52 protein-coding genes, 1 tRNA gene and 1 pseudogene (1 of these 54 running past the window's edge) are annotated in these 57,671 nt (G+C 45.2%); 32 read left to right on the top strand and 22 right to left on the bottom strand.

Annotation, left to right across the window (positions count from 1 at the left end; genetic code table 11):
• Nucleotides 1-257: 257 nt before the first annotated feature.
• The 3 genes from V3V99_05005 to arsB are packed head-to-tail and all read left to right on the top strand — an operon-like array spanning nt 258 to nt 2,275.
• A complete protein-coding gene (locus V3V99_05005; GenBank protein MEE9442008.1) occupies nt 258-824 on the top strand; it encodes a cob(I)yrinic acid a,c-diamide adenosyltransferase in 567 nt (188 codons plus the stop codon).
• A gap of 45 nt (nt 825-869) precedes the next feature.
• A complete protein-coding gene (locus tag V3V99_05010; protein MEE9442009.1) occupies nt 870-1,085 on the top strand; it encodes a hypothetical protein in 216 nt (71 codons plus the stop codon).
• A gap of 5 nt (nt 1,086-1,090) precedes the next feature.
• Nucleotides 1,091-2,275 carry an ACR3 family arsenite efflux transporter gene (arsB, locus tag V3V99_05015; protein MEE9442010.1) on the top strand — a complete coding sequence of 395 codons (1,185 nt, stop codon included), beginning with the start codon at nt 1,091-1,093 and terminating at the stop codon, nt 2,273-2,275.
• Between the two features lie 3 nt (nt 2,276-2,278).
• Here arsB and sixA read toward each other — a convergent pair whose 3' ends face one another.
• A complete protein-coding gene (gene sixA, locus V3V99_05020) occupies nt 2,279-2,746 on the bottom strand; it encodes a phosphohistidine phosphatase SixA (GenBank protein MEE9442011.1) in 468 nt (155 codons plus the stop codon).
• 151 nt (nt 2,747-2,897) lie between these two features.
• Between sixA and V3V99_05025 the strand changes: the two genes are divergently transcribed.
• Nucleotides 2,898-3,734: an XrtA system polysaccharide deacetylase gene (locus V3V99_05025; protein ID MEE9442012.1), complete on the top strand. Its 837-nt coding sequence runs from the start codon at nt 2,898-2,900 to the stop codon at nt 3,732-3,734.
• Nucleotides 3,731-4,372: a class I SAM-dependent methyltransferase gene (locus V3V99_05030; GenBank protein ID MEE9442013.1), complete on the top strand. Its 642-nt coding sequence runs from the start codon at nt 3,731-3,733 to the stop codon at nt 4,370-4,372. Before V3V99_05025 ends, V3V99_05030 begins: the two co-directional genes overlap by 4 nt.
• A 3-nt stretch (nt 4,373-4,375) precedes the next feature.
• On the opposite strand, the gene queG is transcribed toward V3V99_05030, so the two are convergent.
• A complete protein-coding gene (gene queG / locus V3V99_05035) occupies nt 4,376-5,296 on the bottom strand; it encodes a tRNA epoxyqueuosine(34) reductase QueG (protein ID MEE9442014.1) in 921 nt (306 codons plus the stop codon).
• Nucleotides 5,297-5,403: 107 nt separating this feature from the next.
• Between queG and V3V99_05040 the strand changes: the two genes are divergently transcribed.
• Both V3V99_05040 and V3V99_05045 read left to right on the top strand, forming a co-directional pair.
• A complete protein-coding gene (locus V3V99_05040; GenBank protein ID MEE9442015.1) occupies nt 5,404-6,339 on the top strand; it encodes an aldo/keto reductase family protein in 936 nt (311 codons plus the stop codon).
• A 24-nt stretch (nt 6,340-6,363) separates the two neighbouring features.
• Complete coding sequence (locus V3V99_05045; protein MEE9442016.1) at nt 6,364-6,864, top strand: DinB family protein; 501 nt, start codon at nt 6,364-6,366, stop codon at nt 6,862-6,864.
• Between the two features lie 33 nt (nt 6,865-6,897).
• Here the strand turns inward: V3V99_05045 and V3V99_05050 are convergent, their stop codons facing one another.
• On the bottom strand, nt 6,898-7,656 hold the full coding sequence (locus tag V3V99_05050; protein MEE9442017.1) for a response regulator: 759 nt from the start codon (nt 7,654-7,656) through the stop codon (nt 6,898-6,900).
• Between the two features lies 1 nt (nt 7,657).
• On the bottom strand, nt 7,658-8,998 hold the full coding sequence (locus V3V99_05055; GenBank protein ID MEE9442018.1) for a phosphomannomutase/phosphoglucomutase: 1,341 nt from the start codon (nt 8,996-8,998) through the stop codon (nt 7,658-7,660).
• Between the two features lie 148 nt (nt 8,999-9,146).
• On the opposite strand from V3V99_05055, the gene V3V99_05060 reads away from it, so the two are divergent.
• The 5 genes from V3V99_05060 to mfd all read left to right on the top strand — a co-directional run bounded on the left by V3V99_05060 (nt 9,147) and on the right by mfd (nt 16,806).
• Nucleotides 9,147-9,440 (top strand): hypothetical protein, encoded by a 294-nt coding sequence (locus V3V99_05060; protein MEE9442019.1) that lies wholly within the window; start codon nt 9,147-9,149, stop codon nt 9,438-9,440.
• A gap of 180 nt (nt 9,441-9,620) precedes the next feature.
• Entirely contained in the window at nt 9,621-10,295 is a 675-nt protein-coding gene (locus V3V99_05065; protein MEE9442020.1) for an endonuclease V, read from the top strand.
• A 22-nt stretch (nt 10,296-10,317) separates the two neighbouring features.
• Complete coding sequence (locus V3V99_05070; GenBank protein ID MEE9442021.1) at nt 10,318-11,532, top strand: M20 family metallopeptidase; 1,215 nt, start codon at nt 10,318-10,320, stop codon at nt 11,530-11,532.
• Nucleotides 11,532-13,013: a hypothetical protein gene (locus tag V3V99_05075; GenBank protein MEE9442022.1), complete on the top strand. Its 1,482-nt coding sequence runs from the start codon at nt 11,532-11,534 to the stop codon at nt 13,011-13,013. The genes V3V99_05070 and V3V99_05075 overlap by 1 nt, the downstream gene beginning before the upstream one ends.
• A gap of 346 nt (nt 13,014-13,359) precedes the next feature.
• A complete protein-coding gene (mfd, locus tag V3V99_05080) occupies nt 13,360-16,806 on the top strand; it encodes a transcription-repair coupling factor (protein MEE9442023.1) in 3,447 nt (1,148 codons plus the stop codon).
• A gap of 23 nt (nt 16,807-16,829) precedes the next feature.
• Here the strand turns inward: mfd and V3V99_05085 are convergent, their stop codons facing one another.
• The 3 genes from V3V99_05085 to V3V99_05095 form a co-directional block, all read right to left on the bottom strand.
• Nucleotides 16,830-19,976, bottom strand: a complete 3,147-nt coding sequence (locus V3V99_05085) for a hypothetical protein (GenBank protein ID MEE9442024.1) — start codon at nt 19,974-19,976, stop codon at nt 16,830-16,832.
• Nucleotides 19,977-20,433: 457 nt separating this feature from the next.
• Nucleotides 20,434-21,318, bottom strand: coding sequence for an MBL fold metallo-hydrolase (locus tag V3V99_05090; GenBank protein MEE9442025.1), 885 nt, complete (start codon nt 21,316-21,318; stop codon nt 20,434-20,436).
• A 103-nt stretch (nt 21,319-21,421) separates the two neighbouring features.
• Entirely contained in the window at nt 21,422-21,931 is a 510-nt protein-coding gene (locus tag V3V99_05095) for a hypothetical protein (GenBank protein ID MEE9442026.1), read from the bottom strand.
• 225 nt (nt 21,932-22,156) lie between these two features.
• Here V3V99_05095 and gyrA point away from each other — a divergent pair, with 225 nt between their 5' ends.
• Complete coding sequence (gene gyrA, locus V3V99_05100; protein MEE9442027.1) at nt 22,157-24,658, top strand: DNA gyrase subunit A; 2,502 nt, start codon at nt 22,157-22,159, stop codon at nt 24,656-24,658.
• A gap of 60 nt (nt 24,659-24,718) precedes the next feature.
• Here the strand turns inward: gyrA and V3V99_05105 are convergent, their stop codons facing one another.
• Entirely contained in the window at nt 24,719-25,000 is a 282-nt protein-coding gene (locus V3V99_05105; protein MEE9442028.1) for a GYD domain-containing protein, read from the bottom strand.
• Nucleotides 25,001-25,279: 279 nt separating this feature from the next.
• Here V3V99_05105 and V3V99_05110 point away from each other — a divergent pair, with 279 nt between their 5' ends.
• From V3V99_05110 to V3V99_05120, 3 genes are all read left to right on the top strand, one after another.
• Complete coding sequence (locus V3V99_05110; protein MEE9442029.1) at nt 25,280-25,810, top strand: hypothetical protein; 531 nt, start codon at nt 25,280-25,282, stop codon at nt 25,808-25,810.
• A 156-nt stretch (nt 25,811-25,966) separates the two neighbouring features.
• A complete protein-coding gene (locus V3V99_05115) occupies nt 25,967-26,821 on the top strand; it encodes a DUF4097 family beta strand repeat-containing protein (GenBank protein ID MEE9442030.1) in 855 nt (284 codons plus the stop codon).
• A 160-nt stretch (nt 26,822-26,981) separates the two neighbouring features.
• On the top strand, nt 26,982-28,574 hold the full coding sequence (locus V3V99_05120) for a hypothetical protein (GenBank protein ID MEE9442031.1): 1,593 nt from the start codon (nt 26,982-26,984) through the stop codon (nt 28,572-28,574).
• A 72-nt stretch (nt 28,575-28,646) separates the two neighbouring features.
• Here the strand turns inward: V3V99_05120 and V3V99_05125 are convergent, their stop codons facing one another.
• The 7 genes and pseudogenes from V3V99_05125 to ffh form a co-directional block, all read right to left on the bottom strand.
• Nucleotides 28,647-29,219, bottom strand: a complete 573-nt coding sequence (locus V3V99_05125; GenBank protein MEE9442032.1) for a hypothetical protein — start codon at nt 29,217-29,219, stop codon at nt 28,647-28,649.
• Nucleotides 29,220-29,513: 294 nt separating this feature from the next.
• A pseudogene (gene rplS / locus V3V99_05130) lies at nt 29,514-29,843 on the bottom strand (50S ribosomal protein L19).
• The gene (gene trmD, locus V3V99_05135; GenBank protein ID MEE9442033.1) at nt 29,821-30,612 is read right to left on the bottom strand and encodes a tRNA (guanosine(37)-N1)-methyltransferase TrmD; all 792 of its coding nucleotides are present in this window, start codon (nt 30,610-30,612) and stop codon (nt 29,821-29,823) included. The pseudogene rplS and the gene trmD overlap by 23 nt, the downstream one beginning before the upstream one ends.
• Before the next feature lie 4 nt (nt 30,613-30,616).
• Nucleotides 30,617-31,162, bottom strand: coding sequence for a ribosome maturation factor RimM (gene rimM, locus V3V99_05140; protein MEE9442034.1), 546 nt, complete (start codon nt 31,160-31,162; stop codon nt 30,617-30,619).
• Nucleotides 31,163-31,393 (bottom strand): KH domain-containing protein, encoded by a 231-nt coding sequence (locus V3V99_05145; GenBank protein MEE9442035.1) that lies wholly within the window; start codon nt 31,391-31,393, stop codon nt 31,163-31,165.
• Between the two features lie 70 nt (nt 31,394-31,463).
• Nucleotides 31,464-31,811 carry a 30S ribosomal protein S16 gene (rpsP, locus tag V3V99_05150; protein ID MEE9442036.1) on the bottom strand — a complete coding sequence of 116 codons (348 nt, stop codon included), beginning with the start codon at nt 31,809-31,811 and terminating at the stop codon, nt 31,464-31,466.
• A 28-nt stretch (nt 31,812-31,839) separates the two neighbouring features.
• The gene (gene ffh / locus V3V99_05155; protein MEE9442037.1) at nt 31,840-33,162 is read right to left on the bottom strand and encodes a signal recognition particle protein; all 1,323 of its coding nucleotides are present in this window, start codon (nt 33,160-33,162) and stop codon (nt 31,840-31,842) included.
• A 389-nt stretch (nt 33,163-33,551) separates the two neighbouring features.
• Here ffh and V3V99_05160 point away from each other — a divergent pair, with 389 nt between their 5' ends.
• Nucleotides 33,552-34,931, top strand: coding sequence for an HD domain-containing protein (locus V3V99_05160; GenBank protein ID MEE9442038.1), 1,380 nt, complete (start codon nt 33,552-33,554; stop codon nt 34,929-34,931).
• A complete protein-coding gene (locus V3V99_05165; GenBank protein ID MEE9442039.1) occupies nt 34,931-35,515 on the top strand; it encodes a hypothetical protein in 585 nt (194 codons plus the stop codon). Before V3V99_05160 ends, V3V99_05165 begins: the two co-directional genes overlap by 1 nt.
• A gap of 368 nt (nt 35,516-35,883) precedes the next feature.
• Here the strand turns inward: V3V99_05165 and V3V99_05170 are convergent, their stop codons facing one another.
• Nucleotides 35,884-36,924 (bottom strand): hypothetical protein, encoded by a 1,041-nt coding sequence (locus V3V99_05170; protein MEE9442040.1) that lies wholly within the window; start codon nt 36,922-36,924, stop codon nt 35,884-35,886.
• The gene (locus tag V3V99_05175; protein ID MEE9442041.1) at nt 36,921-37,559 is read right to left on the bottom strand and encodes a helix-turn-helix domain-containing protein; all 639 of its coding nucleotides are present in this window, start codon (nt 37,557-37,559) and stop codon (nt 36,921-36,923) included. Before V3V99_05175 ends, V3V99_05170 begins: the two co-directional genes overlap by 4 nt.
• A 144-nt stretch (nt 37,560-37,703) precedes the next feature.
• Here V3V99_05175 and V3V99_05180 point away from each other — a divergent pair, with 144 nt between their 5' ends.
• Together V3V99_05180 and V3V99_05185 are read left to right on the top strand one after the other, a co-directional pair.
• On the top strand, nt 37,704-38,246 hold the full coding sequence (locus V3V99_05180) for a metal-dependent hydrolase (GenBank protein MEE9442042.1): 543 nt from the start codon (nt 37,704-37,706) through the stop codon (nt 38,244-38,246).
• A gap of 40 nt (nt 38,247-38,286) precedes the next feature.
• Nucleotides 38,287-38,781, top strand: coding sequence for a GNAT family N-acetyltransferase (locus tag V3V99_05185; GenBank protein MEE9442043.1), 495 nt, complete (start codon nt 38,287-38,289; stop codon nt 38,779-38,781).
• A 104-nt stretch (nt 38,782-38,885) separates the two neighbouring features.
• Here the strand turns inward: V3V99_05185 and V3V99_05190 are convergent, their stop codons facing one another.
• The 5 genes from V3V99_05190 to ispE all read right to left on the bottom strand — a co-directional run bounded on the left by V3V99_05190 (nt 38,886) and on the right by ispE (nt 41,980).
• A complete protein-coding gene (locus V3V99_05190) occupies nt 38,886-39,581 on the bottom strand; it encodes a 50S ribosomal protein L25/general stress protein Ctc (protein MEE9442044.1) in 696 nt (231 codons plus the stop codon).
• A gap of 31 nt (nt 39,582-39,612) precedes the next feature.
• The gene (locus tag V3V99_05195; GenBank protein MEE9442045.1) at nt 39,613-40,557 is read right to left on the bottom strand and encodes a ribose-phosphate pyrophosphokinase; all 945 of its coding nucleotides are present in this window, start codon (nt 40,555-40,557) and stop codon (nt 39,613-39,615) included.
• Nucleotides 40,558-40,649: 92 nt separating this feature from the next.
• Nucleotides 40,650-40,724 (bottom strand) — tRNA-Gln (locus V3V99_05200).
• A gap of 10 nt (nt 40,725-40,734) precedes the next feature.
• The gene (locus V3V99_05205; GenBank protein ID MEE9442046.1) at nt 40,735-41,010 is read right to left on the bottom strand and encodes a SpoVG family protein; all 276 of its coding nucleotides are present in this window, start codon (nt 41,008-41,010) and stop codon (nt 40,735-40,737) included.
• Nucleotides 41,011-41,035: 25 nt separating this feature from the next.
• The gene (gene ispE, locus V3V99_05210) at nt 41,036-41,980 is read right to left on the bottom strand and encodes a 4-(cytidine 5'-diphospho)-2-C-methyl-D-erythritol kinase (protein MEE9442047.1); all 945 of its coding nucleotides are present in this window, start codon (nt 41,978-41,980) and stop codon (nt 41,036-41,038) included.
• A gap of 112 nt (nt 41,981-42,092) precedes the next feature.
• Between ispE and V3V99_05215 the strand changes: the two genes are divergently transcribed.
• The 12 genes from V3V99_05215 to menB form a co-directional block, all read left to right on the top strand.
• Entirely contained in the window at nt 42,093-44,021 is a 1,929-nt protein-coding gene (locus V3V99_05215; GenBank protein ID MEE9442048.1) for an aconitate hydratase, read from the top strand.
• A 70-nt stretch (nt 44,022-44,091) separates the two neighbouring features.
• Nucleotides 44,092-45,192: a glycine cleavage system aminomethyltransferase GcvT gene (gene gcvT, locus V3V99_05220; GenBank protein MEE9442049.1), complete on the top strand. Its 1,101-nt coding sequence runs from the start codon at nt 44,092-44,094 to the stop codon at nt 45,190-45,192.
• Between the two features lie 8 nt (nt 45,193-45,200).
• Entirely contained in the window at nt 45,201-45,911 is a 711-nt protein-coding gene (locus V3V99_05225) for a 2-phosphosulfolactate phosphatase (protein ID MEE9442050.1), read from the top strand.
• A gap of 85 nt (nt 45,912-45,996) precedes the next feature.
• Nucleotides 45,997-47,925, top strand: coding sequence for a tetratricopeptide repeat protein (locus V3V99_05230; protein MEE9442051.1), 1,929 nt, complete (start codon nt 45,997-45,999; stop codon nt 47,923-47,925).
• Between the two features lie 25 nt (nt 47,926-47,950).
• Complete coding sequence (locus V3V99_05235) at nt 47,951-50,041, top strand: BatA domain-containing protein (protein MEE9442052.1); 2,091 nt, start codon at nt 47,951-47,953, stop codon at nt 50,039-50,041.
• A 6-nt stretch (nt 50,042-50,047) separates the two neighbouring features.
• On the top strand, nt 50,048-51,931 hold the full coding sequence (locus tag V3V99_05240; GenBank protein ID MEE9442053.1) for an ABC-F family ATP-binding cassette domain-containing protein: 1,884 nt from the start codon (nt 50,048-50,050) through the stop codon (nt 51,929-51,931).
• Nucleotides 51,924-52,502 (top strand): flavodoxin family protein, encoded by a 579-nt coding sequence (locus V3V99_05245; protein ID MEE9442054.1) that lies wholly within the window; start codon nt 51,924-51,926, stop codon nt 52,500-52,502. Before V3V99_05240 ends, V3V99_05245 begins: the two co-directional genes overlap by 8 nt.
• Nucleotides 52,503-52,648: 146 nt before the next feature.
• Complete coding sequence (gene aroF, locus V3V99_05250; GenBank protein MEE9442055.1) at nt 52,649-53,635, top strand: 3-deoxy-7-phosphoheptulonate synthase; 987 nt, start codon at nt 52,649-52,651, stop codon at nt 53,633-53,635.
• Nucleotides 53,636-53,637: 2 nt separating this feature from the next.
• Nucleotides 53,638-55,002: an isochorismate synthase gene (locus V3V99_05255; GenBank protein MEE9442056.1), complete on the top strand. Its 1,365-nt coding sequence runs from the start codon at nt 53,638-53,640 to the stop codon at nt 55,000-55,002.
• A complete protein-coding gene (gene menD / locus V3V99_05260; protein ID MEE9442057.1) occupies nt 54,999-56,768 on the top strand; it encodes a 2-succinyl-5-enolpyruvyl-6-hydroxy-3-cyclohexene-1-carboxylic-acid synthase in 1,770 nt (589 codons plus the stop codon). The genes V3V99_05255 and menD overlap by 4 nt, the downstream gene beginning before the upstream one ends.
• On the top strand, nt 56,765-57,571 hold the full coding sequence (menH, locus tag V3V99_05265) for a 2-succinyl-6-hydroxy-2,4-cyclohexadiene-1-carboxylate synthase (GenBank protein ID MEE9442058.1): 807 nt from the start codon (nt 56,765-56,767) through the stop codon (nt 57,569-57,571). The genes menD and menH overlap by 4 nt, the downstream gene beginning before the upstream one ends.
• On the top strand, nt 57,561-57,671 hold the 5' end (the start) of the coding sequence (gene menB / locus V3V99_05270) for a 1,4-dihydroxy-2-naphthoyl-CoA synthase (GenBank protein ID MEE9442059.1). It continues 753 nt past the right edge of the window; only the first 111 of its 864 coding nucleotides appear in the window; it begins with the start codon at nt 57,561-57,563; its stop codon lies off the right edge, out of view. Before menH ends, menB begins: the two co-directional genes overlap by 11 nt.

A 57,671-nucleotide genomic window follows, 5' to 3' on the forward strand; every position in this document is an offset into this window, starting at 1 on the left:
GGAGCGGTCCGCCCCCGGAACCTCTGGAATCGGGCGATGCTAATTGCGATGGAACGGTCAATGTCGGCGATGCGGTGTATATAATAAATAATGTCTTCAGAGGCGGTCCTCCTCCGGGATGCTTTTAATAAGAGTATATGAAAGGCCGATTATTGAAATCGGCCTTTTTTCTTAACGCAAATATAATTAATTTCAAATTGCGCTTGCGGCGCGGACGTTTTAATATTTAATATTCTAAGGTTTCCCGGGGAAGAGTTATGAAAAAAATGAAGATATATACTAAAACCGGAGACAAAGGAACGACCGGTTTATTAGGCGGTCAGCGGGCCGGCAAAGACGACGTTCGATTGCATGCCTATGGTTCGGTCGATGAGTGTAACGCTATAATCGGACTGGCCCGTACCGGAAAGCTCGATTCCGATATTGACGAAAAATTGTTAAGCATCCAGAATTTACTTTTTATTGTCGGGGCCGACCTCGCGACCCCGGTTGATAAAAAAGCTGTGATTGACCGCGTTCAGGAAAAAGACATCGAGGTTTTGGAAAAATGGATCGATGAGCTCGAATCCGATTTGCCGGAATTAAAGCAATTTATCATCCCCGCCGGGACAAACGGCGCGGTTTACCTGCAACTGGCCCGAACGGTTTGTCGGCGGGCAGAGCGATGGGTTACGACCCTATTCAAAGAAGATGATTCGGCAGGATTGGTCTTGAAATTCTTAAATCGTCTATCGGATTTGTTTTTCGTCATAGCGCGCACAGTTAATCATCGGGCCGGAATTTCGGATACGGTGTGGGAAAGTCCCAGAGGAAAAGAGAAATAGATCCTTTCGAAATATATTGGAGTATCCTTTTAAATAAGCAATAAAATGTCAGAGAAAATCAAAATATTGTTCCTGTGCACAAGTAATTCGTGCCGGAATCAGATGGCCGAAGGATGGACGAAAGCTCTTAAGAGCGATTTAGTTGAGGTTTATACCGAAACGGCAGAAAAAGCTCTTGCTCATTACCGACGGGTACGGGATGAGATTAAAGATATTATTTTGTCTCTGCCGCAATCATTGAATAACCGGAAAGGTAAATAGATATCATGGCCAGTCAGGCATGCGTTACCAAGACCTCGCAAGGATTGAATTTTTTTGAGCGATATTTGACGGTGTGGGTTTTCCTGTGTATCGCTGTGGGAATATTGATGGGGAAAATCGCTCCCGGTATAGCCGAGTATTTTGACGGTATGGCGATATATGTCAATAACGCACCGGTCGTATCAATCCCCATTGCGGTCTGTTTGTTCTTTATGATGTATCCCATCATGGTCAAAATTGATTTTGCCGAAGTCCTCAAGGCGGGCAAAAATGCCAAACCGGTGGCGTTGACACTCATCATAAACTGGTTAATTAAACCGTTTACTATGCTGGCTATTTCCAGCTTTTTTTTGGGATACCTGTTTCTTGAGTTTATCGGGCCGGATGCGATTGATCATATTAAGATGCCGCTCGGATTGAATTTGGATGTGGGAGATGTTTACGGCGAGGGCAAAGTGGTCTTGGTAAACGGTATCAAAATGCTCGAAGTGCCCCTATGGAGAAGTTATTTGGCCGGATGTATTCTTCTTGGTATCGCGCCTTGTACCGCCATGGTTTTGGTTTGGGGATTTCTTGCTCGTGGTAATGACGGACATACATTGGTGATGGTGGCTATTAATTCGCTGACGATGCTTTTTTTATACGGTCCATTAGGGGGATTTTTGTTGGGCGTCGGAAGGCTCCCGGTTCCGTGGCAAGCTTTACTACTTTCCATCGGAATATATGTCGCTTTACCGCTGGTGGCCGGTTACTACTCGCGTAAAGTTATTTTAAGATTAAAAGGCGAACAATATTTCAAGGAAAAATTTCTTCCGGTGTTGGCGCCCATAACGATAGTCGCGCTTCTGATTACTCTGATTCTTTTGTTCTCATTTAAAGGCGAAATTATCCTGGGCAAACCGCTGACTATATTGTGGATCGCGGTGCCATTATTTATTCAGACGGTATTTATCTTCGCTCTGGGATACGGTCTTTCCAAAATTATGCGATTGAGTTATGAAGATGCCGCTCCCACGGCCATGATTGGCGCCTCCAATCATTTTGAAGTAGCCATCGCGACTGCGACAATGTTGTTTGGGTTGTCATCAGGGGCATCACTGGCGACGGTTGTCGGAGTTTTAATCGAAGTGCCGGTGATGCTGATGCTGGTTAGAATTTGTCTGCGGACAAAACATCGATTCGCGAAATGAAGACTATTTTAATATATTGGGAATCACGGCCCATTCGAAAATCCAGTTGCTTCCATTATCCCGATTAAGGCAAACAATTCCGGAATTGTAAAATCTAATAATGGGGATGTCGTGGACTCCGCATATTAATAGTGAAGCCAATCGGCCCAGGTGAGGCAGATGTCCGACTATCATTGATTCGTTATCGAGATTATTGGCTTTTTCTTTCCAGATTCCGGGAGAATCCATGGGGCCCAGGCCATGGCTTTCAATTAGTTTCGGCTGGGGCTGTAATTGCTTATGGAATTCTTCTGCCGTTTGCAGCGCCCGGGTTTTCCCGCTGTGAAAAATCGCGCCGATTCTCAAATTCTCATAAGTCTCTAAAAATGTCATGATTTTTGATAATTCGGCAAGGCCTTGTTCAGATAATGAGCGATTGGGGTCTTCGTCTTTTGGTTTGGCCAGAGCATGCTGAACGAGATAAAGTCGCATAGCAAATCCTCCGGTTATGGTTAACCTAAAAGACCATACGAAAATTTAGAACCAAAACCAAATAATAAATATTGTGACGCTTATGATTATCGCGAGCGTCTTGACAGCATGTGGCAGGGGATGTATCATGCAATAAGGTCTAAACGAGATAATGAAATGTATTTTTACAATAGATGTAGAGGATTGGTTTCACATCCTTGGTATCCCATCCGCCCCGGCGTTGGAGGAGTGGGATAAGTTACCCTCGCGAGTCGAAAATAACTACTATCGACTTCTCGATATCCTTTCCGAGAAAAATCTCAAAGCGACCTGTTTTTTTCTGGGATGGATCGCCGAAAAGTATCCACATCTCGTCAGCGAATGCGTATCCCGAGGTCATGAAATCGCTTCCCACGGGTACGGGCATAAACTTGTGTATAAAATGTCGGAAAAGGAATTTTCCGATGACGCTATCATATCCAAAAAAATAATTGAGGATATTTCCGGACAGAAAGTTAATGGATACCGCTCGGCCGGTTTCTCAATAACGGAAAAATGTCCCTGGTTTTTCGATGCGTTGGTACGCGCCGGATACAAGTATGATTCATCGATATTTCCCGCCCGCCGGGGTTATGGCGGAATTGAAACGGCCGGTTTAGCGCCCGGCAACATTAAGACGCCATCCGGGAAATTAATTGAATTTCCGATATCGGTCGCAAATATACTTGGCATGAGAGTTTGTTTTTTCGGAGGCGGGTATTTGAGATTGTTTCCTGAACGAGTAATAAACATAATGGCGCGAAAAGTATTATTAGATAATCGTCCGGTTATATTTTATATTCATCCGCGTGATATAGATCCCGAGCAGCCCAGGTTGCCGATGAATATGATTCGCCGGTTTAAAAGTTACGTTAATCTGAGAGGGACTGAAAACAAAGTGCGCCGTTTACTAGATCGATATTCCTGGGTGACGATGAAAGAATTTATGAAAAGAGAATTTATTCAATGACACCCGACAAAACTTCACAATTTTTTGATAGTTATGCCGTTGATTTTGACGCCATATACGGTGGCAATGTCGGTCTGTTGAAAAAAATCATCAATCGGATATTTCGGAAAAGCATGCGCCTCCGCTTTGAAAAAACTATTGAAGAATGCTCCGGAGGAGAAGGGAGAACTGTCATCGATATCGGGTGCGGGCCCGGGCATTATGCCGTAGCTCTGGCTTCCCGGGGGATGCGCGTTACGGGTATTGATTTTGCTCCGGCAATGATTGAGATGGCCAATCAGAAGGGCGCTCACGCGAAAGTAAGCGACAACTGCGAATTTATCGTTGGGGATTTTATCGAGTATGATTTTTCCCATACTTTTGATTATGCCGTTGCCATGGGATTCTTTGATTATATAGAAAAACCGAATGATTTTATATCGAAAATTATTTCCATCACCCGCCGAAAAATTTTAATGAGCTTCCCTCGCGCCGAAGGTTTTTGGCCATGGCAGAGGCGCATTAGATATAAGAAGAGATGTCCTCTGTATATGTATAGCTACCGGCAGCTCGACGCGCTCTTATCCCCAATAGATTGCCGTAATTATCAAATTGAAAGAATAAGCCGAGATTATTTTGTGATCATAAATTTAGATTAGAGATTAATCGGATAGATAACGGATATTTCGCATGAATTTTTCATAGCCGGTTCTCCTGATTGGAGAATCCTCGAATATTCGATTAAATTTGTCCTCGGTTAGATTTTTCCAGTCATCATCAGTCATGTTAATAATTTCATCGAATGGCCGGAAATCAGGGTCGGAGGGTAATTTGGCAAATCGGTTGAAGGGGCAGACGTCCTGGCAATCGTCGCATCCGAATATCCAATTATTATAACTGTTTTTTAAGTCCTCGGGCATTTCGCCTTTATGCTCAATCGTTAAGTATGAAACACATTTGGAGGCGTTGACAACGTACGGTTCGGCGATAGCTTCGGTGGGGCAGGTTTCGAGACATAACCGGCAGCGGCCGCAATGATCGGTTTCGGGTTTGTCATATTCAAGCTCGATATCAATTAACAACTCGCATAGAAAGAAGTAGCTGCCCGCTTTCGGCAATATAAGAATGCAGTGTTTTCCAATCCATCCGAGACCGGCTTTTTGAGCGTAGGCTTTTTCGAATATCGGAGCGCTGTCAACGCATATTCGGCCGCGTACGCCGGGGGATATTTCGGAGATATATTCCAAAAGTAATTTGGCTTTGCGACGCAAAATATCATGATAATCTTTGCCTTGAGCATATTTTGAGATTTTGAATGATCCGGATTTGAATATAATCGGATAAAAGTAGTTATGCGCCAGGACTATAATCGATTTGGCTTCCGGCATGATATTGCGAGGGTTATATCGTTTCTCCGCGGAGTTTACCATAAAAGTCATCGTTCCCTGCATGCCTTGCTCAAGCCATTTGTCAAGCCGCCTTTTTTCATCCACCATCTCTCCGGCCGGAGCCATGCCGACCGCCTCAAAACCGAGTTGAAGCGATTTATTTTTGATACTCCCTGTTAGCTCCTTGCGGTTCATGACACGTAATATAGTAAAACCGACGAAATATAACAGAATATTCGGGGAAGCGATTGCGGATAATCGATAAATTGATATCTTAGGGCATTCACCGAAAGGAATTATAAATGAAATACAGACGATTGGGCAAGGCGGGAATGAAAGTTTCGGAAATTTCAATCGGTGGATGGCTGACCTTTGGCGGTACCGTGGATGCCAAAATGTCCGATAAAATTGTCGGGGTGGCCGTTGACGCCGGTGTCAATTTCATTGATCTGGCCGATATCTATTCGCGCGGACAAGCCGAATTGGTGTGCGGGAAAACTATAAAGAATTATAATCGTTCCGATCTGGTGATTTCTTCAAAATTATTCTGCCCGATGAGCGACAATATCAATGACCGCGGTTTATCCCGAAAACATGTTTTTGAGTCGATTGATAAAACCCTTTCTCGTCTCGATACGGATTATCTCGATATATATTTTTGTCATCGCTTTGATCCCGAGACCGGGGTGGAGGAAGTCGTTCGGGCGATGGATGATTTGATACGGATGGGTAAAATATTGTACTGGGGCACGTCGGTTTGGGAAGCGGATCAAATTTCACAGGCTGTAAACATCGCCGATAAATATAATTGTTATCGTCCTCAGGTAGAACAGCCTCGTTATAATCTTCTGGATCGTCATATCGAAGATAATATTATACCGGTCTGCGCGGAAAGCGGTTTGGGGCTGGTCGTCTGGTCGCCTCTGGCTCAGGGAATATTGACAGGCAAATATAATGAGGGAATACCGAACAACAGCCGCGGCGCCACCAGCGAATGGTTGAGCAGCGATTTAACTGATGCTAATCTCGAAAAAGCCCGCGAATTAACGAAATTATCCGATGAGATGGGGATAAAACCCTCGCAACTGGCTTTGGCGTGGGTCTTAAATCATTCGGAAATTTCGTCGGCTATCATTGGGGCGACAAAACCGGTGCAAGCGCTGGAAAATATAGCGGCTTCAGATATTAAGTTGGATAGCGAAATTTTGGGGCGCATAAAATCAATAACCGAAAAGTAACAGAACCTCATCAAAGGAGGATAAATGTTTTTAAGCGTTGGACATTTTGTGCAATCATGGGAAGCGGAGATGAATTCCACCATAAAGCTTATGGAGATTCTTACGGATAAATCTCTCAAGCAGCCGGAGCATAATGATATTCGCAATATAGGTCGTGTCGCATGGCATATCGTGACTACGATCCCGGAAATGATGGAGAAAATCGGTATTGATGTCGGCGGACCGACCGAAAAAGATCCAATCCCCACACAGGCGTCCGAGATAGTCGCGGCGTATCGCAAACATGCCACGTCTCTATTGAACGCTGTAAAAAGGTGGAAAGATGAGGATATGTTCGTCGAAGATGAAATGTACGGCGAAAAATGGCAGCGCGGAATAACTCTATGGATTCTTATAAAGCATGAAATTCATCATCGGGGCCAGATGACGATCATGATGCGACTGGCCGGATTACCGGTTGCTGGAGTTTACGGTCCCGCTCGCGAAGAATGGAGTAAATTCGGGATGGAAATTCCCGAGCTGTAGAATCATGAATTATTAGAGTGGATTGAATTCCGGCTATCTGGATTTCGTCTTTTCCCGTTTTATCATTTCCAACAGTCCGGTAATGCTGTCAATCTTAAACGGCTTCATCAAATATCCGTCGGCGTCATTAAATTGAACCTCGGGATTTTCATCGATATTGATGTAAGCTGTCACGAGGATTACCGGTAAATCAGGCCACTGCTGGCGAATATACCGGGAAAGGGATAATCCATCCATTCCCGGCATTTTAAAATCAGTAATTACGGCGTTGATGCCGCCCCGCTTGAGCCGTTCCAGGGCTTTTCTCGCGTCGGAAACGCCACAAACTTTATATCCGGATATTCTTAAATTTTCCATCAGCATGATTCTGAATCCATCGTCATCGTCCACGACAAGAATAGAATCGGCCGGTTTAGCCGATTTAGTATCCGAAACAGGTTCCAACGAGTTCTTAATCAGTGCCTCAACCTGACTGATACGAAAGGGTTTGGTGAGAAAAGGTTCGCCTTCGATTCTCTGCAATACCGCCGGAGTGAAGGCGGCGCTGATAAAAATAAGGGGAAGCCGGGGATATAAATTTTTGATTTGTTGAGAAAGCTCAATTCCGTCCATCTCCGGCATCTTAATGTCGGTAATCAGGAGCTGAACGTCATTGTCTTCGAGATATTCCAACGCCTCTTTTCCGCTCAATACACCGTCAGCTCTATAGCCGATGGTATTCAGCGTCTCCACCATCAGATCCAGCAAGAGGGGATCGTCGTCAACAACTAATATCGCCAAAGAATCGTTCATACTAATTTCTAATAATCTCAAGCAACCGAGCTACTTGTTCGTCAAGAATTTGCTCATTGTTGGCTTCCACGTTCAGACGCAAAAGCGGTTCGGTATTAGACGGCCGCAAATTAAACCACCAGTCTGAATATTGTACGGTCAACCCGTCAACAGTATCGGTTTCGCCATCCTTAAATATATCGGCCAATTGGTCTATTTTATCCTGCGCTAATTCAACCCGGCTATTAATTTCTCCGGATCGGAAGTAGGGATCAATTTCATTCAGAATATCGCCCAACTCCCGACCCGATTTTGACAGAAGTTCCAGGCAGACCAGAAGAGCAATAATCCCGGAGTCGGCATACCAGTTATCCCTGAAGTAAAAATGGCCCGAATGTTCTCCGCCGAAAATGGCATTATGTTTTTTCATAAGCGGTTTGATTATGGCATGCCCGACGCGCGTTCGAATCGGCGCCCCGCCTTTGCGTTTGATAAGTTCCGGTACGGCGCGGCTACAGATCAAATTATATAAAATCGTTTCACCCGGCTGGCGCGAAAGAATATTATCGGCCACCAGGGCCGTGACCATGTCGCCTCCAAGAGCGGTACCGTCTTTTTTAAGAAGAAACATCCTATCGGCGTCGCCGTCAAAGGCCGCGCCCAAATCGGCGTTGACTTCGACCATTTTTTCCTGCAAAGCAACTAAGTTATCCGCCTCGATGGGATTGGGCGGATGATTGGGAAAGGTACCGTCGGGTTCATAATACAATGGCGTAATCCTGCACGGCAAACGGTCAAAAACCGGCGGTAACGCAATCCCACCCATTCCATTACCGGCATCGATGACTATATTGTAGGGTTTGATGATGGTAGGGTCAATAAACGAAAGAGCATGCTCAGCAAAAGCTTCGATTATATCCTTCCGGGCAATGGAACCACGTTGCGGCTTTTTTTCAATTTTATCGTTTATAACGGCGTCCGCGATATAATCGTAGCCGTCGGCCCCGGATAGCGGAACGGCGTTTTTACGGCACATCTTAAAACCGTTATAATTGGCGGGATTATGCGAGGCGGTTATCATAACTCCGCCGTCGAATCCGAATTTCCCTACCGCGAAATAAAGGGCATCAGTGGAAATCATCCCCAGGTCCACGACATCGACACCGCGGTCGAGAATACCGTCGGTCAAGCCCCGGAATAACGCATCCGAAGACAATCGCACATCTCGCCCAATCGCGATCGATGTCGGCTTCAAATACCCCGCCAAACAATTTCCAATGGCATAGGCGATATCGGATGTTAATTGATCAGGGACAATGCCCCGAATATCGTAAGCCTTGAATATCGATTTATCAATTTTCATAACTCTCCCGGGCTTGCCCAATGGTACGTTTTTTTTAAAGTGATTGTCAAATTAGATATTACAGTTAAAAATATTTTTGAGTATGGGTTGAGAAACGATTGACATCGATTGTGAGATGGCATATTTTATATTATTAGGGAGTCCGAATATGGGATTGACTTGTTGGAAGTGCGGCAAAATGACATCGGTAAAAGGAAAACCTTTTCGCAATGACAGTTGTCCCTCATGCCTCGCGGATTTGCGATGTTGCCGGGGATGTCTTTTTTATGATCCTCATTCCGCTCATCGATGCCGGGAGAGAATTGACGAACCGGTTAAAATTAAGAACAAAGCCAACTTTTGTGATTATTTCACAGCTCGCGTTGTGGGCGCGAAAGGACTGGATCGGATGAACAACAAAGAATCCCGAAAAAAAGATTTTGACGATTTATTTGACGATTGACAATTAATGGGGAAAAGGGAAATGACAGAGTAATTAACGGGGGAATCGCTATTTCAAATAGAGATCGATAAGGCGAATTTGGTTTGGGGGGATTCAATATTCGCTAATCGGTTTTTATCCCGCCTTGATTTTCAATAGAGGTATTTGGGGAAAGCGGTTCTCATAAATAAGGGGAAAGCTATGATTTTTCAGGATCTGCATACCTGGAATGTAGCGCAGCCCGAAGCGTTAGTAATTCAAAGTAAGCTTCGGGGGCAAATTCAAATTCGCAAATTAGATGGTGTTATCGAAAAAATTGGCGCCGTCGATACCGTCTTTGATCAGGAGTCCAATTTATTAATTGCCGCAGCGTGCGTTTTTTCTTATCCTGATCTGGAAGTGATTGAACAAAAAACCGCCTCGGCCAAGGCGAAATTTCCTTATATTCCCGGGTTGCACGTTTTCCGAGAGGGTCCTGTAATTTTGAAAGCCCTGGAAAAATTGGCAACCTGCCCTGATTTGATTTTGTTTTCGGGACACGGTATTGCCCATCCCAGGAAAATTGGATTGGCCAGCCATATTGGATTGATTACAGATATTCCTTCGATCGGCTGCGCCCGAAAAAAACTGGTCGGATATTTTCAAAATCCCGGAATGAAGCAGGGAGACTATTCGGATTTATTATATGATAACGCGCGGGTTGGAATCGCTTATCGTAGCCGCGAAAACATCAAGCCGATTTTTATTTCGCCCGGGCATCTTTGCGATGTGAGCGGGGCCGGGGAAATCGTTACTCGGTGTATAAGCCGATATCGAATGCCGGAGCCTTTGCGGGCGGCTCATAAGTTAGTGGGGGAAAGAAAACGAGAACTATAATTTTCTATCATGGAGCAGGCGAATGAAAAATCCCCCAAAACTATTTTCCGATTTTCAACGGGATGGTTTGAAAATAACCGATTCGATAATAAAGCTGCGACGGTGGCTGCATCAAAATCCGGAAATCGGGCATCAGGAATTTAATACGACTAAAAAATTAAAAGCTGAATTTAAGAAACTAAAATTGAGGATAAAAGATGATTATGCCTCAACCGGTTTGTGGGCGGAACTGGACACGGGACAAAAAGGCCCGACGGTCGCCGTACGAACCGATATTGACGCCTTACCCATCCAGGAGCGAACAAATTTACCTTTTGCCTCTAAAAAAGCGGGTTTTAGCCATGTTTGCGGCCATGATATTCATGCCGCCGCGCTGATTGGAACCGCGCGGCTGCTTGTCAAACACAAAAGGTATCTCCGCGGTAAAATAAAATTCATCTGTCAACCGGCCGAAGAGGTTCCTCCCGGCGGAGCCCGGCCGCTGATTAAAGCGGGAGTGCTCAAAAATCCGAAAGTTGACGTCATCCTCGCTCTCCATACCGATCCCACTATACCGGTCGGCTCGATTGGACTTCGCGACGGTGTCACGATGGCCGCGACTTTTGATTTTAATATTCGCGTCATCGGGAAAACCGGCCATGCCGCTTTGCCGCATAAATCTCTCGATGCCATAACCGTATCGGCGGAGATTATATCGGGAATACAACAGGTTGTCTCGCGCATGGTCGATCCGATCGTACCCGTCGCGGTGACATTCGGGACGATTGAAGGCGGGACCGTACGTAATGGCATTGCCGGGGAGGTTTTGCTAAAAGGTACGGCGCGTTCATTAAGTCCGGCCTATGCCAAGAAGCTTCCGTCGCTGATAAAGCGTACGGCCGTTAATATCGCACGCGCATTCGGTGCAAAAGCTCAGTTTATTCCGCTCGCTGATTATCCTCTTTTTGCGTCCGACAAAACCGTAAATAATTTTATAGCCCGGTCATTTAAGACCGTATATCCAAATGGAAGGATTATGGAAATTTCTCAGTTTCTGGGGGGCGAAGATTTCGCCTGTTATCTGGAAAAAGTTCCCGGATCAATGATCTGGCTGGGTGTGAAAAATAAAAAGATCGGAGCCGATAAACCCTGGCATCATCCGGCCTTTATCGCCGATGAGAGAGCGTTGTCAGTCGGATACATTACCATGGCTTCCGCCGTTGCCAATATATTGAATAATTGGAAAGGTTCCCGCTAATGCGATGTCGCACAGCTCGAATTGTTTTCATAATCTTAATTTTTTCCGCGGTAATTAGAGCCGATATACTTATCGATCAAATGACCTCCTGGACAAATTTTTCATTTATTACTTCCATCGCTCTCGGCCATGATGTCGTTTATTTCGGAACCAGCGAAGGCATCCTGCGCTATAGCCGTATTGAGCATAGGTGGCATCCTCCGATAACCGTCTCAGACGGTCTGTCGGATCCTTATATTCATCGCCTGGCGGTAACGCCCGACGGCGAAGTCGTGACGGTTCAGACCAATGATGGCGTTTTCACCTATGATGTCATTGTCAAACATTGGTATCTCGAATCGGATTTCCCGGAAGATTTATTTGTCGATTCCCGGCCCCATCCACCGCTGCCTCTTTTTTTCATGCCTCTCGGGTTTCAAATGTCACCGAACGGATATATTGCCGACAATAATTTTCGGGAATATCAAATCACGGCCTATCTGGATGACAATTTCAATACGATTTTCACCGGGACGTGGGGAATGGGGCCGATGCTGATCGATAATGATGATTTTTCCGCGCACCTGATGCCGTACGGATTGCTCCAGAAACGAACCGACGTCATTTACATGGAGGGCGATTCCATCTGGCTGGGCGGCAATGGCGGCGATCGATATTCCGATGAATTTCATACCCGGCTGGGCGTGACGCTTTATGAAAAATCGAAAGAGGAATTTACCTGGCTGGAACCGCGCTATATTTACGGTTTTGATTCGGAAATTATTTTCGATATTGCCGGGGACAGGAATAATCTTTATTTTGCCGGTCTCAACGGCCTGACGATTCATAAACGCAATACCGATCAATATATCACTCTCACTCGCCAGAACGGCCTGCCGCAAACCGAGGTGACGGCGCTGGCCGTCGCGCCCGATTCGGTATGGATCGGAACTTATCGAGGGTTGGCGTTCTATACTCCGTCGGCCGACACGATGGTCACCGTCAGCAAATCGATTCTGGGTAATCTTTTTATTACCGATCTGGAGTTGGCCGACCGCAAGCTCTTTATAGGTACGACCGACGGCGCTTTTTATATTGATTTTCGGACTCTCGATGTCGGCCGCCTGCAGGACCCGGAAGGCAACCTGGGGGGAGAGATTCGGCATATTTCAACGCACAAGAACGAAGTTATCATATCATCCAATTCCGGCGTCACGATAATAAATCTGATGACCGAAAAATCCGAACAGCTTCCCTTTATCGATTTTGCTCTCGGAGCCTATGCCGCTGTCGCCAATGATAAATATTTCGCTATTTCGGTTGAAGACGGCCTGTTGTTATTGACTCGTGATAAGGCGCCCAAACATAATCATTTTGATATTGATGACGGGTTGCTTTCCAATCATATCAATGCCATTGTTCCCGACGGCGATTATCTCTGGCTCGGCAGCGAAGAAGGCCTGACGCGATTCAAATGGATAAATCCGGAGAGGGTGGATTGATAATTTGTAGATCGTAACCCATGCGGTTTCGACAATGCGACAACCCGAGGGTTGTCGCTACACTGTTCCCGTGTTCCACGGAATCTCCTCACGATGACATGAGCTTTCGATTTTAATTCGTATCCCCCCCGTTTCGACAAAAATAACTTTACACCATCTCATAAATCCATATATTACGCCGACAAAATAAAAAACGACACACCCCGCCGATTTTTCGGTTGGGGCTTTTTGTGCTTTTAAACAGGCGACCGCCTGCTCTCATTTTGAGATAGAGGTGGTTGTGTATGCTGCGGTTCTTTTTCAAAGTGGTGAACAGATATAACAAGTGGGAATAATGGAAACAACAATGACCAAAAAGACAAAGAGAACTCTGCCGTTTATTTTCAAAAAGATATTTACACAATCCGATAGATTTACACTGCTCACCAATGATATAAAAAATGCTTTTGCAAATCAAAATAACGACGCGGCAATAAATGATAAAAATCATATAAACTTGACCGGTTTGGGCGGCGGCGGAACGGCCTATCTTTTGGCCGGGCTGTACGAAAAGATATCTGGTAATATCCTGTATGTGACTTCCACCTTTGATGAAGCGCAAAACCTCAATGACGATTTGATCAATCTTATCGGTGAAGATGCCGTTGAGTTCTTCCCCGGTCGTCAGATTCCTCCGTATGAATTTCGTTCGCCATCGGGCGAGATAACAGGCCGCAGGTTATCTGCCTTATCAGCCTTGAACAATAATCATAAATCAATCATTGTCGCGACCGCTCCGGCGATAATCGAACCGACGGTAGCCAAAGAAACTTTTGAAGCCGAATCACTGCATCTCCGCGTCGGCCTCGAACTCGATCCGAATGAATTGGCGTTGCGGCTCATCACACTCGGATTCAACCGTGTCGATACCGTTGAGGAAGTCGGCGATTTTGCCGTTCGCGGAGGGTTAATCGATTTCTTTTCGCCGTCGCACGAGCTACCGATTCGAGCTGAGTTTTTTGGCGATGAGATAGAGTCGCTTCGTCATTTCGATGTTCGCGACCAGCGCACGATAGAAAAATTCGATTCCATTGATTTATTGCCTCGCCGCGAAGTTCCCATTAGAGCGGAAACGATTGAAGATCACCTTGAAAAACTGCATGCAAAAGACGCTGATCTGATCCGTGCCCGATTTCTATCCGAGCCGGACTTGCCCGGTCTGGAATGGCTCGCGGCCGCCTTCGGGATCGCTCGCGGTTCGGTTCTCGATTATCTGAAAGAGGATACTCTGATAATCCTCGACGGCGGCAGCGCTCTTCTGGGCGATATGAAAGACGCCTACGAAACCGGATCGGAACATTATGATAAAGCAAAAAACCGTTTAGTTAAACCTCCCGAAATCGACACTTATTACTACACTCCCGAAGCGCAGTATCATCGCCTGACCAAAAACGTTTGCTGTATTATCCATCCTTTTCGTTCCAGGGAAAATGCCCGCTTCGATTTCGGATGCGCCGAACATCCGGCTATCGGCAGCCGCCTTGACTATCTATCCGAAGTCATCGAAAAATACAAAAATCAGGGATACCAAACCGTCATCACCTGCGACAATAAGGGCCAGGCCGAACGGTTGGCCGAAATTTTGGGCGAGAGAAAAATCAATGTCCCTGTTGAAGTCTTTCACATCCATGCCGGGTTCGTCTCGGATGAACTAAAATTCGCTCTTCTAACCGACCATCAGATATTCTCTCGCCGCTTCCGCCGCATCAAACGCCGCCGTTACAAAGAAGGCGTCGCCCTGACGTCGTATTCAAATCTGAACCAGGGAGATATCGTCGTGCACGCCGATTATGGCCTGGCGCGCTTTTCCAAACTGGAATCAATCACCGTGGACAGCCGCACCCGCGATTGCCTCCTTTTGATTTACAAAGACGGCGACAAACTGTACGTCCCGATTGAAGAATTCAACCGGGTTTCCAAATATGCCGGCAAAGACGCCAAACCAAAACTGACCAGCCTCGGTTCGCCAGCCTGGGAAAAAGTAAAGAAGCGAACCAAAAAAGCGCTGGCGGACATGGCCGAGGAATTGTTGAAATTATACGCCGAGCGGAAAATGAAACCGGGATTCAAATTCGATGAGGATACCGTCTGGCAAAAACAACTCGAGGCTTCGTTTGCCTACGAAGAAACTCCCGACCAGATGAAAGCCATCAACGACGTCAAGCGCGATATGCAGACCGATAATCCGGCCGACCGTCTCGTGTGCGGGGATGTCGGATACGGCAAAACCGAAGTCGCCGTGCGGGCCGCCTTCAAAGCGGTTGAAAACGGTAAGCAGGTAGCGGTACTCGTACCCACGACGATTCTGGCGCAGCAACATTTCAGTACTTTTTCAAAACGGCTTAAAGAATTCCCGATGCGGATTGAAGTGCTATCACGATTCAAAACCCGAAAAGAGCAGAAAGCGATTATAGAAGATATCGCCGGGGGTAAGGTCGATATCGTCATCGGGACGCATCGCCTGCTTTCCAAAGATATCTTTTTTGCCGACCTGTGTCTTCTGATCGTTGACGAGGAGCAGCGGTTTGGCGTGGCGCATAAGGAAAAACTACGCAAACTCAAACAAAATGTCGATACCATTACGCTGACGGCGACGCCGATTCCGCGCACTCTCCAGCTTTCGATGATGGGCGCGCGCGATATGTCGCTTATCAATACTTCGCCGCGCGACCGCCTTCCGATTCAGACCGAAATTATTGAATTCAATCCTCAGCTTATGGCCGAGGCGATCCTGCGTGAAATCGACCGCGATGGCCAGGTTTATTTTGTGCATAACCGCGTGCAGACGATTGAGGCGATGTATCGCTATCTCAAAAAATTCCTGCCGCAGGTCGAAATCGCCATCGCGCACGGACAGATGCATGAGAGGGAACTGGAAGGCGTCATGCTCGCTTATCTGGCCGGGCGGTTTCAGGTACTGCTGTGCACCTCGATTATTGAATCGGGTCTCGATATCCCCCGGGTCAATACTATTATAATCAACCGCGCCGACCGTTTTGGTCTGGCACAGCTTTATCAACTCCGGGGACGAGTCGGGCGTTCGCCCCGGCGAGCTTACGCCTATCTGGTGACCCCGCCGTATCGCCTGATGTCCAACGATGCCCGCAAGCGGATGCGGGCGATTGAAGCCCATTCCGATCTCGGCTCGGGTTTCGCCTTGGCGATGCGCGATCTGGAAATCCGAGGCGCCGGGCAGATCCTGGGCAAAAAACAATCGGGTTTTATCGAGGATATTGGATTCGATTTATATACCAAACTTCTTGAAGAAGCCGTTGCCGAACTCAAGGGCGAAAAAATCGAACGCCTGCCGGACACCAAACTGGAAGGCAAACTCGATTTATATCTGTCCGATGATTACGTCAATATCAAACAGCAGAAAGTCGATATCTACCGGCGGCTGGCCGACTGCGTCAAGCTCGACCAGATTGAAAAAATCAGGGAAGAGGTCGAAGACCGCTTCGGGAAGATGCCCGCCAAGGCCGAAGAATTTTTTGATGCTACGGCGCTTCGGTTAATGGCGGCGATATGCGGCGTTGAGCGCGTCATCGTCAATAACTTGAGAATAAAAATCGAATTTCCACCTTCGCTTGAAGTCACCCGGCCGTTTATTGAGCAAATCCGCAAAGCCATTGACGCCCCGGTCGAATTTTCCCTGACCGGTAATTTCAACATCACCGTTGATTTGTCAAGCATCAACGCCAAAGACAGATTGAAATACATGAAAAAAGCGCTTGGGGAGATAGGGGTGAGGTAGATTTCTACGCAGTTCAAGCTTCGCTATTTTTTATCAGTTGCCTCGTCTTCATTATTATTCACATCGAATAATGCCAATAATTTTCTAATTTCCTGTTCATCAGGGTATTTATTGGCCAATTCATTCAGCTCTTCATACAATTGTTGCACCTGCTCAAGCTCTCCCTTATTACCGTAAATAGTAATCAAATTGTAGGCGCCTTTTGCCTGTTCCAGTCTTATTTCCGGCTCATCAGAGTACTTATCGGCCAGCGCCCCCAGCTCATCATATAATTTCCGCGCCTTCGCAACCTCACCCATATTGGCGTAAGCGAAAATCAAATTGTAGGCGCCTTGCGCCTGTCTCAGTCTTATTTCCGGCTCATCGGGGTAATTACCGGCCAGCGCCCCCAGCTCATCATATAATTTCCGCGTCTTCGCAACCTCACCCATATTGGCGTAAGCGAAAATCAAATTGTAGGCGCATTTTGCCTGTGCCAGTCTTATTTCCGGACCATCGTATTTGTCGGACAGAGCCGAAAGATCGTCATATATTTCCTGAGCCTTGGCAAACTTTTCCTTTTTATAGTAATAAATTGTCAAATTGTAGGCGCCTCGTGCATGTGTCAGTCTTATTTCCTGTTCATCGGGATATTTACCGGCCAGCGCCGCCAGCTCATCATATAATTCCCGCGCCTGCTCAACCTCTCCCTTATTACCGTAAGCCAATATCAAATTGGCGGCGCCTTGTGCCCGTGCCAGTCTTATTTCCTGTTCATCGGGGCACTTACCGGCCAGCGCCGCCAGCTCATCATATAATTTCCGCGCCTGAGCAACCTCTCCCTTATTGCCGTAAGCTGAAATCAAATTGACGGCGCCTTTTGCCCGTGCCGGTCTTATTTCCGGTTCATCGGGGTATTTACCGGCCAGGGCCGCCAGCTCATCATATAATTTCCGCGCCTGCGACAACTCATCCTTATTGCCGTAAGCTAAAATCAAATTGTAGGCGCCTTTTGCATGTATCAGTCTTATTTCCTGTTCATCGGGGTAACTACCTGCCAGCGCCGCCAGCTCATCATATAATTCCCGCGCCTGCGGAAGCTTACCCTTATTGGCGTAATCATTAATCAAATTGAAGGCGCCTTTTGCCTGTTCCAGTCTTATTTCCGGCTCATCAGAGTACTTACCTGCCAGCGTTGCCAGCTCATTATACAACTGTGCCGCCTGCGCAATCTCACCCTTATTGGCGTAAGCTGCAATCAAATTGACAGTGCCTTGTGCCCGTGCCAGCCTTATTTCCGGCTCATCGGGGTATTTACCGGCGAGGGCCGCCAGCTCATCATATAATTCCCGCGCCTGCGGAAGCTCATCCTTATTGGCGCAAATGGTAATCAAATTGACGGTGCCTTTTGCCCGTGATTTACGAATCAAGGAGGAATCTTTATACCGGGTCGCGAGAGTTTTTAAATCCTCGTAGTAGGATCGTGATTGTTCCAGTGAGAATTTTGCGCCGCCGTAATATAGAATATTGATTGCCAAAATTGACCAGAGAGTTGTCTCCTCTTCGGAGCGGTCCGCACATTTCAGGATATGGGCAAGAATCTTATGATCATGAAAATCTCTGATACATCGGTTTAAAAAGTCCGCAAAACCGGACGGGGAGATTTTCCATGCAATCCGCCGCATTTTTTCGGCAATATTATTAAGTTCCGGATGACCGCTGTCCAGGTGCTTAAGAACAAAATACTCGCCGATGATATCGGGTTCCAGCGGCGGCAGAGTGTCGCTTATCCGACTGCCCGACATTTTTTCAAATTTCTCAGTATTAAAATTCGCGGGAGATGGAAGTGATAAATCACTGTCGTTATTTTTAAGATATGCAATTGGAAGATGCCCGGTCATAGTCGCCAATGCCAGCAGATTCTTATAGGTTTGGCCTTCGTCGCCCAATAGCCAGAACTCATTTTCTTCCCGCTCCAGCACATCGTCCAGCAGACGGGTTTTATCCCATGCGTAAATATCCTGATTATGCACGACCGCTTCAGCCGCGAGAGTTCCGTACAACGGACGGCATTCGGGATCTATTTTCCTCAGTGATTGTAAAAATTCGGATTTATTCGGTAGGGTCTTATTATGGCCCTTGATTACAAAAGACGCCAGGCCCCAAACGTCATCTTCCGAAAAAGAAGGCAAATTGAGCGGTTCGTCAAAACGGATCTCTTCAATTATGTACTTTGAACTGCCGCTTCCCAGGAATTTATCGTACCATTGACCCTCGGCGTCTCTCTCCAGTATCAAAAATCTGACAGGGCATGGAAAAGGTTTATTTCGCTGCGCCAAAGACAGGATAGCGGAACGAACATCGGAAGTTCGTTTGGCGGCATAGTCGATTATGATAAGCGTGGGCCCGTCCGGTTCCCAATCCACCCAGTCGGCGAATTTGTTAGATTCCGGAAGAAAGCCAACCCGCCACGGTTGGCCATTTCTTAAACAAAACTCCAGCGCCAGGCGGCTTTTACCCATTCCGCCGGATCCGATTGCAATCCACCACGAAAATGCTTTTGGAGCGTTAAGAAAATCCTGCAAACGATTTTTTTCATACTCCCTGCCAATAAAAGGTACGCGGCGGGCTCTGAAATTGAGCCGGGATGCAGGCGCCACGGATAACAGTTTCAGTTCCAGGGAAGGTTGAGGACGTATAACCGATTCCAAATCAGCAATCAGATTTTTCAGGTCGGTTTTTATTTCGTCAGTATCGGATAGTGTCTTGAGTGTAGTTCTCAATTCGGCGGACAGAGCATCGCCGAATTCCGCGTCTCGCACCGGACGCTCTCCTGATAATATCTTTTCCAGTAATTGGCGGTCCTGGTTTTTATTATCCAGTGTGGATTTTAATTTCATTACCTGCCCGGCGATCTCATTATAGTAGGGCACCTTTTGAACAATTTTACTTAATCGTTCGGTGGCATTTTTCGACAGCCATTTTCCGGCTACGCCCGCGCTGAGAACCACCAGCTTGGCAAGAAGTCTGAATACTATGCTGATATATATTTTGGGGAAGGAGGTTTCTTTATGAATCCAGTCGATAATTTGCGCGGCCGTATCGGAATCGGACAAATATTTTGCCAAATCATCGCTTATAATATGATCGACAATTGTATTGGGATTCAAATCCTGCTTGGGCGTAGACAATCAGATTCTCCTTTTGACCTTTGAATATATGCCCTGCAATATAACTACCAAGAAATAATATATACTTAATTCATACCAAAAAGCAAGGAATTTTGCTTTTGCCTCCACCCTCCGGAGGCAACCGGGCGGCTCGCGAGCCGCCCCTGCAGGAGATTGATGTCATAGCCCGTAATCAACATCGATTTGATATGCCCCAAAACGTTAATTTGAGGAAACAAACCCATTTTGATAAACTGATTTTAGGCCAATCCGGATTTTTTTTGGCAATTAGGAATTAATTATTGCATCTACCAGGCATATTTCAAATTCGCGGTTAGGGTCAGGATACTCAACATTGCCCGGTAAAAGGCTCTCATGCGAACGATAAAATGGGAAAAAACAGACCCGCCGGAAAACACCGGTCCCTCTGAAGAAGATTACAGGACTGAAGACATTGTCTTAAAGAATTTATGATCGTTTATTCTTGTCTTTTATATTGGAATGAGTCAAACGGCTCAAGAAGAATATGGGCGTCCGGCATGTGCTCCTTAAAGATGTTAATATATTGCTCCTGTACTTTGGCGTCGGGAGTAAAATGCATAAATACAATTTCCTCAGGTTCGATAATATTAAAAAAGACGTTCTGGGATTCAGCACTGATATCGTAAAATCCGATGAATAGAATATCGGTTTTAACGCCTTCATCACGCAGTTTCTGAAAACAGCTTTCGTGATTTTTCAGCCGCGCGTCACCGATATGCATAATATTATTGCCGTTGATAGTGAAGAGGTATCCCAGGTTTTGAGTATGTGCATGCTTATCGTACTGTTCCCCGGTTTCTTCATCGGTTATCATGTATGAACCATGAGCCAGACCAAGCGCGCGGATTGAAATATCAGAGATGACGATTTCAACCCATAAATCTTTTTCGGGCGCAAGTGCTATTACCCGCTCGCTTATTAATTCGAAATTTGAACATGAATCCCGGAGCATCTCGAAAACCTGGGACGGGCCCACCAGAATGGCATCCCTATTAGATTCCAGATGTCTCGCGGCAGAAACCGGATCAAAATGATCGAAGTGCCTGTGGGTAACGAAAACAATATCAATATCATCGAAGGGCGGTAACGCCTGCTCCATTTTTTCTAAGGTGCTATCAGACGGCCCATAATAATATTGTTCGTCGCCTTCAATATTAAAAATGGCGTCAATCAATACTTTCTTATCCGCTGATTGTATGAGATAGCCGTCGCTGGCGATGTATGTCACGGTTACATCGGAATATCGCTGACCCTGGCAGCCGGTAATTGTAATCAGAATAGAAACAAATATAATAAAGGTAAAAATCCGTTTCGACTTCATAATAGTGCCTCCCAAGTGATTATTCGATAATTAGGACGTGGAATAAATCTAAGTGTTTTAAATAATTCCATCGAATGATTCTTAAAAATATTAACCGAACTTGTTACTTCTTCCGATTCACGGCCACGATGATTAAAGCGATAGCGATCAGGGCAACTGTGGCAATGATAACTATCGGCATACCAATATCAATTTCGCCTTTGGCTGAAAAGATAATAAGAAAAAGTATTCCTATTGCAAGAAATACAATACCCAGAATACTCACGACTAATGCTCCGGCACCAACACCGACATTCGTACGATATGGATCGGTTTCGCGGAACTGATCGTTCTTTCGTTCATCAATTCGTCTCTTAAACCGAACCCTGTTATTATCGAATTTTTCAACAAGTTCCCAACCTGACTTAGCTTCTTCCTCAATTACTTTTCTCAGGTTATCAGGTTTTCTGAAATACTCCGTATTTGCTCTAACGATTTTGAATTCCCAATCCTTCAGATCATCCGAATTATAATTGGTCATTATTTCTTCCTCCTTGCGGAGCATCTCAGCTCGTTTAGCTGCGGCGACGGCAGCGATCACGCCGCCGGTCACGGCGGGTGTTACTCCGGACATATTTCCTCCATTTTAATCAATATACCGAAAACCAACAATAAAACTCAAATCTTTATTAAAAAATACAGCTAATCCCCTTGACAATAAGGACATACGAGTAATAAAAAATATATAAATCCTCCATTCTGTGATTGCCTTTTGCGTTGAAAACCCGTATTATAAGAATCTGTTATAGCCTGCCTTAATTGGCGTAACTTGTTTTAATAAAGAGAGATAAGTAGCAATATGGACTTACAGCATCAGAAAATTATCCCGATTTTTCTCGAAGAGGAAATGAAAAATTCATACTTAGATTATTCCATGTCGGTTATTACCAATCGAGCCCTGCCGGATGTCCGCGATGGTCTTAAACCATCCAACCGTCGCATCCTCGTGGCCATGCATGAATTAAATCTTTCTCCCGGACGGCCTCATCGAAAATGCGCTAAAATCGCCGGTGATACCTCCGGTAATTATCACCCGCACGGCGAGCAGGTTGTTTATCCGACGCTGGTTCGTATGGCTCAGGATTTCAATATGCGCTATCCCCTGGTGGATGGACAGGGTAATTTCGGTTCCATTGACGGCGACGGCGCCGCGGCTATGCGATATACCGAAGCCCGGTTGACCCCGATAGCGATGGAGATGATGGTCGATATCGAAAAAGAAACCGTTGATTTCATACCCAACTACGACGGGACTCTGAAAGAGCCGACGGTTTTACCGGGACGATTTCCTGATCTGATATGCAACGGGACAACCGGCATCGCGGTCGGTATGGCGACAAGCATCGCGCCGCATAACCTGACTGAGATATGCGCCGCCATAAATGCCATAATCGAAGATCCCGAAGTTGATAACGAATCACTTATGGAAATAGTCCCCGGGCCGGATTTTCCCACCAGCGGAATTATATACGGCCGCGAAGGCATCAAAGAGGCGTATAGAACAGGCCGTGGAAGAATTACTCTGCGGGCCCGAGCCGTCACCGAAAAACAAAAAAATGGCAAAGAGCATATTGTCATCACAGAAATTCCGTTTCAGGTTAATAAATCCAGCCTTTTGATGCGCATTGCCGATCTGGTGCGCGACAAAAAGCTGATCGGCATATCCGACCTGCGTGATGAATCGGATCGTGACGGTTTAAGAATCGTTGTCGAACTCAAGCGCGACGCCCAGCCTGAAATCGTACTCAATCAGCTTTACAGCCATACCAATCTACAGACGACATTCTCGATAATTAATCTGGTTCTGGATAAAGGCGTCCCGAAGTTACTATCTCTGAAAAACCTTCTGGAATTATACATTGACCATCGTCATGAAGTTGTCGTCCGACGGACCAGGCACGATCTGCGCAAAGCTGAAGCCCGGGCTCATATTCTTGAAGGTTACAAAATAGCGCTGGATAATATCGATGCCGTAATAGCTCTTATTAAAAAGTCAAAGTCCGTTCCCGATGCCCGGGAAGGCTTGATAAAGAAATTCAAATTATCCGAGATTCAGGCCAATGCCATTCTCGAAATGCGGTTGCAGAAACTGACCGGGCTGGAACGTGAAAAAATTGAAAAAGAGTATCTTGAAACCATAAAAAAGATCGAGGAATACAAATCGATTTTGGATTCCAAGCCGCGCCGGATGCGTATTATCCGGGACGAAGTCAAGGATCTCAAGAAGAAATACGGCGATGATCGGCTGACCGAGATTATCGACGAAACCGAAGACTTGACGATTGAGGATTTGATTGCCGATGAAGAAATGGTTATCACCATCACTCATACCGGATATATCAAATCACTTTCGGTCTCAGCGTACCGGAGGCAAAACCGGGGCGGCAAAGGCGTCATCGGTATGGAAACCAAAGAAGAAGATTTCGCCGAGCATGTCTTTATCGCCACCTCGCATCAGTATATCCTGTTTTTTAGCACAATCGGGCGATGTTACTGGGTTAAAGTGCATGAAATACCACGGGGAGGGCGCCTCGCCAAAGGCCGGCCGATCGTCAATATGTTAAAATTATCGCAGGGCGAAAGAATCTCGACCTTTACCCGTGTGCGGGAATTTACTCCGGATAAATATATTATCATGGCCACCCGCAATGGTGTCATCAAAAAGACTTCGCTGGATTCATATTCCAATCCTCGCGTCACGGGAATTAATGCCATAACGCTCCGCAAAGGCGATGAGCTGATTCGTTGCGCCCTAAGCGACGGAACCAACGATATCCTCCTCGGAACCCGCAAAGGTCAGGCAATACGATTCCCCGAAGATAAAGTCCGGGCGATGGGACGTACCGCCGCCGGCGTCAAGGCTATTAAACTCGGCAAAGGCGATGAAGTTGTCGGGATGGTTGTCATCAAGCGCCAATCGACCATTCTGGCCGTAACCGAAAACGGATACGGCAAGCGGACCAGCGTGGCCGACTACCGTATAACCAACCGCGGCGGGAAGGGCATCATCAATATCAAATGTTCCGAGCGCAACGGCAATGTCGTTGCGGTCAAGGAAGTGCTCGATGATGATGAACTTATCATGATGACCAAAGGCGGAATCGCCAATCGCATGGCGGTCAAATCGGTCAATACTATCGGCCGCAATACTCAGGGCGTGCGAATGATTTCGCTCAAAGGCAAAGATAAACTGACCGACGTCGCGGTTGTCTTCGGCAGCCGAAAGAAACTGGCCGAAAACGGCAACGGTAACAACGGTAATAATAATGCTAATGAGAATCAGGAAGAATTAGACGTTTAGAATATTTTGCTTCGAGATTATCAATAGCCGCCTTATTTTTCGGGCGGCTTTTTTAATATTTTATATCAGTCTCGAAAAGTCCTCATAAGAAATTACCGGCCAGGTTTCGGTTTCCAATATGCCCCGGCTGTTTATCTCGGACGCTACCCGAAACGCGGTGGTCTGGTCGTCGGCGTCGAATAAAGCGATATAATCGTACCGCCCCAGCGTCGCGAATAGATTATCAACTTTCACATTATTTTTTGAAAATACATCCAACGATGCGTTGATTTGATGCGATAAATCCGGATGTGCTTTTTTGGCGTCGGAATTGATATTCATTGCCATAATAAAAGTCGCCATAAGTTACCTCCCACGATATTTAAAAAATCCCATGCTTTCGTTTATTAGTTGATTTAGTTCCATTGATATTTCTCAAGTGATACGTTTTGAAACGACGATTTTTAATATAAATCAATAAGCAAATTGCCTCCACCCTCTTGCGCCGCCAACGATAATTTTATATAATAGTATTAGTTCAAATCTTGATGTACATCTGGGACTGAAGAATAGATTTCTAATCTGGTTCTTTGGTTAAGACATCATCGCGCGAAAACCATATCAACTATACGAGGTATGGTCATGCCGGAACAAACGTATTCAGCGGAAACGGCCGAAAAATTGGTCGTCGTGTCGTCAGAACTCTGCACGGAAATGACTAATTATTTAATCACTCGCGGCTATTTTTTGAAATTAGCCCATATCGGCTCAATCTTACGGGAGAATTTTGTCGCTATCCTGTGCGTGCTGTCCCTCAAGGAAAATATCATCTCCAGCGTCGATGAAATGAAGGAGCTTTTGGAAAATTCCAAAACCCCGCTGCGTGACTGGCTGACGGCCGTCTATGCTGCCACCAATCGAGAATATGATTATGAGAACCTGGTAACCAATACGATTGATGATTTGTACCCCTATTATAATCAATGGTGCCGCGAACTCTTCACCGATGAGGAAGTAAACGGCAAAGATATCGGTAAATGGATACCTGCCGCGACGGCCGCCTGCGTTAAAAATATAACCGATGAATTGGAAATGGATCTGGACGTCAACCTGTCCCATGAAGTTGATGACCTCAATGAGATTATATATCGCTATATCGAAAAACTGAGTTAAACCTCATCTCTGAACCAGGAATTATTCATTTGTATTCAATTCTCACCGTGAAACATTGGCCTGCAGATATCGTAGAAATATTTATATGCGGATTTTTTGAGGGGTATAGTAAATAGGCAGGAATAATTAAATCTATTGTCGGCAAGTGAGGCATATATGAATCTCAATCGCAAAATGGTATTAGTAATTGGTTTGGCGTCTTTGACGCTCTTCTCGGGTGCTTTTGCCAAACCCAAAAAGGAAATCATAAAGACTTACGATGCCAAAGAATCAATCAGGATAAAAACTGTCAGCGGCGATTGTATCGTTGAAAAAGGGGATGCCGATAAAATTATCGTTCGCCTGGAATATTCCATTTATCCCGAGGACGTCTTTGAGCCAGAATTCAAGGAGAGAGACAACTCTTTGAGACTGGATGAGGAATTTTATGGGTCATCGTCGGGAAGCTCAAAATGGTATCTCTCGGTCCCCGACGGCACCGACATAAGATTCTCGTCCGCATCGGGTAATTTTTCGGCGGAGGGATTGGATCTGGATGTGATTATTTCCACAGCTTCGGGAGATATTGATATTCTTGATTGCGGGGGGAGATTTGAAGGTAGTACAGCCTCTGGTAATATATTATTAGAAGGATCGCGTGGAGAATTTAATCTATCGACGGCGTCGGGAAATGTTGACGCGATGGAAACAAAATTCGAAGACGATTGCGAATTATCATCGGCGTCCGGCGATGTTCTCGTCAGGCTCACCGAAAGTCTGACCCATGACTTTATTATCAGGTCGGCCTCCGGTGATGCCGTTCTGGATTATGACGGGAATCCGGTTAAGGGGTATTTTGAATTCGTTGTCAAGTATCGCGATGGACGCATCAAATCGCCGTTTGATTACGATGATGAAGAAAAATTCCGCCGTTGGGGTGATCAGTATATTCGTAAATCTTTCACCAGGGAAACCGATAGCCTGGAAATTTCAATTTTTTCTGCCTCCGGTCGGGCGGAGTTGCGCGACTAAATAGGATTTCGATTAATAAAACTCCAAAAAAACCTATTGTTTAAGCGATAGGTTTTATTTCTTGACTTTAACATAAATATTTTATTTATATTCTAACACGCTTTTATAAGAATCACTCTTTATTAATGCGCTCAAATATATAAATCTGTATCGGGGGAGTATGATGGGTATAAAATCAAGATTTACCGGTCGCCGCCGGGCTTACGATGAAGATTATGGCTGGCACTACGGAAAAATTCCCGAAAAACTGAAAGTTGAAGGAAAAGAGATTGAACATCCCGGGCGAAAATGCGCGATTTTTCTCGTACACGGCATCGGGACTCAAACCCGGACTGAAACGGCGGCCCAGCTTCGTTCAGGATTCGAAGACGCTTTTGCGAAAATTTCCAATTGGCAAAAGAAAAATAATATCAAAGGAGTTCCAAATACTCGCAATCTGCCGCCGCCTTATATTAAAGAGGCGTACTGGGCCAACTATGCCAATGTTGAAGAAACGTTCCCGGACGATGTCAAGAAATTCAGCGATAATGAGAAGAAATTTTTTATCAAGCTTTGGACCAAACGCTTATCCTCTGCTTTTAGAACATATTTCTGGTTTCTCGGACAGCAACTAAGACTTCTTAATCCTTCGGTAATATGTAAGGTCGGGTTTTTCGCCTGGCTGACATATTTTCCGTTTCAACTTATTTCATTTGTCATCCTGACGATTTCCCTGATTCGCCACCCCAAAATTATATCGGACTATCTTACCGATGTCAGGCTCTATCTTAAGCCGCGGGGGATAGTCGAACGGACGATTGTTAAAAATATTGATTACAATGTCGGAAAAACATTCCTGCAGCTTATCGGGCTTGACTGGGATTTTCGAACGCTTCATGGCAAACACCGCAAGTATGTATTAGATCAACCAATAGAATTCAAGAGAATAATCTGGGTCGCCCACAGTCTGGGGACAGTCATAAGTTATAACGTTCTCTCGGATTTGTTTCACCGCGCTCAGAAAATCGAAATAGGCAATTTCAGTAAAGAGCAAAAGGATAATATCAGGGTTTTCAAACGCTCCCTTAAAAGATTTGTTACTCTGGGAAGCCCCATCGATAAAGTCGCTTTCTTATTTTATAAATCGTCATTGCGCCGCTGGCCCAGAATGCTGCGAGAGGAAATGCTTTTCCGCAATGAAATAATCGACGCCTATTTTGATATTGAAACTATGAAGAAGAAGGCAATAAAAGAGGCTGCCGAAAAGAAGATTGAAAAGGAGCAATCTTTCAAAAAAGATGAAGATATATGCCTTAATGACTATGATAAAAATCTCGGCGAGGAATGGTGGTACAATTTTTATCATGTCTTCGACCCCGTTTCGGGAGCATTAAACAGCGATTTATTATTCAAGCGCAGGAAGCCCAAATCAAAAAAGGATTCGAATGCAAAAGACGAAGATGATCCATTCATATATCAACCGCCTGTTAATCTGCATATCAAAATCTTAAAATGTCCCTTATGGGCACATGTCTTGTACTGGACAGATTCTCGTTCACTGGGTTATATCCTCGCATCAGCGTATGGTTCATTTGTAAATACCAAACCGTGCAAACCTTACTCCAGCCTGACCCTGACCATTTTGGCAATAATTTCCAAACTGGCTGTTTTTGGAATAGCCGGGGGAATTATTTACTCGATTCTATGTTGGGATAGAATCCGCCCGGTGTTGCAAAAAATATTCCCGGTTTTGGAGTTCATTTTTGGGTGGTGATGAATTTAGTGAATTTTAATGTCGGGTCACATCGGGCAAAACCCAATGTGACCTGGTGAAATCAATTCATGCCTAATACAAAAATGATGTAATGCCGACGCCGAATATAATTGTGGTGCCGGAATCCGAATATTCATCCCAGCTCCATTTATCCGACGACACCCTAAATCCCAGATCAGCCCCGACAGCGTCTGATATCATTAATATCATTCCAACCTGTGCACCAAATTCCGTGATATTGATATTACCATTTCCGCCGAAATCAATTTGACCAAAATTGAAAAAACCGGAAATGTATGGATAGACTGCGCCTTTAACATCCACTCGTTCCTGGTTAGTATTCAGGTAATATCCGATTTTAGGTCCAATTCGAAACTCGGTGTATGTGTCTCCACTTTGAGACAGAGATACTAAATCAAAATTAGCCCCCATCATAAATCCGTCAGATACAAAAAACCCTAAAGATGGATTTAATATAATTGTGGTCATCCCGTCTCCGTCATCCTCATATAGGTCGCCGGATTGAGAAAATACATAAAATTGTCCGCCTAAAATGGCATTGCCCTTTTCAAGCGGCGTCTCTCCAAATGATAAACCGGTCATGATGAAAAATACCACGCCCAGCATAATCATTACTTTTGACATAACTCCTCCTCAGCTTGATGCTTAAAAAATTGACTATAATGCTCCTTTATATGAAAATAGAAGTGTGTGATACTTATTCGCAATAAAAAAAAACCCCGCTTTTGCGGGGTTTTTCCGGCAGCTTTGGTCTGAATCAGTCAAACAAAGCGCTTATTTTTCAGTTTTTTCTCCGGTCGCAGGAGTTTTAACAACTTCCGGTTCAGCGGCTTTGGCCGGTTCCGGAGCTTTTTCCACTACCGGTTTGGCAACGGCCTTGTCCTTATTGTTTTTCTTTTCGGTCTTTTCGCCGAGCTTTTCTTTGATGCGCGCCGATTTGCCGGTCAATCCTCTCAGGTAATAAAGCTTAGACCTGCGGACTCGTCCCATCGTAACGCGCTCGATCCTGTCAATATTCGGCGAGAACAGAGGAAAGACACGCTCGACGCCAACGCCGGATGAAATCTTGCGGACTGTGAAAGTTTTTCCGGTTCCCGATCCGCGGAGGCTGATTACCGTACCCTTGAAAACCTGAATTCGCTCTTTATCGCCTTCCTTAATCTTATAATAAACGGCGACGGTATCGCCGGAGCAGAATTTCGGTATATCCTTAATATACTGATTTTCAATCTGGGCGATTCTTTTCATCAGAACCACTCCCTTCTATAAACTCATTATTTATTTTCTTCAAAAACTCTTTATCTTCTTTGCTCAAATCGGCTTTGTCAATCAACTCGGGACGGTTGGCCATCGTTTTCTTAAGTGACTGCCGCCGTCGGTACATTTCAATCTCGGCATGATGGCCCGACATTAATTCCTCGGGAATTGTAAGTCCCCTGAACTCGGCCGGGCGGGTGTACACCGGAGCGCCCAGAAGCTGATCATTGGTAAATGAATCGCTTATGGCTGATTCGATATTTCCCACTACCCCGGGGATCAATCTGACAGCCGCGTCAATAATCACCCATGCCGCCGGTTCGCCGCCGGTCAGGACATAATCGCCGATTGATATTTCATCTATCGGGTAAAGCCGCAAAATTCTTTCGTCGATTCCTTTATAATGTCCGCAGATTATAACCAGTCTTTCCAGGAGCGACAATTTCATCGCCGTTTCCTGGCTGAATTTTTTCCCGGACGCGGCCGTTAAGATAATTTTTATCTTATCCCGGTCAAAATTATCGTAATCGATTCCGAGACTATCCATAGCCGCCGCCAGCGGTTCGGGTTTGAGAACCATCCCGCCTCCGCCGCCAAAGGGAGTGTCATCGACGGTGCTGTGTTTATCCGTTGCAAAATCCCGCAGATGAATAATATTGATGTCAAAGAGCTTGTCTGCTTTTCCCCGTCCCAGCAGCGATGATTCCAAAGGTTTCACCAATGCCTCGGGAAAAAGAGTAATTAAATCTATCCTCAGCATTTTTTTATTCTGCTTCGGTTTGACTTCCCCGGCCTTCAAATAACCCAGCCGGGGGGTCAATTATAATCTTTTTTTTCTCAATGTCAATCCCAATAATGAACCTGTCCACCACCGGGAACAACACTTCGCCGTATTCCTTCGATTTTATCCGGTAAATATCGTTGGCCGGATAAAACAAAACCTCCTCAATAACCCCGTAATTTGTTCCATCAGTTCCCCTTACTTCCGAGTCGATAATATCGAACTGATAATAACTGTCCTCGGGTAACTCCGCCGCCTGCTCGCCCGGAATTTCAACCGTTTTATTGGTCATCGCCGCGGCCGATTCGCGGCTTGTTATTCCAGCGATCCCAACAATCGGCCGGTCACCGACGATTCTGACCGATTCAATTTTTAATGGCCGTCGATTTTCGCCGTCGGCCACGAAAATTTCTTTCAATTCCAGAAAACGCCGAGGAAAATCGGTTTCAGGGATTATATAAATCTCTCCGGATAATCCCTTCGGCCGGCCAAACCGACCGATAACAATATATTCCGGTCGATTGATCACTTATTCCAAAATCTCGAGAACCGCGCGTTTGCCTTTTTTGGCGGAAATCGCGGCAATCAGAGTACGGATAGATTTGGCCGTCTGGCCGTGTTTTCCGATTACCTTACCAAGGTCGCCGTCACCGACGTGCAATTCGTAAACGGTAGTTCGTTCGCCTTGAACTTCATTTAATTGAACCTGATCGGGTTGATCAACCAACGCCTTAACGATCGTCTCAATAAACTCTTTCATTCGATACTCCTTTGTAAGTCAGAAGTCAGTGATAACACTACTACGCATTAGTTTGTGACAATATGTGAGGTTATTCCACTTTTTTCTTCGATTTCCTCTTTTTGGGTCGTTCCGTTATGGTATCATTGATAGTCATCTCGGAAATATCCTGTCCGGCTTTTTTGGCCAGATACTTCTTTGTCAGACCGATTTGGGTAAAAAGCGAAGCGACGGTATCGGATACAACCGCGCCCTCATCGAGCCATTTGTACGCTTTTTCCTCATCGACTGTCACCCGGGCCGGTTTTTCAATAGCGGCGTAATGGCCGATATTTTCCAGAATCGGACCGTTGACCGCGCGGCGCGAATCAATCGCGACAATGCGGTAATACGGGCGTTTCTTACTGCCCATCCGTTTTAATCTGATTTTTGTGGCCAATAGCTCCTTCCTTTATATATAAGGTTTGTTAAAATGGCATCATGTTTTTCGGCAATCCCTTCATGCCCATTTTGCCAACGTTTTTCAACATCTTTTTCATCTGTCCGAACTGTTTTAACATTCTATTCAATTCCTGAACAGTGGTTCCCGAACCGTTCGCTATTCTTTTACGGCGGGAGCCGTTTATTATATTGGGATTTTGACGTTCGTACGGCGTCATTGATAGAATCATCGCCTCAACCCGTTTCATGGCTTTGGGATCAAGGGTCGCCCCTTTGAGCGCCTTGCCCATCCCCGGAATCATTTCCAGAAGCGATTCCAAGGGTCCCATTTTTTTTAGTTGCTGCATCTGCGCGTAAAAATCTTCCAGCGTGAACTGAGCCTTACGCAGCTTCTTCTCAAGCTTTTCGGCCTCTTTGATATCGACCATCTCCTGCGCCTTTTCGACGAAGGAGACAATATCACCCATCCCCAATATTCGCGATGCCATCCGGTCGGGATGAAACGCTTCCAAATCGGTCAGTTTCTCGCCGATTCCGACCAGTTTAATCGGGCATCCGGTCACGGCTCGAATCGAGAGAGCCGCGCCGCCGCGGGCGTCGCCGTCTAGCTTCGATAACACTACGCCGGTAACATCGAGCCGTTTATGAAATTCACCGGCGACGTTGACGGCGTCCTGACCGGTCATGGCGTCGGCCACGAGCAATATTTCCTGTGGCTTGGCCATCTTTTTAATATTAGTCAACTCGGTCATCAGCTCATCGTCGATATGCAGCCGTCCGGCGGTATCAAATATTATCAAATCGACAAATTCTTTGCGAGCCTTACTTATAGCCTCTTTGCAAATTTTGACCGGGTCCTCCTGACCCATCTCAAAAACGGCCACGTCAATCTGTTTGCCCAGCATCTGCAACTGCTTGATCGCCGCGGGGCGATACGGATCAGCGGCGACCATCAGGACTTTTTTATTTTTCTTCTTGTATCGCAAGCCCAGCTTGGCAGTCAACGTCGTTTTGCCCGATCCCTGCAACCCGCATGTCATGATTATTGAAGGGGGACGCTCGGAAACATGGATATCGGCTGTTTTCTCACCGAGCAGTTTGACTAATTTTTCATGGACGATTTTGATGATCTGCTGGCCCGGTTCAACCGACCGGACAGTCGTCGCCCCGGCCGCTTCGGCCTGGATATCTTTGATAAACTCTTTGGTGACTTTGTAATTGACGTCAGCTTCGAGAAGCGCCCGGCGGATATCCTTGAGGGCGTCTTTGATATTATCCTCGGTCAGCGTTCCGTGTCCGCGGAGTTTTTTGAATGTCGCTTCTAATTTTTCGGTCAGGCTGTCAAACATTGTTTTCGCTTCAGTTCAATTGTCGTTTTCAATCTCAATTTCCGGCGCAGGCAGGTTTCGAAATTACCAAGACGCAATCAATTGTACCATACCAACAGGCGCAATCCGCCCCTTGGGCCAGAGCCAAATAATATACCAATTTGGGACAAAAATGCAAGCGGATTTAAAGGGGGGATAGTTTCGGATTTGATAATGGTTTGATGTGTACATTTTATGTTGTGGATTTTGTATAAATGGACTATTATTAAATGTGATAAAGGAATCTTCCCAACAGGACCTAGTCCTTGTCGGGTGGGACACCTACACAATGAATTTTGTAGTGGAAATCACTCAAAATGTGATTTACATTACTTCAGTTATGTACGTGATTAAGAGGAGAGAAGATAGCAGTGAGCGGGAAGCTGAAAATCTGCGGTGAGATTCGAGACCCGATACATGGTCTAATACCAGTAACGGACATTGAATTCAAGGTCATGGATACTTCTTCTTTTCAACGACTAAGGAGGATCAAGCAGCTAGCTCTTGCCGATCTGGGATTTCATGGTGCGATGCATAATCGTTTTGGCCACTCGGTTGGTGTGATGCATATCGCTTCAAAGATGATTGAGCATCTTGAAAACGCTGGCGAGGTAAAATTGAAGGGTACAGAAATGCAAGATATCCGTCTTGCGGGTTTGTTGCACGACATCGGCCATGGCCCTTTTTCTCATATCTCGGAGTATCTTCTGAAGTATATGAGTCCACAGAGTGAGAAGAAAGGAAATATCGAAGAGATTCACGAAGCGATCTCACATCGCATCATTGCTGAGGACCGTACGATTAAAGATGTATTGGGCGAGGCAAGAACTATGAGAATAATATCTATTTTAAGTACAGACCAGCCATCCCCGGATTTCAAGCATGATCTTGTTTCAGGTCCTCTCGATGCTGACAAAATGGACTATCTTCTGAGAGACAGCTACTTCACAGGGGTGAAATATGGTGTATTCGATTTGGACAGATTAATTAATGTTCTGACTATGACTGATGAAAACAGAATGAAGCGACTAGCCGCAAAACGTGAGGGTGTCCAAGCAGTAGAGCAGTATGTACTGGCGAAATACTTCATCGCTCACCAGGTTTATCAGCATCGAATCAGGCACATTACCGACAAAATGATTATCGAAGGAGTCAGCGCTTCAATCACTGACGGGAATGAAGACCTAAAGAAAGTCTATAGTTATAGCAAGAAGAAGGCCTATGTTACTGAATATCTTAAGTGGGATGATGAGTTAGTTTGCCAGTCTGTGCTTAGCAATAGCAAGCGGGGTTCCAAAGGGTATAAGTATTTCTCGATGTTGAGAGATCGACAGTTGCTTAAGGAAATATCGAATATCCGCGTCAATGAATTAGACGGAGGAGAGAGTCTTCAGGCGATTGAGAAGATTGAAGAGATCAGGAAAAGTAATTATGACGATTTGGTTTCGACTATAGAGCAGGAATTCTCTCTTTTACCAGGATTTACGCATGTCTTGGCATATTCACTCAAAGTTCCACTAATACAGAAGAGCTTTGGAATTGTTGATGAGCAGTCAATTCGTATTAAGTGTAGTGAAAAGACAACGACGCTATTAGAGAATGAAAGTCCTCTTTACGGTGGTATTGTGGATGATGCAAAAAATCACTTTATTCAGATCATTGGGATTCCGAAAATAAAGTTGAAATCCAGAGAGAGTCGTGAGAAACTGAGTAAAAAAATCCTGACAAAGTACTTTGAAGGAAATTTGTAATGAATATACCAAATGTATACGCACTTCTAATATACTTGATCGAGCACAATGGTGGCTCGTTTCATGGCAAGACAAACATCCACAAGAACATATACCTGCTCCAGCAGATGATGCCTCGGATCGATCTTCCATTGAAGTTTAGCCCCTATTTCTATGGACCCTTTAGTCAAGACGTTTCGGAGGCACTGGATCTTCTAGAGAGTAGCGGTTTACTGAAGGTTAGTGCTATAGATTACGGGGTGAGAGATTCTTTTGAGGTTCGCAAGTACATTTACAAACTTACGTCGTCCGGAAGGTCAGCTGCTGAAAGTGTTAAGAAGAACTACAATGAGTTTGCGTCTGTAATCGACAGTAATTTCGCAAAACTAATTTCTACAGGCTACCATGAAAATACTAAGGTCATTTCTACTGCATCAAAGGTAAAACATATTCTTTCTGCAGAAAAGAAATCGCTGACTAGGAAATCAATTCAAGCAAAGGCAAAAGAGCTGGGGTGGGAGATCAATACGCGCGATTTATCTGCATCCGTGAAGGTGCTAGTTGACATCGGGTTGGCTAGGACAGGTGATCCATCTCAAAAATAAGCAATACGTTTTTTCAAGCGGATTCCTCGTAAAGAACCTTTACAATTATTCCACAATTCCACTGTGTTTTCTGAAATCATCCACGTTTATAGAATGAAATGATTTTATGATGGAGTGATAATTATTAATGGGAAAGTAGGCTTTTACGAAGTACGAAAAAGGACAAAACGAACCCAATTCGCCGTAAGCCTCACAGGCATATTCAAATAGGAGGAATTTACAAATTCGCAATTGTGGATAACTAATATAAATTCACGCAATTATCGTGAAAATCAAAACTGGCCAGTAGGGGCTCGTCGCGACGAGCCCACTGAGACGAAACTATATTTATCGCGGGTCGCTCGCGAGCGACCCCTACAGTAAAAATTTTACTCAAACGGTTCTGAAAAATTCTTATTCGGCTCGATAAACAAACGCTTGTCATAGTAGTCAAAAACCAGATTAAAGCGCGAGAGTAATCCCAATCCAATCATTACCTCACTAAATGTGTTCTTACTATGCTCTTCCGAAATATAAGCTACAATCGCATTATTGATTTTGTATCCGCCAATTTCAATTTGAGGCATGCGTCCGAAATATCCCAGGGTTTCGGTGCCTTCAATATTTCTTCCCAGACTCCCTGCGGTAGAATTCTCGGGGACTGTTATACTATTTTCTTTTCCGGTTGCAATTTCCAATTGATCGTTATATCCCAAATCCATGAGCACTTTTACAGATACATCACGGCCATCCGAAAGTTTTAGATTTACGGGGATCGACCATGGACCAAATCCTATCGGCTCCCAGGGAACGGCAACTCCCGAACCGCCATATTCAAATTTGCCCGGCTCGCTTAGTGTCATCATCATTTCATCAAAATTTATATCGACAATAAAATGTTTTAATAGGCCCGCGCTGATCTGCCCAACACTTCCAGACCACATAACACTGTTACCAGAGCTATAAGGCGTAATGATCGCCTCCTGATCGGTCAGTTCAACTCCGGGAAAACCAACCGTTATCCCTGATGCTGTTCTGGATTGAATTCCACTATCATCTTTTGATCCTCCGATCGAAATTTCGCCTTCATATTTCAACCCCAAAGAATCTACCTTTGGACTGCCCCAGAATAGCAACTGGTCCCAGTGGAAGCCGTCATCAAGGAGAAATTGAACATCATGGCCATTGATTTTACAATTAAAGCGAATATCTCCGCGATAAATATCAAATGGGAATTTAATGATGCGTTGTTCCGAAAGGTAATTTAGTTTTCCTGGGGGAGGAGTCAGTTCAGTTTTTGATTCATCATCGCCAAGAGCATAAGGTGCCAGATAAATCAAAAACGTAATTGTTATGAGAAATCCCTGAAAGAATTTCAGTCCGATTACCTTTGAGAAGGATGACAGGAAATTAATTGTGTGGAATTTCATTTGATAGTTCCTCCGGTATAGCGTATTCCGCGACTAAACATATCGAGGTAATGATCTATATATTCGTCCGATTCAAAGCAGGCGAATGAGTAGGTGGTTGACAGAGCCCTGTTAATGATACTTCTAATGGAATAAAGAAATTGACTGATGCAAAGATCGACTTTCAAGTCAGCCCGCAAAGAACCATCTTTAATTCCCATTTGGAAAATACCACGCAAGCCTTCAGCAAGTTCGTTGTTTAAATTATCAAAACTTTCAAATGCTTCGCCGCTAATCGAATCGGGATCGAGTCCTTTTAAATCCCAGTAAAGCTGCAAATATAATGACTGGGGATTTCGCCGGGAAAAATCATAAAGGGTCTTCCCCCATATCGTAATTTTATCTAAACCGCTCCGAGTTAACTCCATCGCCTTTTGCTGTTCTCTCCAACGGGTTTTATTATCTTCGATGAGAACCATAAGGCAAATTTCATCACGGCTCTTAAAATAGGAATACAGGGTGCGCCGAGTATATTCGGCCGCCGAAGCTATATCTTCCATAGAAGTATTTTCGATACCCTGTTGGGCGAAAAGTCCGCGCGCTGCATCCAGTATATAGCTTTGGCGAATCTCCCTCTCGGCTGTTTTTCTTGACAAAATGACACTCCTTTTACAAGATACACAGTATGTGTAATATAATGCATTATACGAGTAATGGTGATTTTTGTTTCATTGTTTTCGAAATAAAGTAATATTCAGTTGGCGTTCACTCTCCAGCGCTGAAGGAGAAAGGAAAATCATTTGCCAACAATATTCACTCATGCCATAACCGGATTGGCAGCCGGGAAAATGCTCTGGCTCAAAAACCTGCCCAAGAGGTTTTGGATAATATCAATAATCCTGCCAATTATACCCGACGCCGATGTTATAATGTTTCGTCTTGGATTTGCCTACGGTCATTTTCTGGGGCATCGTGGTTTTTTCCATTCTATACCGTTCGCGTTAGTTTTGGCATTTATCGTGATGATTTTATTTTTCCGCGAGGCAAAACTGTTTTCAAAACGCTGGAATATCCTGACAATTTATTTCTTCTTAATCTCCGCCTCACACGGTATGCTTGATGCTCTTACCAATGGCGGAGAAGGTGTCGCGCTTTTGTCTCCCTTTTCTCAGATAAGATGGTTTTTTCCCTTCAGGCCTATACTGGTTTCTCCAATCGGTATCAATAGTTTTTTTAGTGAATGGGGGATGCGTGTAATTATAAATGAGATCCTCTGGATTTGGTTGCCATCGCTAATAGTACTATCTTTGGCGAAACTATTAACACGCCGAAATCGTAAATAATAGCTATTGGTTCCCAAGAATTAATTAAGGAGACTTAAAAATGATTACTATTCGTAAATATCAAAAAAAGGATTCTGTGGCAGTCGGTAAATTAATCGCTGACACTTTTCTGAAATATAATCTTTCTTATGCCTCGCCAGAAGAACAGCAAAAACTTCTGGGGCCTTTTCGAAATGCTCGATCTAAAAGTCAGTCACATCAGGATGAGATTGCCAAATTGATATCCGCTCCAATGGTATTTGTAGCGGTTCAGGACAAGAAAAAAATAGTTGGAGTGTTGAGGGGCAGCAAAGAGAAAATGCGGAGTTTGTTTGTGCTCGGGAATTCTCATCGGAATGGATTTGGTCGGAAACTTGTTATGCGATTTGAGAAAGAGTGTGTTTCGCAGAATTCTCAAGTGATTAAGTTGATGGCTACCGTTTACGCAATTCCATTTTATCAGAAAATGGGCTATAAGAAAACTACCGGGATTAGAAAAATGAACTGTCTTGATGGCACCGGCTTACCTTACCAGCCGATGAAGAAAATTATTTAAAACTCGTGGTTGGTGTACATCCTCGTGCGCCAATAAATATATAAAAATCCCGCTTTTGATGCGGGGTTTTTATTATGATTAATTTATGCGGCAACGTTAGACAGTTATTTCTTCTTGTCGCCTTCTTCTTTCTTCTCTTCGCCTTCTTCTTTCTTTTCTTCACCTTCAGCGCCCTCTTCGCCTTCAGCGCCTTCTTCGCCTTCAGGCTCTTCTTCTTCAGCAGCTTCAACTTCCTTGATGACCGTCGGAGCGCTAATAGTTACGATGGTGCGAACAGCGTCGGTTATTACATCCACTTTATCAAGCTCAATATCCGAAACGTGAATTGATTCCCCGATGTTCAGATGAGAAATATCAATTTCGATTTTTTCGGGTATTTCGGCCGGCAAACATGAAATTTCGATTTCACGCCTGATATTCTGAACGACACCGCCAAAGTTTTTAACGCCTTCAGGGATACCAACCGTTATGACGGGAATCGTAATAGTAATCGGTTGATCCATCGAAATATTGTGAAAATCAAGATGCAAAAGCTCGCCCGAAACGGGATCCTTTTGCAATTCCCGAATGAGGACTTTGCGAGCCGGTTCGTCCATTCCGTCAATTTCAAGATTAATAATCGTTGATAGGGGAACGCCGTGCATTAATTGATACAGTTCGCGGTAATTAACCTGAATCGAAATCGGTTCCGTATTCGGACCATATATAACCGCGGGGATGTTTCCTTCACCGCGCAGACGGCGATTGAAACCTTTTCCAGTGTTTTCCCGTTTGGAAACTTTCAGATTAAGTTCTTTCATCTATTCAAACCTCCAGAAATATTTTCGTGTCTTAAGTTCTAAACATCATTGATACCGAAGCGTCAGTTTCAATTCTATCAATCGACTCGGCAAACGTTTCGGCACAGCTTAATACCGTAAACTTATCGGATAGGTGTCGCTGTGACTGATCGATCGAGTCGGATATAATTACTTTTTCAATCGGCGAATTATCGAGTCTTTCCAGGGCGTTGCCGGATAAAACACCGTGCGCCGCGCAGGCGTATATTTTCCCGCATCCGGCTTCCTTGAGCGCCTTGGCGGCTTCAGTCAGAGTTCCGGCGGTATCAATCATATCGTCACGGATGATGACATCGCAGCCATCGACTTCACCGATGATATGTACAACCTTTGCCTTGTTTTGTTCCGGTCGCCTTTTATCGATTATGGCCAGGCTCGCCCGCATCGTTTTGGCGAAGGCGCGGGCCACTTTTATTGAGCCGACATCAGGGCTGACAACGACTAAATTGTCAGTCGGGATTTCTTGCAGGAAATCGTTAAATATGATTGACGAATAAAGGTGGTCAACCGGAATCGTAAAGAAACCCTGAATTTGAGCGGCGTGTAAATCCATAGTTATAACACGGTCGGCTCCGGCGGTGCTTAATAGATCGGCGATTAGCTTGGCGGCGATACACACCCGGGGCATTTCTTTTCGATCGGCGCGACCATATCCATAATACGGAATCACAGCCGTAATATTTTTGGCCGAGGACCGGCGCGAAGCCTCAATAAGCATTAACAGTTCAAACAGGTTATCGGCAGACGGATTGGTCGGTTGAACGATAAAAACATGCGCACCCCGAATATTTTCATTAATCTGAACAAATATCTCGCCGTCCGAAAATCTTTTTATTTCGGTATCACACAGGGGAACATTGAGCTTGCGAGCGATCGCTTCGCCCAAAGGCCGGTTAGCCGTTCCGCAAATTATTCGCACATGTTTATTATTCAGCATATCTATGTGTCAGTTTTCCCTTGGTTATGATAAAAAACCTGTCCCGGTTCATCGCGGACTCGGAACAGGTGAACCTTTCATAACTTGTCGTCTGGCTGGGGCGGCAGGATTCGAACCTGCGAATGCAAGCTCCAAAGGCTTGTGTCTTACCACTTGACGACGCCCCAATAATTTTCTTTACGCCTGTTGAGCAGTAGAGGCTTTTAATTCCGTCTCATAAGCCTCCAAAACTTTTTCCTCAATCTGTTGGCGAGTTTCATTGTTAATCGGATGGCAGATATCCTGATGACTGCCGTCCGGCCTTTTCCTGCTCGGCATCGACACAAAATACCCGGAGTTACCCGAAATTATCTTGAGTCCCCGAACAACAAAGGCGTTGTCGAAGGTCACGTTAGCGAACCCTTTAAGTTTTTCCTCGTTACGTAACGTGATTCTTATCTCGGTGATTTCCACGGCTGACTCCTCCCGCTGAATGCGGTTAACTCACCCTAAGCGGTAGGATAAGAGGGTCCACATCAAAACACCCCCATCCTTCCCCCACGAAGGATAATGCGAATTCTTCCTCAACGGCGCCTTTATCAAAAAGACCAAAAATTGTGGGACCACTACCGCTAAGTCTCGCAATTCTTGCGCCTGCTTTTATCAGCCTTTCTTCTATATCCCCCAATACCGGATATAACTTTTTCAACTCAATTTCTAAGTCATTGGCCATTTGGGAAATCACACCAAATAACTCAGCCGTTGTTTTACAACATATTAAGTTAACATTCCTCAGCGGCTCTGTCAAGTCCAATTTCAAAATCCGATAGGCCTTGGCAGCTCGGATTTCAAAGTCGGGCGTCACAAGGATAACCTTGTAATCGATTGGCAATTGAAAGGATTTGACGTTTTCGCCCCGTCCGCAGACTTCTGCCTGCCCGGTGCCAAAGAAAAAGGGGACGTCAGAGCCGATTTCGAGCCCGATTTTCTCCATTTCCTGACGGCTCAAATTCAAATTAACCAATTTATTGGCTGCTTTAATGAATGCTGCCGCATCCGAAGAACCGCCCCCTAAACCAGCCCCGGCAGGAATTTGTTTAAATAACGTTATCTTAAACCCCAAATTCCGTCCAAAATTGCGTTGAATCAATTCCGCCGCTTTATAAACAAGGTTATTTGGACCGATTGGAATCGATTCCCAATTGGTTTCAATCAATATATCCGGTTTGGTCAATTTTCTGATAAGTAGATGATCAGCCAGATCTACCGCCTGAAACCAGGAATAAATATCATGATAGCCGTCAGGCCGTTTGCCGGTTACCTTTAAAAACAAATTGATCTTGGCCGGAGCGGATATAAATATTTCCGACCCGCCCTGATTGACTCGTCCCGCAAATTCGGGCTTAGTTTTGGGATTAAGCTCCATAATGTTGTAGTATATCATTTTAAATGATAAAGTTCAAGCCGCCCGGCAATAATCGGTTGACTTTCTTTGGTTTTCGGTGTTTTATTACTGCCTATAGGTGAGGAATATTTCAAAGAGATAGGAGACGGCAATGGGAATGAATTTGGCTGAAAAAATCATTTCGGCTCATCTCGTTAGCGGAAAGATGGAAGCAGGCGAAGATATCGCCATAAAAATAGACCAAACCCTGACCCAGGATGCAACCGGGACAATGTCTTATCTGCAGTTTGAGGCGTTGGGGCTAAAGAAAGTCCAGACGGAAGTTTCGGTCAGTTATATTGATCATAATATGCTCCAGTCGGGATTCGAAAACGCCGATGACCATAATTACTTACAATCTGTCGCAGCCAAATACGGTATATATTTCTCTCGCCCGGGTAACGGTATTTGCCATCAGGTTCATTTGGAACGGTTTGGAGTTCCGGGCAAAACCTTGATCGGTTCCGATTCGCATACTCCTACCGGAGGCGGAATCGGGATGCTGGCTATGGGTGCCGGCGGGCTCGATGTCGCCGTGGCTATGGGCGGTGGATCGTTTTATCTGAGAATGCCCGAAGTCCTGAAAGTCCACCTGACAGGTAAGTTAAAACCGTTTGTGACCGCCAAGGATATTATCCTTGAAGTATTGCGGGTTCTTTCGGTCAGAGGCGGTTTGGGCCGGATTATAGAGTATGGCGGTCCGGGTGTCAAAAATCTGACCGTTCCGCAGCGTGCCACGATTACCAATATGGGAGCCGAATTGGGCGCCACGACCTCGATCTTTCCGTCCGATGAAAATACGAAAGCATTCCTCAAGCTTCAAAAACGAGTAAAATCATGGATTCCCCTGGAAGCCGATCCCGATACCAAATACGCCAAAATTATAAAAATCGATCTCAATAAATTAGAGCCGATGATCGCCAAGCCGCATTCACCGGATAATGTCGTTAAAGTGAAGTCAATCAAACGGGTTAAGGTTGACCAGGTTTGTATTGGAAGCTGTACCAATTCTTCGTTTACCGATTTGATGATAACGGCCAGCTTATTCAAAGGTCGACATGTCCACCCCGAAGTTTCATGCACAATTTCACCAGGCTCAAAACAGGTCTTGGAGGCGGTCGCATCAAATAACGCCCTGGCTGATTTAATCGGGGCCGGATGCCGCATAATAGAATCGGGATGCGGACCGTGCATCGGTATGGGACAAGCGCCGAATTCCGGAGCCGTTTCGATTCGTTCATTCAACCGCAATTTTCCGGGACGTTCCGGCACCAAAGACGCCCAGGTGTATCTGGCCAGCCCCGAAACCTGTGTAGCCGCGGCCGTTACCGGCTATATCACTGATCCCCGTGAATTGAAAAAATATCCTAAAGTAAAACTTCCCGAGAAAATCAGGATAGATGATTCCGGTTTGATCGAGCCGTCAAAGGAACCGGCAAAAGTTAAGATTATGCGGGGACCCAATATCGCTCCGCTGCCGATTAACGAACCGATGCTGTCAACTCTGGACGGTAAAGTGCTTCTAAAAGTAGGCGACAATATTACGACCGATCATATTATGCCGGCCGGGACCAAAATCCTGCCTCTGCGCTCAAATATTCCCAAAATCGCGGAATATGTTTATCATTATGTTGATTCCGATTTTGTGAAAAGAGCCAAAGATAATAAAGGGGGATTCATTGTCGGCGGCGAAAATTACGGTCAGGGTTCATCCCGCGAACATGCCGCGCTGGCGCCGATGTATCTGGGGCTGAAAATGGTTCTGACTAAATCATTTGCCCGTATTCATCTGGCCAACCTGATAAATTTCGGAATTCTACCGCTTACCTTCGCTTACCCGGAAGATTATGACAAGGTTGATCAGGGCGATAATTTGAAATTGCCAATGGTGTCCGATATTCTCTCAACAGGCGCCGATATTACCGTCAAAAATATCACCAAGGGAATCGACATTCAGGTTACCTATTCACTGACTTCGAGGCAGATTCAGATTATTCGCGCTGGCGGACTACTGAATTATACGCGAGGCGGCGGTAAGTAGAAGATTTATTGAAGCGCAAAATAACCGGGCGTGCCGAGCGCGTTCGGCTTAATATTAATGAAAGATTGATATGGTAGATATAGATAGTCTCAAAAATACCCCCTATACCCAATTTCATATTGAAGCCGGAGCCAAAATGGTGCCTTTTGCCGGTTATTATATGCCGGTGCAGTATTCGGGGATTATAGATGAGCATAGAGCGGTGCGATCCGGAGTCGGACTATTTGACCTGACTCACATGGGTGAATTTGAAGTCAGCGGCGATGGGACTCTTGGCTTTCTCCAGAAAATAACCACTAACGACGTATCGGCGTTGGATGTGTATCAAATTCAGTATTCATGTATGACCTACGATGACGGCGGCATCGTTGATGATTTGCTGATCTATCGCCTGCCCGATAGATATTTGCTGGTCGTAAATGCCGTCAATATTGAAAAAGATTTTAAGTGGCTCCAAAGTTACCTGGCCAGTGAGGTCGAGCTAATTGACAAAAGCGATTATTACTCTCTGCTGGCCATTCAGGGGCCGAATGCCCAAAAGCTTTTGCAGGAATTGACATCATTTGATCTGGATACATTGCTATATTACTGGTCAACCGAAAGTGAGATCGCCGGGTATAAAATTCTCTTTTCCCGAACGGGATATACCGGCGAAGACGGGTTTGAACTTTATATCCCGCCTGAATATGCTTCCGATATCTGGAATGCAGTAAACGAAGCCGGGAAAAAATACGATTTGAAATTGATAGGTCTCGGCGCCCGCGACAGTTTACGGCTGGAAATGAAAATGGTTCTCTACGGCAATGATATTGACCAGACGACTAATCCGATTGAAGCCGGGTTGAGATGGATACTCAAGCTTAATAAAGGTGAATTTATCGGGGCCGATGTTCTTCGGGCGGTTAAAAAAAATAGGCCCAAACGCAAACTTGTCTGTATGGTGTTAAAAGATAAGGCGTTTCCCCGAAAAGGGTATTTAATTTATAACGGCGAGGATAAGATAGGCGAGGTAACGTCCGGAACGGTGTCACCTTCTCTGGGAATTCCGATTGCCATGGGATACGTCGCCCGGAAATACTCGAAATCGGGAAATGTCGTTGAAATTGAAATCCGGGGCAGGAGATTTGCCGCTGATATTATTAAGCCGCCGTTCTATAAGAAAAACAAGTGATTGATTCGATGATAGAATTATATTTATTGCCCGCCGAAATTCCGGACGATCTTGATAAGAATCGCTCGGTGGTAATTATAGATATTTTTCGAGCCACGACATCAATGGCGGCGGCTCTGGCGGCCGGTGCAGAAGCTCTATATCCTGCCGGCTCAATAGCGGAAGCGGAAAATTTAAAAAAGGATTTGGGAGATTCGACACTAATGGCGGGCGAGAGAAACGCTTATCGAATCGAGAATTATGATTTCGGCAACTCGCCCGAGGAAATGATTCCGGATAAAGTATCCGGGCGAAAAATAATATTCAACTCGACCAATGGCACCAAATTGCTTCGTCGATTTTCGGAGTTCGATAATGTTCTGTTGGGTTCGTTTGTCTGTATGAGTTTTGCCGTTTCCACTCTCGCGCGGTTATCTGCTCCGCCGGTTATTTGTTGCGCCGGACAGGAGGGACGCGTTTCGGGTGAGGACACGATGGCGGCCGGGATGATGGTTTCGCGAATGAGCGACACCTTTTCCGATTGTAACGACGCCGCCAATTTGGCCCGGCTCGCGTATAAAAATTGCGGCGCTAATTGGCGGGAAGTTACCATGAATTCGACGCATGGGCGATATCTGAAGTCTATCGGAATGGGCGATGATTTGGTTTTTTGCACCGAACTGGACCGATATGATTTTGTGCCCATTAAATCGGGAAATAAAATTATTAAAAGTCCCTGATGCGGAGTTGCGATAATAGATTAATTAAAGATAAATATGGCGCTTATGGCGTATAAGTTATCGTTGATACGAAAGAGGTAGTATTATGAAACGAAGTATAATTGGGATTTGCGGTCTTTGCATATATATCTTAATTTTCTCAGGCCTAATCCAAGCTCGGAATATTCAATGTGAAATAACGGTTCGTGAACAAAACAGTGACGGTGACTATGTATTAATATACAAAAAGAATATTGATGTCTATGAGGGCATAAAAAATACCAGCTTTCATGTGAATTTTACGATTGATTTAACGGCTAATTCCCGTGGCGACAGTTTATATGAGTGTGAATTTTCGCTTTATACGTTGGGTCCCCAACCGCAAAACCTGTTCAAGAAATTTCATAGCCATGCCGGCGGTATTTATTTTGTCGAAGATGTCCGGGGCAAGAATAATACGGTATACCGCGTGGGGATATCACCGCTCGCAATCGATAGTGTTTCCGATATTGATCAAACCTGCGATTATGACTATCACGCCGACGGTGTCTGGAATTTCGATCCGTCAGCTAATTTTGATTTTTATTATGTTCCCCGGACTCTGGGAGATGTCCGCTGGAATCTGTTGCGAGAATATGTTGAGACGACATATAAGGAATTCAAAAAAATATTTGAGCAGGGTTTTCCCGGCAAGGTAAATTATTTCTTCGCGCCCTGTTTACTCAAAGAAGTTCAGTGGGATAAGCGGGGCGGTTTTGCCATCGATCCGACGCGGTCTAATTGTTTTACACTCTATTCCCACAATTACAATACGATTGACGCTTTCCCCGGGATTTTGACCCGCACCTATCGTTATCTGGGATATTCCCCGCCTATTTTGGTTGAAGGCGCAGCCGGATATTTCGATGCTGCTCATTACTATGCCCGAGAATTAAAGAAGAAAAGCGAATTGTCGCCACTGGCCAATATGCTGCGTTCAATCGATTATTTCAGACTACCCGGGTACAATAATGTTTCGGCGGCCGCATCCTTTGTGAAATATTTAGTCGATAAGTACGGATTAAACCGCTTTATTGAACTATACCGGAAAGCTACCGACTTGAATATAGGCGAGCAGTTTTCTGTCGTGTATGATATATCGCTGGATTCTCTTGAAGCCGACTGGCATCATCTTCTGGATACGGTCACGATTCATTCGGGACATTTTCATTATTTTTATGAGCGTGATAAATTTATCTATAACCGCACCGGCATGGATATATTCCTGCGGGAATTGAAGAACCATATGGAAACCACTTATGATTCGACTTATGCCATCGGCGAGGAAGCCTGGAATATGTATATGGACGGTGAATATGACACCGCCCGAACTCTTTATGAATTTCTTATCACGCGCGAGGCGGATGATATTACCAATTGGATGGCATACGGGAATCTGCTTCTAATCGACGGGCAATACGATTCAGCCTTGAAAATTTACGACCGCGTTTATGAGACCGATTCGACGGCCAAGAGTATGTTCTATAAGAAAGGCGATACATATTTCCGGATGGCAAATATCGACAGCGCCAAAACCTATTTGATTCGGGATTTCACCGAAAACCCGTCCCAACTAAGCCGGGCGTCGTCGGGAATCCTGATGGGTCGAATTTCGTTATCCGAAGGCGATACCGCCACCGCCATTGATTACTATGCCGGTGCGGTTGACGCCGTGGAGCAAATATATCAAATGGGAAAATCGCGGCCCGCATATCTCCTGCGGCTGGGGCAGGCGCACCTGGGATTGGCCTTATGCGAAAATGATACCACCAGCGTCGCCAAATCGTATCTGGACCAGGGCCTTTATTTTGAAGTACATCCGGTGCGAGTAATATTTTTTACTCGCCTTCTCCGCGAATTAGGTCGAATTGCCGACCTTGATGGGCGACGGGAAGATGCTATCGCTCTTTATCAACGAGTCCTGAAATACCCGTTGCCGCCGCATTTTGAAGAAGAAGTCAGATCTTATATTTTGGAGCCGTTCCGGGGGTTTTAGTCCCTCCGTCCGCTGGGATTGAATTATGCTGAATTTTCTCAATACAGCGATTCTTTTTGCCGCGGCGGCGGCTTTATTCCCTTTTATTCTACATCTCTTTTCAAAGAGAAAAGTCAAAACCGTACCATTTTCCTCAATTGCTTTCCTCAAGGCGATGCGCAAGCATCAGGTGCGGGCCATCAAAATCAGGCAGCTACTTCTTTTGATAATCAGAACACTAATTATCCTCGCGGTTGTTTTGGCTTTTGCCCGACCGGCGACTAAAGGCGGCTATCTGGGTTCACACGCGTCGGTATCGGCCGTAATTATAATTGACAATTCGGCCTCGATGGGATTATCGGTGCGGGACGGAATCCTTTTTGACCTGGTGGTGAAAAGGGCGCAGGAAATTTTGGGGCAACTGGGCCAGGCCGATGAAGTCGCCATTTTGGCGACAACCGGAGATTATGCCGATCCCCAAGGGGAAAATATTTTTGGCAATCCCGGGCAATCCGCTCAGATTCCGGATAAAATTTCGCTGACTGATATTCGCGCCGATTTATTGACCAGCTATTCAAACGCAATTGAATTACTGGGCGAACGACTGAATTTAAATCATGAGATATATATTCTGAGTGATTTGCAGGAAATATCTTTTGCTAATGATGAGCAAATCGCTGAATTTAATGGAAAGACTTTTTGGGTCGAGTTGCCGATTCGAGAGATATCGAACTGCAGTATTCTGGAGGTCGGCTTCGGTAATCAGTTAATTGAAATAGGAACCGAATTCCCTATTTCCTCGACGGTTAAATCATACTCGACCGAAGGCGATGATAATATTCTCGTTTCGCTGTATCTTGATGATGAACGCATCGCTCAGGAAGATATTCGACTGCGGCCTGGTGTTTCGGCACCGGTTGATTTTGAAATATCGGTCGCCACTCCGGGCTATCACTCCGGATATGTTGAATTATCCGATGATGACCTATTGGCCGATAACCGTCACTATTTTAGTTTTTATATCCCGGAGCAATTCAACATTCTGCTGGTCGGGCAGGACGATATCGATCGGCAGCTATTTAAACTGGCACTGGCCCCGGATGAAAAATTGAGAAGGCACTGGTCGGTTTCGGAAATCGGATATAATAATTTTCAAACCGCTCGCTTACGGGATTTTGATGTTGTTATACTCTCCGATTACGAAACGCTTCCCCGAAGCGATGTCAATCGCCTCAAAGATTTTGTTCGCCGGGGCGGAGGATTGATGTTGAACATCGGGCAAAAGTCGGATTCGGCTCATTATGCCATGCATTTTGAAGAAATGACAGGCGTGAAGTTAACCTCGTCGTTCCCGGTTAATTTCTCAAGGGCGGGACATTTTACTATTACAGATTTTAATTTCGAGCATCCTATTCTGCAGATATTGAAAGATAAAATCGATCCCCAGTCTCTTAGTTTTAGATCGTATGCATTGCCGAAATCGCGACTTCAGGATGATGCCGAAGTGAGTTTGATAGCCCGATATTCGGATGGCTCTCCGGCGATTGCGGCCGCGCCGTTCGGTCGCGGGCGTGTTCTCTATTTGGGCTGTGATATCTCACCGGATATTTCAGATATCTCATTGCATCCTTTGTTTGTTCCGTTTTTGGTGCGCTCCTGCGAATTTTTATCATCCGATTTTTCGGCGCATACGGAGAATATAAATGCCGGTGACGCTCCGGTTCGAGTTTTGCGCCGAGGATTCAATATCGCCAATGAATATATATTGATCGGTCCCGACAATTCCCGCCGCACTGTCTCTATGGAATTTCGTGACGATACGCGCCGCTTGAATTGCGACCCTGTTCGCCGTGCGGGATTGTATCGAATTATGAACGGAACCATTGAAAGCGACCGCTTTGCCGTTAATATTGATTCCGAAGAAGGTGATTTCTATACTACCGATTGGGATGAAATGGAATCGCGGTTTTCCGGAGCGTCTCGTATGCCTTCGGAGACATCAGTCGCCGGATTTCTCTCCGAAAAAAGATTCGGGCGGGAATTATGGCAGTTTTTTATTGCCGCTGCGCTTATTCTTTTGGCTTTGGAAATGCTCGTCGCTCGGGATCGCGGGGCGCCTTTAACCTCAGACGATTAATATAAAATGCTGCTTGCTTCATTATCAAATATCTCGAAGCGTTTTGATTCTCAGATCATCGTCGAAAACGCTTCTCTGGCGATTCAGGAAGGCCAAAAAATCGGGCTGGTCGGAAATAACGGGACCGGCAAAACCACTCTTTTCAATATCATTTCCGGAATCATGCGGCCGGATTCGGGCACGGTCGATTTCAAGAAAGGTACCACCGTCGGTTATGTGGCCCAGGAATTGCATGAGGAATTGGAATTATCACTATATGATTTTTGCTTTCTGGCCTATCCCAAAATCAATGACATCCGGCTGCAACTAATATCCCTCGAAGTTCAAATCTCCAGAGAAAATCCATCCGAAGAGATTCTGAGCGAATATCATATCCTGACTCAGGAATATGAAGAGATGGGAGGGTATCGCTTTGAGACCGAAGCCAAAATTGTTCTCGAGGGAATCGGTTTTAATCGTATGCAGATGAGTCGCAGGTTGGCGATTTTTTCCGGTGGCGAACGAAATCGAGCGCAAGTCGCGGCGGTATTGCTCGGTGGTTACGATTTATTGCTTTTGGACGAGCCAACCAATCACCTTGATATCAACGCCACTATCTGGCTCGAAAATTATATTTCAGGATCAAAATCAGCCTTTCTGATAATCTCGCATGATCGCCGTTTCCTTCAAAACACCGCCGAAAAAATCGCCGAACTGTCGCAGGGCAAGCTGGATCCGTATCATTGCCGCTTCGATGATTATCTTGAAGAACGCGAAAAAAAATTGAAGCTGGCCGAGCATCATTACCGTCATCAGCGAGAAGAAATTGTTCGCATCGAGGATTTTATCCGCCGGAATATGGCGGGGCAAAAAACCAAACAAGCGCAGTCGCGGCAAAAGTACTTGGCCCGCATGAAAAGGCTGGAAAAGCCGCATCGGGAAAATACACGACCGACATTTAAGATTCTTGACGGCGGGCGTTCATTCCGGCAGGTTGTCAAAGTCGATGACATGGTTATCGGTTACGATAATGTCCCCCTCGTCGATGAGATTGAGTTTGAACTTACCCGGGGAGATAGGGTGGGGATTATCGGCCCTAACGGGTGCGGTAAAACATCTCTTTTGAAAACTCTCGGCGGGTTTCTGGAACCGATTGCGGGCGAGATTACGATTGGAGGCAATGTCGATATCGCCTATTTCGACCAGGAGCTTTCCGATCTCAATCTTCAAAACGACGTTCTTTCTGAATTGTGGGAAATCGACCCGCTGGCCGAATCGGGGAGGCTCCGCTCATTTCTGGCGCGCTTTGGATTTATAGGAGAGGGTGTTTTTAAAAGAGTTTTTCAGCTTTCCGGGGGCGAAAAAACAAAGCTGTCTCTCGCCAAAATCTTATATCATCCCGCCAATCTTTTGATATTTGACGAGCCGACCAATCATCTTGATATTGTCTCGATTGAAGCGCTCGAAGAAGGCCTTAAAGAGTATAACGGAACTCTTATTGTCGTCAGCCACGACCGTTATTTTCTCGATAATGTCATTAACCATATCTTTGAGATTTCAGCCGGGTACATGCGCAAGTACCTTGGTAATTACAGTTACTATGTAGAAAAATCCGGCCCCGGGAATGTCACAGGCAAAACAGTTTCTGTCGAGAAAAAAGCCGCTTACGAAGAATTCAAAGAAAGAGGCCGCCGGAAATCGAGATATATGAAAAAACTGGCCCGACTGGGGGAAATGATTGCGGACGGCGAGGCTCGCCTGACTGATTTGGAGAAAGAAGAGATTCTTATCGATAAGGCTGACTGGCAAAAACTTAACGAAAATCATGCCGCCCGCCGGGAATTGGAAGAGCAAATCCTTTCATGGTATCTGGAAAAAGAGCAAATGGAAAAGGAACCGCCTCTTGACTAAAATTCTGGGCATATCCGGGTCGCCCGTTATCGGCTCATCAACCGAATTATTGGTCAGGGAAGTACTAAAAGGAGGTAAAGCGGCGGGAGCCAAAACGAAATATATCTATCTCAATGAACTGGACATAATGCCCTGCCAGGCTTGCGGCGAATCTCCCGACGACGGATATTGCTTTTTCAATGACGGCATGGATGAAGTTTATAAAGCATTCGACTGGTGCGATGCAATCGTCATCGGTTCCCCGATATATTTTGATTCGGTCTCGGCCCAGACAAAACTGTTTATAGATCGTTCTAATTGTTTCAGACATTATCGGCCCGAATCGCCGGAATTGATTATTCCCCGGATAGAAAAACGACGGAAAGGTATAATTATTCTCGTCGGCGGCAAGCGGGAAAAATTCGAACCGGCTCGAAAAGTTGTCGGGGGCTTTTTTGTCTGGGCCAATGTTGAACGATTCGGATTGATTTCCTATTCTCATTCGGGATTCGAAAAGGGCTCAGTCAAGAAAGATAAAAAAGTTATGAAAGAAGCATTTGAGACAGGCCAGAAAATATGCCGTGATGATTAGGCGGAAAGGTTGATTTGGGGACTTGATTTAGATTTACAAAAATATATATTGAAAAGTTATCGTTTTCGGGCTTTAACCGGCGCGATACTTATCTTATTGAAGGCGGCCTCGGCGGATTCAAGTGAAAACCGGCGGCGGAGAGTGAAATGATATACAGTTTTGACAGCAAAGATGACAATTATAATAAATTTGTAGCCGAGTTATCTGAACAACCTCTTGATTACGAAGTCATCAGCCGAGATAAAATTGTTATCAGAATTTTCGGCCATGTCGACGATGATCTGCGAAAACGACTCGACCAAATTTCGGGCAAGGGGAAATTAATATTAAAAAAAGCGGCCGATGACGTAACTCTGTTTAATGAAATCAAGCGTGGTAAGATTATTATCGCCGGACCCTGTTCGGTTGAATCGGAAAGTCAGATTGATGAGATCGCGGGATTTTTGTCAGGATTGGGAGTGAGATATTTGCGTGGTGGCGCGTTCAAGCCCCGGACGCAGAGCAGTTCATTTCAGGGGCTGGGCAAAGTCGGTTTGAAAATTCTATCGGAAGCGGCCGCGAAATATAATATGAAAGTCGTCACGGAGTTGATGGACAGGTCTCAATTGGATGAGGTGTATCAATACGCCGATATCATTCAGGTCGGTTCGCGGAATATGTTCAACTATACTCTGTTGACAGCCCTGGGCGCGGTCGATAAAACGATTTTATTCAAGCGCGGCATGGCGGCGACGATAGATGAATGGCTTCATGCCGCTGACTATATCCGCAAAGGAGGCAATGAACGAATAATCCTATGTGAGCGGGGAATTCGCACTTTCGAAAAACGTACCCGCTTTACTCTCGATGTTCTGGCTATTCCCATCGCCCGTCAATTAAGCGGACTACCGGTCATCGCGGATGCTTCGCATGCCGCGGGCGATAGAAAATTGGTTCCGCCCCTGGTCAAAGCGGCTCTGGCGGCGGGAGCCGACGGTATTATGGTCGAAGTTCATAATAATCCAAAAGATGCCCTATCCGACGGCGCGCAATCGATGACGTTTACCGATTTTAATAATCTTCTCGATGACCTCGCCAGTCTCGGCTACGAAATTGTCCATAAATCCCGGCGGCGTAATCCGGCCAAATTTTAGTCATGTCCGATAAAATAACATTCACCAACAAACAGGGCGAAAACGCTTCGGAAATTTTCGCTCAGGTCAAAGAGCTCTCGATTTCAATTAATCAACCCCTGCCGTTCATTATAGAAAAAGAAATTTCCCCTTTGGATATTCGGGCGCGGCTCAAGGATTTCGGACGGGGCGAAAAGTTTTACTTTCGAACCAGAGATAATCGAAACGAACTGGGAGCATTTAGGGCGGCGTTTTCCGCTTCACCCGAAAAGGCCGAAGAGATATTAAAGCTGTCACCTCAGGATAATTTATTCTTCTTGATTGCATTACGATTTACAAAATCCAAAAAAAAGGATGACGTCTGGGATGAATTTCCCGATGGATTGTGTTTCGTGCCTGAAATCATGATCCGGCGGCTGGATAATAAATATGTGATGCAATACTGCATGGTGATTGATTCTAAGATCGAGCCGGAAGAACTAAATAAGTATGGAAAAAATTATGAAGATTTGTCTGCGACGGAAAAATCGTCGCATTCGGATAATGTACCTGACTTGGAGCATAACCAATACCTGCCGGATAAGGAGGCATGGAACCGAATTATTTCAAAATGCCTGAACGCTATTAACGCCGGTGATTTGAAAAAAATCGTCATGTCCCGCCGGATCGACTATCGAGCCGTTTCTCCGATAAACCCGTTTGACCTGTTGATTTCGCTCGACAACAACCAGAAAAATAATTACGCCATGCTCTATCAGGGTAAAAATGGTAAATCGTTTATCTCCATTTCGCCGGAAAGACTCTACCGCAGGGAAAACGAAAAAATTTCTGTCGATGCGCTTTCATCAACTGTCGATCGTGGAGAAACCGCGGAAGACGACGCAAAACTCGAAAGACTCTTATTCGATGATGCCAAACTCCAACGTGAACATCAGGCAGTAATCGATGGGGTTGAAAAAAGCCTTGCCGCGCTTTGCAATCATCCGATAAAAATAGATCCTCCAAAAGTATTAAAGCTATCTCGCATTCAGCATTTATTAGCGCGAATTACAGGTCAATTGAAAAATGATGTCGGCGACCGAAAAATCATTGAGACTCTTCCCCCCACGCCCGCCGTGGGAGGAACGCCGCGGGAAGTTGCCGCCGATATGATTTCACAACTGGAGCCGTTTGACCGAGGGTGGTACGCCGGGCCGATCGGTTATTGGGGAAAGCACGAATCCGAAATCATGGTCGGTATCAGATCGATGGCGATCGAAGGCGAACGTGCACATGTATATGTTGGATCGGGAATTGTCGAGGGTTCCAATCCGGATGGTGAGTGGCGGGAAACCGAAAGTAAGAATGTGATGAATTCTTTAATCGCGCGAACCGATGTAAAGATTTGAAAATTCCGAATATAAATGTTTTTCAGGCTCATTTGGTTATTGATCATCTGGTCAATGAAGGGGTTGAGCTTTTTATAATTTCACCGGGATCAAGGTCCGCGCCTCTCGTTACGGCCTCATCTGAGCATCCCAATGTGTCTACCAAAATAATAATTGATGAACGGGCCGCCGCTTACTTCGCGGTCGGTTATGCTCGTTCATTCGGGCGCGCCGCTGGATTGATATGCACCTCCGGGACAGCCGCCGCCAATTATTTCCCGGCGATTATAGAAGCTTATCAATCACGCCTGCCGCTATTTGTTCTCACCGCCGACCGCCCGGAGGAATTGCAGGGACGCGGCGCCAATCAAACCATAAATCAGTTTGATCTGTATGGCGAGTACGCGTGTTCAGTAACGTTTCCCGCGCCGGATGCTTCTTTTAATGCAGAAGAGACACTTAATAAATTAGACAATGCGATAAAGAAAACCTGGGATAAAAGTAATACAATCGCCGGTCCGGTTCATCTGAACCTTCGCTTTAGAGAACCATTGGCGCCGGTTGTCGAGAAATTTGACGAAGATAAATTATGTCATCAGACGGACAACTGGTATCAGGAAAAACTCCGCAATGAATCGGTTATTGAAAATGATAATCAAGTCGGTATTGATGACGCGCAGTTACTTATTGAAGGATGTCGGAACGGCCTCATCATTGCCGGGCCGGAAACGAGACATCGTAAGGCGACGTCAATAGGCAAATTATCGCAAAAACTCCGCTGGCCGATTATAACCGATATTCTCTCGCAGTTCCGGTTTACGTCTCAGGAAATCGCCGGTTACCCGGTGGGTTTATATGACCTTTACATCGATATTGACAACTTGACCGAAAAACTCAAACCGGAAGGCATCATTCAGGTCGGAGGACTGCCAACTTCAAAAAGACTCAATCAGTTTTTGAATTTAATCAAAGGCATTCCGATAATCAAGATTCAGAGCCATGACAACATTATTGATCCCGATCATATCCATACCCATACTATTCATTTACAGGAAGACGAAGCAATGAGGCAACTTGACTCATTACTTCAGCCAAACGAAGAAAAGACCTTTCTGGATAGATGGCTGCGATTGGAATATTTATGCCGTACCGGTCTCGAAGAATACGCACGCGGCGACTGCCTCAATGAAATAACGATTTACAAAGAAATCAGTGATTTAATCCCGGCCCGGGACGCTCTCTTTTTGTCCAGCAGTATGCCCGTCCGCGATGCCGATAGCTTTGTTCCGGTTACCCGAAAAGGTGTCACCGTTGGATGTAATCGAGGCGTCAGTGGAATCGATGGCGTCATTTCTTCGGCCTGCGGATTCGCCAAAGGGTGCAATCGTCCAACGACTCTGATAATAGGCGATCTGGCCTGCATGCATGATTTGACTTCACTAAAAATAATAAGCGAATCAGCCAATCCCGTCATTGTAATAATTATAAATAACAACGGCGGAGGAATCTTTCATTTTCTTCCGATTGCCGAGTATGATGAAATCTTTGAGAAGTATTTCGCGGCACCGCAGAATATATCCTTTGAATCGACCGCCGGCATGTACGGATTGCCTTATTACAACCCAAAATCCATAACCGAATTCGGAAGCGCCTATCATGAATTGAAAAGCGATAATAAATTCGGCATGATCGAAATCACAATCGATCGTCGGGACAATTATAAAAAGCATGAACATATCCGTGAAATAATCAGGCAGAAAATAACTAATTCAGAATTATCAGCATGACAGAATTAATAAAAAATTGGAATTTTGTTACATCCGGTAAATCCGATAAACAGCCAATTTTATTTCTGCACGGCTTTATGGGCAACGCCAATATCTGGCGAAATACAATCGCGAATCTGGACAATGATTTTTTCTGCGTCGCAATCGATTTACCCGGTCATGGTCAAACCAGGGCCGATTTGGAATATCTGAAGTTTGAAAATCTGGCAGATGGACTACACAATTTTGTTAACACCCAATTTACCAAAGAATCGATTCTCGTCGGTTATTCGATGGGAGGGAGAATCGCCTTATATACCGCCCTGAAATATCCTGATACATTCAAAGCTCTCGTCCTCGAATCATCGTCTCCCGGAATTGAGGATGAAGAAGAACGAAAAACTCGTCTTATGCGTGATGAAAAAGATTCGGCCAAAATGAAATCAACCGATATGCGGTCCTTCCTGACCGAATGGTATCGGATGCCGGTATTTGATTATCTGAATGACTTTCCCGACCTCAAAGAAAAAATTATAAATAAAAAATCGTCAAATGATCCTCAGGCTTTAGCGGAAGTTATTGTCAAATTGTCCCCCGGCACCCAACCATCGCAATGGAGTAATCTAAACCAGTGGACAAAACCGATTCTCATCATTGCTGGTGAAAAGGATCAAAAATATTGCCATATCGGCAAGAAAATGCACGCCGGTTTGGCTAATTCGCGCCTTGAAATTATCCCCAACGCGGGACATATTGTCCATCTCGAAAATCATAAAGATTTCATGACGGTCTTGAAATCTTTCCTCGCATCGTATATCTTGTAGTTCTCGATACACAACACAAAAGGAGATTACCGTGTCAGAAGTCAAATGGCAAAAAGCCGGAGAATATAAAGATATCTTTTATCACAAAGCCGAAGGGATC

It is taken from the genome of Candidatus Zixiibacteriota bacterium, from assembly GCA_036480375.1.
Classification (GTDB): Bacteria; Zixibacteria; MSB-5A5; order GN15; family JAAZOE01; genus JAZGGI01.

What these genes read in the sequence shown, in the direction of transcription:
- V3V99_05030 (MEE9442013.1), top strand. Translation starts at nt 3,731, where the DNA reads ATGACACCCGACAAAACTTCACAATTTTTTGATAGTTATGCCGTTGAT.
- queG (MEE9442014.1), bottom strand. Translation starts at nt 5,296, where the DNA reads ATGAACCGCAAGGAGCTAACAGGGAGTATCAAAAATAAATCGCTTCAA.
- trmD (MEE9442033.1), bottom strand. Translation starts at nt 30,612, where the DNA reads ATGCTGAGGATAGATTTAATTACTCTTTTTCCCGAGGCATTGGTGAAA.
- mfd (MEE9442023.1), top strand. Translation starts at nt 13,360, where the DNA reads ATGACCAAAAAGACAAAGAGAACTCTGCCGTTTATTTTCAAAAAGATA.
- V3V99_05075 (MEE9442022.1), top strand. Translation starts at nt 11,532, where the DNA reads ATGCGATGTCGCACAGCTCGAATTGTTTTCATAATCTTAATTTTTTCC.
- V3V99_05185 (MEE9442043.1), top strand. Translation starts at nt 38,287, where the DNA reads ATGATTACTATTCGTAAATATCAAAAAAAGGATTCTGTGGCAGTCGGT.
- V3V99_05125 (MEE9442032.1), bottom strand. Translation starts at nt 29,219, where the DNA reads ATGTCAAAAGTAATGATTATGCTGGGCGTGGTATTTTTCATCATGACC.
- V3V99_05040 (MEE9442015.1), top strand. Translation starts at nt 5,404, where the DNA reads ATGAAATACAGACGATTGGGCAAGGCGGGAATGAAAGTTTCGGAAATT.
- V3V99_05225 (MEE9442050.1), top strand. Translation starts at nt 45,201, where the DNA reads ATGATAGAATTATATTTATTGCCCGCCGAAATTCCGGACGATCTTGAT.
- V3V99_05070 (MEE9442021.1), top strand. Translation starts at nt 10,318, where the DNA reads ATGAAAAATCCCCCAAAACTATTTTCCGATTTTCAACGGGATGGTTTG.
- V3V99_05005 (MEE9442008.1), top strand. Translation starts at nt 258, where the DNA reads ATGAAAAAAATGAAGATATATACTAAAACCGGAGACAAAGGAACGACC.
- ispE (MEE9442047.1), bottom strand. Translation starts at nt 41,980, where the DNA reads ATGATATACTACAACATTATGGAGCTTAATCCCAAAACTAAGCCCGAA.
- V3V99_05240 (MEE9442053.1), top strand. Translation starts at nt 50,048, where the DNA reads ATGCTGCTTGCTTCATTATCAAATATCTCGAAGCGTTTTGATTCTCAG.
- gcvT (MEE9442049.1), top strand. Translation starts at nt 44,092, where the DNA reads ATGGTAGATATAGATAGTCTCAAAAATACCCCCTATACCCAATTTCAT.
- V3V99_05195 (MEE9442045.1), bottom strand. Translation starts at nt 40,557, where the DNA reads ATGCTGAATAATAAACATGTGCGAATAATTTGCGGAACGGCTAACCGG.
- V3V99_05010 (MEE9442009.1), top strand. Translation starts at nt 870, where the DNA reads ATGTCAGAGAAAATCAAAATATTGTTCCTGTGCACAAGTAATTCGTGC.
- V3V99_05045 (MEE9442016.1), top strand. Translation starts at nt 6,364, where the DNA reads ATGTTTTTAAGCGTTGGACATTTTGTGCAATCATGGGAAGCGGAGATG.
- V3V99_05095 (MEE9442026.1), bottom strand. Translation starts at nt 21,931, where the DNA reads ATGTCCGGAGTAACACCCGCCGTGACCGGCGGCGTGATCGCTGCCGTC.
- V3V99_05115 (MEE9442030.1), top strand. Translation starts at nt 25,967, where the DNA reads ATGAATCTCAATCGCAAAATGGTATTAGTAATTGGTTTGGCGTCTTTG.
- V3V99_05255 (MEE9442056.1), top strand. Translation starts at nt 53,638, where the DNA reads ATGTCCGATAAAATAACATTCACCAACAAACAGGGCGAAAACGCTTCG.
- V3V99_05190 (MEE9442044.1), bottom strand. Translation starts at nt 39,581, where the DNA reads ATGAAAGAACTTAATCTGAAAGTTTCCAAACGGGAAAACACTGGAAAA.
- V3V99_05145 (MEE9442035.1), bottom strand. Translation starts at nt 31,393, where the DNA reads ATGAAAGAGTTTATTGAGACGATCGTTAAGGCGTTGGTTGATCAACCC.
- V3V99_05230 (MEE9442051.1), top strand. Translation starts at nt 45,997, where the DNA reads ATGAAACGAAGTATAATTGGGATTTGCGGTCTTTGCATATATATCTTA.
- V3V99_05065 (MEE9442020.1), top strand. Translation starts at nt 9,621, where the DNA reads ATGATTTTTCAGGATCTGCATACCTGGAATGTAGCGCAGCCCGAAGCG.
- V3V99_05055 (MEE9442018.1), bottom strand. Translation starts at nt 8,998, where the DNA reads ATGAAAATTGATAAATCGATATTCAAGGCTTACGATATTCGGGGCATT.
- V3V99_05090 (MEE9442025.1), bottom strand. Translation starts at nt 21,318, where the DNA reads ATGAAGTCGAAACGGATTTTTACCTTTATTATATTTGTTTCTATTCTG.
- V3V99_05050 (MEE9442017.1), bottom strand. Translation starts at nt 7,656, where the DNA reads ATGAACGATTCTTTGGCGATATTAGTTGTTGACGACGATCCCCTCTTG.
- V3V99_05120 (MEE9442031.1), top strand. Translation starts at nt 26,982, where the DNA reads ATGATGGGTATAAAATCAAGATTTACCGGTCGCCGCCGGGCTTACGAT.
- V3V99_05110 (MEE9442029.1), top strand. Translation starts at nt 25,280, where the DNA reads ATGCCGGAACAAACGTATTCAGCGGAAACGGCCGAAAAATTGGTCGTC.
- V3V99_05235 (MEE9442052.1), top strand. Translation starts at nt 47,951, where the DNA reads ATGCTGAATTTTCTCAATACAGCGATTCTTTTTGCCGCGGCGGCGGCT.
- V3V99_05105 (MEE9442028.1), bottom strand. Translation starts at nt 25,000, where the DNA reads ATGGCGACTTTTATTATGGCAATGAATATCAATTCCGACGCCAAAAAA.
- menH (MEE9442058.1), top strand. Translation starts at nt 56,765, where the DNA reads ATGACAGAATTAATAAAAAATTGGAATTTTGTTACATCCGGTAAATCC.
- gyrA (MEE9442027.1), top strand. Translation starts at nt 22,157, where the DNA reads ATGGACTTACAGCATCAGAAAATTATCCCGATTTTTCTCGAAGAGGAA.
- arsB (MEE9442010.1), top strand. Translation starts at nt 1,091, where the DNA reads ATGGCCAGTCAGGCATGCGTTACCAAGACCTCGCAAGGATTGAATTTT.
- ffh (MEE9442037.1), bottom strand. Translation starts at nt 33,162, where the DNA reads ATGTTTGACAGCCTGACCGAAAAATTAGAAGCGACATTCAAAAAACTC.
- sixA (MEE9442011.1), bottom strand. Translation starts at nt 2,746, where the DNA reads ATGCGACTTTATCTCGTTCAGCATGCTCTGGCCAAACCAAAAGACGAA.
- aroF (MEE9442055.1), top strand. Translation starts at nt 52,649, where the DNA reads ATGATATACAGTTTTGACAGCAAAGATGACAATTATAATAAATTTGTA.
- V3V99_05170 (MEE9442040.1), bottom strand. Translation starts at nt 36,924, where the DNA reads ATGAAATTCCACACAATTAATTTCCTGTCATCCTTCTCAAAGGTAATC.
- V3V99_05165 (MEE9442039.1), top strand. Translation starts at nt 34,931, where the DNA reads ATGAATATACCAAATGTATACGCACTTCTAATATACTTGATCGAGCAC.
- V3V99_05060 (MEE9442019.1), top strand. Translation starts at nt 9,147, where the DNA reads ATGGGATTGACTTGTTGGAAGTGCGGCAAAATGACATCGGTAAAAGGA.
- V3V99_05215 (MEE9442048.1), top strand. Translation starts at nt 42,093, where the DNA reads ATGGGAATGAATTTGGCTGAAAAAATCATTTCGGCTCATCTCGTTAGC.
- V3V99_05025 (MEE9442012.1), top strand. Translation starts at nt 2,898, where the DNA reads ATGAAATGTATTTTTACAATAGATGTAGAGGATTGGTTTCACATCCTT.